The sequence below is a fragment of the Nakamurella antarctica genome, assembly GCF_003860405.1.
Classification (GTDB): Bacteria; Actinomycetota; Actinomycetes; order Mycobacteriales; family Nakamurellaceae; genus Nakamurella; species Nakamurella antarctica.
Window position 1 is genome coordinate 2,762,628 of the sequence record NZ_CP034170.1, and the last position, 56,932, is coordinate 2,819,559.

Sequence of the window (56,932 nt, forward strand, 5' to 3'; positions counted from 1 at the left end):
ACAACGTAGGTGGTATTCGGTTTAGGTGCGTTGAGTTCGGAATTCCATTGGCCAGGTTTGCCAGCCGCAGTACGGACAACCGGCAATTGGGTTTCCACAGCAAGAGGCTTCGGTCCCTGCGGAACACTTGGCTCACCATGCGGAGCCACGCCAGGTGTATCTGGCTGTGGTGTCGGACTGCTTCACCAAACAGGTGGTGGGTTACGCGATGGCCGATCACATACGCACCGAGCTGGTGATGCAAGCGATGATGATGGCGCACAAACGGAAGGCTTTCATTCCTGGAATAACCATATTTCACAGCGACCGCGGCTGCCAATACACCTCCACGGAACTGAAAGTAGCAGCGAAGGTATATGGACTGCGGCTTTCCCTTGGGCGTACCGGGACTTATTATGATAATGCGTGGGCGGAATCGTGGAATGGGACACTCAAAAACGAACGCGTTAACCGAACCGAATACCCCACACGTAAACACGCTCAAATTGACATTACCCAGTATATCGAACTAAGATGCAACCAGATTCGGCTTCACTCAGCACTCGGGTACCGAACCCCAAACGAAGCCGAAACCGAATGGCACCAACAGAACACGGCAGCATAAAACCCACCCAAAACACTGTCCGAAACAGCAAGGCTCCTCAGTGTTGCCTGCGTTATCCATTTAAAAATCGAACGGCTTCGTCTTACCACTTTTAAAGTCTTCCAGCGTGCCTTGATGAAGCATAACGATAAAGTTGAATGCGTAAATAAAGGACGGAAATGTCTCGACATCTCCGTCACCGAACCAATAAGCACGCGGGTCTGTAGGGTCAGCTGAAACTAGGAGACGGGCACCACTATCTGGGCTACTCCCTACAACGAACAGTAAATCAGGGTCAAAATCTGGCTCAAACTCTAACGCCACTTCTAAGCATACGTCGCTTTCCATCGCCTCGCTAGCGCGCTTAATTTCAGAAAGTGGCAGTAAGGAGAATGAGAAATAAACCTCATGCCAACCGTTAAATTGCCTGATCCATTCGTTAAATTCAAAGGGTGTATTCGCGTAAATCGCTGAATATTGCTCTAATTCTTCACTGGTCGCACCAAGCTCCGGCAGAGAGTCACCTATGAGCGAAGGGTTTTCGAACTCAAGAATTTGGCGTTTGAGAATGATGAGAAAGCCGACGAGATTTCGCCATCCCGCCTTAGTATTATCAAATTCCATAACCATTATCTGCAGCGCTCGCCTTCGCTTGATAATTCTCTTCACATGAATCAGAGTTAACCTATCATTATATTAGCACGTTGGGATCTTCAGGACCCTCTCTCGTACCGGAATTCGGTAGGCTTGAAGTGCTCGGGATATTTAGAACCCTGACTGCCCATTGTTAAATTTACCTTGGCGTCTTGACGGAGCCAAGGACCCACAGATTCGCCTTTACCTGTCCACATAGCATCCGGATTGTGCCCCACATGTTGGCCGGGCAAGTAAGGGTCGCCCTCACTGGCTTTCAATTTCTTCTCAGCAGCCACTGCGTGATCCTTTGCCCGCAAAAGCTCTTGGTCTTTGCTGGTTGCGACCCGCCCTTCAGACGCTACTTGCCCGTTTTTCAGCGCCTTATTGGCTCCATCTACTGCTTCTTGAGCCTGCACATGCTGCGCCTCGGTGTAGCCAGAGCGAGGCGGACGAAACACCACCGGCCCCGTCAACGCATCATCAATGGCAGAAGCACGCGCCGCCGAAGCCCCCGACCTGATTTCGCTCATCGTAGTACCCACCGAGGCGCTCCCTCCCCCAGGAAGAGCACCCGCCCGCGACGTCACCAAACCAGACGCTTCATCCAACACCGTCCTGCCATAAGCCCTCGCACCAGCAACCTGAGCGTTCGCCGAAATAGTGGTCCTCGAAGCCCAAGCCGACGCCGCATCACGCGCCGAACCGGCTCTCGCCTGCGTCAACCCAGCCGCAGCGTCCTCCGCCGCAGCACCAGCCTTCAAACCCCTCGCAGCATCACCAAAATACTTCAACCCCTTCAACGCCACCCCAGGACCCAACTGCCACAAAGCCTCCACACCCACATCCGCCCACGACGCCTCACCCCGCACCGCCTGCACCGAATGCACCCCCAACGCAGCAGCCCCCACCACCGTCATCGCAGTCCCCACACCAGCCATCGCCGCCCCCGCCGCCGCAGCCCCAGCCGCCGCAGAAGCAACAAAACCAGAAGCAGCCCCCGCCGCCGCCCACGCCGCAGGACCAGCCACCACAAACAACACCACCACAGCAACCACCAACAAAACAATCGTGATCACCGCCAAAACACTCGACAAATCCTCCCAAAAATGGGACCACGCCGACCTGTTCTGCATCCCCACCTGATGAGCAGCCTCCAACGACCCCTGCACCCGATCATCAGCAGACCTACGCTCACCCCCCAACTCATGAAGACTGTCCGTCGCCGCCTGCAACCTCGCCGCAGCCACCCGCACAGCCTCATCATGCGGATTCACCCCAGCAACAACAGGAACCGGCGCCACCAAAACACCCCCAGCCGCCGCATTCGCAACCACAGCAGCATTCACCGCAACCACAGGATCAACCCACGCCCCCTGCGCCGAAACAGCACGCGACTTGTCCCTGTCAGCCGACGCACCAGCCGCCCGAAACCCCTCCGCACGCACAGCAATATCGGCCACCACAGCGGCATAAGTTACAAACCCATCCCCCGCAACCTGATACGAAGACCCCAACTGATCCAAATGCACCGGCAACTCCAAAATCCGCGCACGAAAAGCATCCGCCGAATCCCCACGCCACACAGCGTCAGACGCACCATCAGACAACTACTAGTCGGCAAACAACCCGAATCCGACCGCAACCGGGCTACTTCTAGGCTAATTCTCGCAGAAGCCGTCGCCAACTGCATCTGGATTGGACCAGACCGCCCCAAATCCTCCCCCGCTTTGAAACACATCATCTAGCAGCCGCAATTGCACAAGAATACTTCAAGTTCCAGACTGAACTGGCTTTGCCCCTGCGGTTTTGAAGTCTTCTAAATCTACCTGATGGAGCATAGCAATCCAGTTAAAGGCGTAAATAAAGGACGGAAACTCGTTGATGTCACCATCACCAACCCAGTAAGCACGCGGGTCTCCTGGATTGGATGAAACTAAAAGGTACTCTCCATCCATCGGATCCCGTCCTACGACAAATAGTAAACTGGGATCCAACTCAGGTTCTTCATCAAGAAGAACTTCCAAAACCTCGTCGAATTTTATTGCTTCGCTGGCGCGTATTACCTCCGAAAGCGAAAATAGCGAAAAGTTGAAGCATATATTGTACCAACCATTTGACAGGGTTATCCATTCGTTGAATTCAGCCGGAGTATTATCACAGATGCTCGCGAACTGCTTTAGATCATCACTAGTCGCGCCTAACTCCGGTAGCGTGTCACCTATCAGCAAGGGGTTCTCAAATTTAAGAATCTCACGCTTGAGAATTATGAGGAAACCAATCAGATTCTTCCAACCGGCCTTCGTGTTGTCAAATATTTCGGTTGCCACCAGTTGCCTCCAGCTTCGCCCAGACAATACTTCCTAATAGTAACAGGAAATACCACTGCCAATGAAGGCAGCTTCGTCGATATTTATCGCGTGGGTTCGTACCGGAATTGAGTCGGCTTGTAATTTTTAGGATACTTCGAGCCTTGACTGCCAAGGGTTGAGTTCACCTTTCCATCCTGACGGAGCCATGGGCCAACTGACTCTGCCTTCCCGGTCCACATCGAATCTGGATTGTGACCTGCATGCTGACTCGGAAGATAGGGGTCACCCTCACTCGCAGCCCGCGTCCGCTCAACCTCTCTTGCTTTTTTGCTGGCTTTAGTCAGAACTGGGTCCTTCGACGTCTCGACGCGTCCGGTACGCGACAATTGACCGTTCTGCAAAGCCTTATTGGCTCCATCTACTGCCTCCTGCGCCTCCACATGCTGCACCTCGGTGTAGCCAGAGCGAGGCGGACGAAACACCACCGGCCCCGTCAACGCATCATCAATGGGGATTGCCCGCAGGATCCCCAGCCGCCCAGCGCTTGCCCCCGCAACCAAACAAACAGCAGCCTGATGAACCAACGAGCCGAAAAGGCTGGACAGCACCTTGACCTCCACGTGTTGACCCCACCCGGCCAGCTCCCGATGCCCGCATCTTTGCCGGTCAGTACAGCCACCCGCACCACCGCCGAATCCGCACATGCAGCAACAGACGACCTGGAGATCCGCGCCACTAGTCAATTCGCAGCCCAGACAAAACACCCTCAACGTCCCAGCGCAGTGGCACTCCACCACGATGACGGCTCAACGAACAAACTCTCTGACCAACGCAGCATCGCCTGAATGCTGAAGACCCAACACCACGCACCCCTAAGACCGGTACACGCACTCGAAGAAAAAGAACGACCGCACCATCTCGGCCGACAGGCCACCACCAAGGCCAGGTCGCCGCCGACCCAGTTACCTGGAACGTGGACTGTCCTGTCGGGCACGTCTCGTGGTGGGCTCCTGCCAGCCACCGCCGGCCAACGCACAAATATCCGCGCTCTTTACTGGGCAAACTGCGGGAACTTCGCCAACCACTGCTGCTCAGTGAATTGTTTACGCACCGCATGCCACTCCGGGATCTCCCCATAAGGCCGCGGGAACCTTTCCATATCAGCAATGTCCCCATCCGGCCCAGGCGAGATGTGCCAAACAGGCTCACGATCATAATTATACTTAATATCGAACGAATTCCGATCACGATCAACAATCGCCACCGCGCTAAGCCATGTCCCGTGCTCGGGGGTAACCATTAGCTTCCGCAACTTAATAAAAGCGTGCACAGCAGTCGACGGCACCTCGAGGCTCTGTTCAAGACCAGCCTCATCGAAACTCGTGCAGTATGGCTCGTACACCGCCTCGTTCGCATTGACAAGCATTTCAATCCGACTGCACTCCTGGGCAGCAGCGCCCAACATAGCCTGCGCAATCACGCTCTGCAGTTCCTGCATATCCGACATGGCAGTAGCTTTCTATTGATAGAACATTCGGGGCGGTCTTGGTGCTTCTCCGCTTATTGTGAAGTTTACCTCCTAACTGGAAGGCCTGAGACTAGCGCCATCATAATTAACTTTCACCGACACCTCAACAGACTTCCCTTGACGAATAGCATCGGCCCACTCTCGTTCCATATCCCCATATTGGCCCTTCCCGCCTCCGTTGAGACTGGCCTTCATCGCCCGGTCATCGCCGCCAGCTTTCGTCTGCTGGCCTGGGTGTCTTGCACCAGCCACCAGTTCATCGAGCTTTGCGCTGCTGTCCCTGACCCGGCCCAAATCGTCAGTGTGATAAACGAACTTGTTGTCAACAATGTAGGTGGTGTTGGGTTTCGGCGTGTACAGCTCTTTATTCCACCCACCCTTACCACCAGACTGGGTACGGACAACCGGCAATTGGAATTCCGAACTCAACGCACCTAAACCGAATACCACCTATGTGCCGGTGGGCGAAGGTTTCCCGTTCCGGGTACTCGGATTGGCGTGATCGTGCACCATCAGCGACTGCGCTGTGGCGGCGTGATCTGGCCAGTGTCATCCAGTTCCTGTTTGAGCAGTCCGATAGTACTTACGGTTATCGAAGGATCCACGCTGACCTGGCCAGGCGTTGTAACCACTGCCACCCTGAGACGGTGCGGGTGCTGATGCGGGAAATGAACTTGGTGACGTGCCAGCCAAAACCGTTCCGGCCGACCACCACCATCGCCGGTGACAGTTCCACGACCGCGGACTTGGTCAACCGTGATTTCACCGCCGAGGCGCCGGCGCAGAAGTTGGTCTCCGACATCACCTACATCCAGACGTGGGAGGGATGGATGTATCTGGCTGTGGTGTCGGACTGCTTCACCAAACAGGTGGTGGGTTACGCGATGGCCGATCACATGCGCACCGAACTGGTCCTGCAAGCAATAGATGATGGCGCACAAACAGAAGGCTTTCATTCCTGGAATAACCATATTTCACAGCGACCGCGGCTGCCAATACACCTCCACGGAACTGAAAGCAGCAGCGAAGCTATATGGGCTACGGCTTTCCCTTGGGCGTACCGGGACTTATTATGATAATGCGTGGGCGGAATCGTGGAATGGGGCTCTCAAAAACGAACGCGTTAACCGAACCGAATACCCCACACGTAAACACGCACAAATTGACATTACCCAATACATCGAACTAAGATACAACCAGATTCGGCTTCACTCAGCACTCGGATACCGAACCCCAAACGAAGCCGAAACCGAATGGCACCAACAGAACACGGCAGCATAAAACCCACCCAAAAACTGTCCGAGAACAGCAGGGCTGCTCACACGCCAACCCTGGTCCCTTTGGGCGAGCCATTGCTTAAACGCCTGCTTGGAGCGTCCTTCAACGATTTTCTTCAGCGCAGTCCCGAGGACACGTTTGGATAGGCAGCCATACAATTCGGAGCTCACCAAATCTAATTAACGCACTTTGACATAACGCGCTGCCCGGCTAACAATACGAACTCGCCAGTGCCGCGGACTGCTTAGAAGCACCAAACGTCGTCTACCGCCTCTGGATTGGGACAGGCTGACCTCAATCCTCCCCACATTTATTATTCACCCTCCACTAGTGCAATCGCATAGGAATGCGCATTTTCAAGAATGAGCGGGTTTACTTCTCCCCGATTTAAAGCCTTCTAGCGCGCTTTGATGGAGCATCACAATCCAGTTGAAGGCATAAATAAAGGATGGAAATTCGTTGGCGTCACCTTCGCCAACCCAGTAGGCACGCGGATCCGATGGATTAGCTGAAACCAGGAGATACTGCCCATCTAACGGATCCCGTCCTACGACAAATAGCAACTTCGGATCCAGTTGAGGCTCTTCGTCTAGAATCACCTCCAGAATTTCATCGAATGCCATTGCTTCGCTTGCGCGTATTACTTCAGGAAGTGAGAAAAGAGAAAAGTTGAAGTATATGTTGTGCCAACCGTTATACCGACCAATCCATTCGTTGAATTCAGCCGGAGCGGTCTCGCATATCCTCGCGAACTCTCGAAGTTCGTCACTAGTTGCACCCAGCTCCGGTAGCGTCTCCCCAATCAGTGAGGGGCTCTCGAATTCAGCTATTTCACGCTTGATAATAATCAAGAAGCCGACAAGGTTCTTCCAACCGGCCTTCGTGTTGTCAAAGATTTCGGTTGCCACCAGTTACCTCCAGCTTCGCCCAGACAATACTTGCCAATAGTAACAGGAAATACCACTGCCAATGAAGGCAGCTTCGTCGATATTTATCGCGTGGGTTCGTACCGGAATTGAGTCGGCTTGTAATTTTTAGGATACTTCGAGCCTTGACTGCCAAGGGTTGAGTTCACCTTTCCATCCTGACGGAGCCATGGGCCAACTGACTCTGCCTTCCCGGTCCACATCGCGTCTGGATTGTGTCCTGCATGCTGACCCGGAAGATACGGGTCACCCTCACTCGCAGCCCGGCTCCGCTCAACCTCTCTTGCTTTTGCGCTTTCCTGCATAAGTTGTGGATCCTTGGACGTCTCGACGCGTCCGGTACGCGACAATTGGCTGTTCTGCAAAGCCTTATTGGCTCCATCTACTGCCTCCTGCGCCTCCACATGCTGCACCTCGGTGTAGCCAGAGCGAGGCGGACGAAACACCACCGGCCCCGTCAACGCATCATCAATGGCAGAAGCACGCGCCGCCGAAGCCCCCGACCTGATTTCGCTCATCGTAGTACCCACCGAGGCGCTGCCTCCCCCAGGAAGAGCACCCGCCCGCGACGTCACCAAACCAGACGCTTCATCCAACACCGTCCTGCCATAAGCCCTCGCACCAGCAACCTGAGCGTTCGCCGAAATAGTGGTCCTCGAAGCCCAAGCCGACGCCGCATCACGCGCCGAACCGGCTCTCGCCTGCGTCAACCCAGCCGCAGCGTCCTCCGCCGCAGCACCAGCCTTCAAACCCCTCGCAGCATCACCAAAATACTTCAACCCCTTCAACGCCACCCCAGGACCCAACTGCCACAAAGCCTCCACACCCACATCCGCCCACGACGCCTCACCCCGCACCGCCTGCACCGAATGCACCCCCAACGCAGCAGCCCCCACCACCGTCATCGCAGTCCCCACACCAGCCATCGCCGCCCCCGCCGCCGCAGCCCCAGCCGCCGCAGAAGCAACAAAACCAGAAGCAGCCCCCGCCGCCGCCCACGCCGCAGGACCAGCCACCACAAACAACACCACCACAGCAACCACCAACAAAACAATCGTGATCACCGCCAAAACACTCGACAAATCCTCCCAAAAATGGGACCACGCCGACCTGTTCTGCATCCCCACCTGATGAGCAGCCTCCAACGACCCCTGCACCCGATCATCAGCAGACCTACGCTTACCCCCCAACTCATGAAGACTCTCCGTCGCCGCCTGCAACCTCGCCGCAGCCACCCGCACAGCCTCATCATGCGGATTCACCCCAGCAACAACAGGAGCCGGCGCCACCAAAACACCCCCAGCCGCCGCATTCGCAACCACAGCAGCATTCACCGCAACCACAGGATCAACCCACGCCCCCTGCGCCGAAACAGCACGCGACTTGTCTCTGTCAGCCGACGCACCAGCCGCCCGAAACCCCTCCGCACGCACAGCAATATCGGCCACCACAGAGGCATAAGTTACAAACCCATCCCCCGCAACCTGATACGAAGACCCCAACTGATCCAAATGCACCGGCAGGGACTTGTCACCAACAAGATCGTCGGACGCCACCCGAACGGTTCACCGGACAGACGTCGCAGCAACGTATCTCGCGGAACACCCCGCCCACCGCAGCTTGCGCATAGCCGGTCGACGGCCATTGACCGGCACAGAAGGATCGCCCGATCCGGTTCCAGGATCTGACCCGTCAACTCCAGGCCGAGCTTGTCGAGCCGGCAAAACGTGCTCAGATTAGGCACATCGAAAGTAGAGTCAGCCATGTCGGGGTCCTCTTGATGGAACGGTGTCAGAATCTCCATCTTGCGAGGACCTCGACCCTCACCCAGGCAGCGACGCGCCCCCGACTACACCTTCAACTGGGAAGAGCCAGATAACGGCGGCCTTCGGTATGAGATCTGGCGGCGCCTCGACGAGTTCTACACCTTCGCCGCCCGGTGCGCGACCCCCGAGATTCACCGCCTGGCAACCACCGTCGACTCCCGGCAGGAACCGATGATCACCGCGATCGAGACGACCCTGTCAAATGCTAAGAGCGAGGGCGAGAACCGAAAAGTGAACCTATCGGCCGCATCGCATTCGGCTTCCGAAACCAAGACAACTAACGACGCCGCGTACAGTGGGCCTGCACCCGCCAAAAGCGGCGGGCGTCATCCAGTTCCAACCAGCAGTTCCACTGCTAATCCCGAAGAGCCTGATAAGGCGACTTCCGCTGTCCGAAATGGACTGAGCAGATCAGCCTTAATAAGTTCGAGGAGCTTGAACTGTGGTGACTACTGATTGGCCAGGGTGGTGGCCCATTCCTGCTCGGTGAAATTCTCCCGCACCGGATGCCACCGCGGGATCTGGGAATAAGGCCGAGGGAAGCTCACCTCATCATCAATAAAGTTCACATCGTACGGACGGTCCACCCACACCGGATCGGCGTCATACTCAAAATCGATAGTGAACAAATCCTGCAACCTGTCCACCACCACCGTGGCAGTGAACCAAGCCCCGACCTCCGGCGTCGCCATCGCCGGCCGCATCAAAGCCAACGCCCGCACCACACCCCTAGACTCGGGCAACGTGTAGGCATCACCAGCGGCATCGAAACCCACCACCACCGACTCCTCCCACTGACCCAAAATGTTCGCCGTAATCTCCACCCGGCGCCACCCCAAGTCATAATCGGCCGCCACCGCCGCCGCCACCGCAGCACGCAACTCCTCCACCGACAACGGATCCTGCGTCGAACAGGCGCGCTCAATATCGGCCAGATCCGGGTTCTTCTTCTCCAGCACATCCATCAACGAATCAACGCTTTCGCTGTTAGCCAAAGCAACCTCGCCGCCCGTCACCGGCACCAACGTCAAAATCTCCACCGGCTGCCCACCTGGCTCCGCGGCAATCACATTGAAATGATCAGGCATGAAGGGATGAGCGCTCAACAAAACACCCTCAATAAGAGTCCCCGTCAGCAAAACCTGACCACCGTTAGCCACAAGGTCGCCGGCCACAAAACCCCGACTCCCATCAAGCACCATCTGCAAACTCAGCCGCAGCAAATAATCAGCGGCCCCCTCCTGCCCAGCCTTCACCGAACACACCAGCTCCTGCGGAAACACAGCCGTCACCGGCGAATCGCATAAACCTACCGTCGAGAACGACACGAACTCCGGCCGAACCCACTTCCATAGCTCCACACCACCCACCACATCAACTCGGCTACCCTCACCCAACAACCGAGAAAAATGCTCCACCACCGCACCCACACGCGTCATTTCAACAACTCCAGCAACTCCGGCGGAAACTCATACATATACCGGGCAATCTCAAACGGGGTATCACCGTGATTGTCTTTCAATTCTAAATTGGCACCCCGATCGATAAGCAGCTGAATCATCGCCCCATCCGGCCGCAGTCTCCATCTTGACACGGCCAAATGCAACAGCGGTTGCTCAATTTTATCCACCCGCGTATTCACATCAGCACCAGCATCCAGAAGAACAACAGCCGACTCAACAACACCATCTTGAACAGCAATAGCCAAAGGCGTATAACCGTGACGCATCCGCACCTCAACATCCTCCGGATGTTCCGCCACCAGCTTCTTCAACAACTCAATATTGCCCTTGCCCGCCGCATCATGAATGCCGTTCGAGCCAAACATATTCACTTCCAACATTAAAGAATCCTTACGTTAAACTATCTGCCGACATGACTAGGGCGTCTCGCCCGCGTGCGATCGATTCGACGACGGCGTCTCGAGCTGATATATTTCGGGGTTATTCTGGTCCTCAATCACTCTCGCTCTATCATAGCCGCCAGCAGCGGCTTCGTCCTGATATTTCCGCCATTCGTGATCTGGTCTATGTCCGAAGTCAAACTTCCCCTTCTGAGGAAAGGTTATCCCATTGGGGTCTGGCTTACCAGTCTTAGGATCGAACCGAATCCGCTCCCCTTTCGCATTGACTTGGGCCGGAATGATGTCGTTCGAACTCGCACAAATGAAGTCGCCGTCAGAATTTCTGCGAGCGTTCGCGTAGATGTCTCGTTCTGTTTGGACCCGCAGTGTCACGCGGTTCCTGACCGCTTCATATGTTTGCTTGATCCTAGGCGTTTTGGGATTCGGAGCGGCAGGAGAGTCCACATTCGGCTTCGGAGCCGCGGGAGGATTTGGGCTGCTCGGTGGATTCGGACCTGCGGGCGGCTTCGGGGCATTCGTCGGCTTCGGCCCAGACGTCGAGCTCGGTTTTGGAGCAGTAGGCGGCTTCATTGGCCCGGCCGGTGTCGGAACAGCGTTCTTCACATTCTTGATACCAGCCGCAGCGTCCTCCGCCGCAGCACCAGCCTTCAAACCCCTCGCAGCATCACCAAAATACTTCAACCCCTTCAACGCCACCCCAGGACCCAACTGCCACAAAGCCTCCACACCCACATCCGCCCACGACGCCTCACCCCGCACCGCCTGCACCGAATGCACCCCCAACGCAGCAGCCCCCACCACCGTCATCGCAGTCCCCACACCAGCCATCGCCGCCCCCGCCGCCGCAGCCCCAGCCGCCGCAGAAGCAACAAAACCAGAAGCAGCCCCCGCCGCCGCCCACGCCGCAGGACCAGCCACCACAAACAACACCACCACAGCAACTACCAACAAAACAATCGTGATCACCGCCAAAACACTCGACAAATCCTCCCAAAAATGGGACCACGCCGACCTGTTCTGCATCCCCACCTGATGAGCAGCCTCCAACGACCCCTGCACCCGATCATCAGCAGACCTACGCTCACCCCCCAACTCATGAAGACTGTCCGTCGCCGCCTGCAACCTCGCCGCAGCCACCCGCACAGCCTCATCATGCGGATTCACCCCAGCAACAACAGGAACCGGCGCCACCAAAACACCCCCAGCCGCCGCATTCGCAACCACAGCAGCATTCACCGCAACCACAGGATCAACCCACGCCCCCTGCGCCGAAACAGCACGCGACTTGTCTCTGTCAGCCGACGCACCAGCCGCCCGAAACCCCTCCGCACGCACAGCAATATCGGCCACCACAGCGGCATAAGTTACAAACCCATCCCCCGCAACCTGATACGAAGACCCCAACTGATCCAAATGCACCGGCAACTCCAAAATCCGCGCACGAAAAGCATCCGCCGAATCCCCACGCCACACAGCGTCAGACGCACCATCGGACAACTTCTGCAAAAGAACAGCAGCAGCCGACGCATCAGCACCCAAATCCTGCAACTGCGTACCCAACCAATGCACGCTATTCATATCCCCAGCACCAGGATCATCAACAGACCAGCTCACCCCACACCCCCACCCGATCAGAACCTGCCACACCGAAACGAAACGACTCAACAATCGCATCGAACAACGACCCAAACTGCTCCCGCAACTCCAACACAGGCGAAGCCGCCGTCACTACCACCAGCCCTCCACGCTCTGGAACAGCAAAAAAGTACTGCCACACGGCAGACTTCGCCGCAGCCCCACCCAACGCCGGATCAGCAATCACATCGACAAACGACGAACGCACCACCGGCCCGACACGATGCTCCACTGTCTCCACCAACGCTCCCTTACGACGTTGTAGATGCTCAGCGAGCACCTCGCGCTCCGACCCACGGACCGACTGCACAGACGCGGTCAACGACGCAGCTAACGGCAGGACATCATCCACCCACGTCGAAAGAACCGCACAAAAAGAGAGATTCGCTGCTCTCGCGCGGCGCATGGCCGACCGAACCTGCGACTCCACCCGCCCACGATGCGCAGCGACCCCGGGGTCGCGAAGCACAGCTTCATCTACTAAACGCTGCACCTGAGCAGGCACCCGATCCGACTTCATATCAAGGACAAACCAATCCGGCGGCAGACGCAAACTAAACTCAACACCCTGCGCCACCACTAGACCTCTCCCCCAGGCCTATCCGCAGTTGTCACAGACCCCTGAGACCAAGCCGCCTCCAGCTGCGCCTCAGTGTTCGCATAGTCCTCCTTCACACCAACGATTGCCCCGTAGAGGGAGCCGATCTCCTCCACCATCGTCTTCCGGCCATCTTCCCAACCCGAGCAAAAACTCATCAGGGAGTCAGCTACCGCCGAAGAACCCAACGCCTCCGTGAAACTGGAAAACCCAGTCTCAGCATCGCCCAACTGCGCCTGAACCAAAGACAACTGGCCAGCAAGCACATCTAGCGCGCCCAAATCCGCAAAGAATTCAGCCATCGCCACCCCCTGTAATCACTTGTACTAATTGAGAAAGGCCGGCCTGTCGGCATGCTTTACCGACAGGCCGGACGCCATTCGAGTTAAGAGAAGATCCCAGCCTGCAAGGATCAACCGCGAAGCTGCGACGCCAACGAATCCTCAGTGTCCTGGTAGGCCTTGGCAGCCGCCTTCAGTTGAGCAGCAATACCGTCTAACGCAACCTTCAACTGGTCTGCCGACCTGTTCCACTCTTCGTAGAGCTCTTTGAAAGACAATGATGCGGCGCCCGCCCAACCCTCGTTCACCAAACCGTCGACGTGTCCCCTCGCGCTGGAAAGCTGCGTGGAGATATCCCCGGACGTGGCTGTGAGCTGCGTGGAAACCGCGTCAAGCTCGGTAGACGTCACCTTAATCATGCTCATACGAATGCCCTCCCAATATGTCTCGCCGGATAGCCCAGTCGAGTTAAACGAACAGTAGCACCATAAAATGTGTAGGCCAAAGGTGTCGAACAAACCTATTTCGATCAGCCGGTGGCGGGAGCAGGCTGCCCCTCAGTGACATTAAATGTGGAGTCTATTTTCGGCGGGACTACTTCTACGTTCCAATCCTTCATCGTGAAATCCACCGAGCCCGTCGAGTCTGCAATCCGAACACGGAGAGGCCAGGGAACACCCCGAGAAGCCACGACCGCTGTACCCACCAACAAGTTGTTCTCGGTAAGAAGCACCTGAACGCCAGTCCCTTCCGAAACCGTTGTTATCGAGCCGGTTGTGTAGGCCACTGACGGATCGGGGTTTTTCAGGACCAAGCCGATAAGTCCAACCGGACTGGTCAAAGTTATGAAGTCTTTCGCGCGTTGATCACTCACTTTGAGATGCAGCCAAGATGTGACCATCCGGGGTAAAAGTAATCGTTGAGCAAATTCGTCGTTCGCCTTGAGGTAGACGTCTTCACCCTTTCGCACCACCGACGCAGAAAGGTTGCCGATTATCAGTTCCGCAACGTAGGAATCGTCGGTCCCGCGGCTGTCGATGCTAATGGAATTGAGGGGGACCACCTGCGGCGGGTCTGTGACTGCTGAAACAAGGGCCGAGGGGGTCGTTACGGAACCGGAAACACTCGAAGCCACTGAATCTTCCGAACTGCCCAGCGTGCGGGCGAACGCCTCGATAGAAGCTGTATATGTGCCGCTCACATGGACTGACTTGGCTGCAGCTGCTGCGTCAAACGCCGCAGCCATCACGGCGGGGCCATCTTTGAGCTCGATGCCATTGCTGGGTTCATCGCTCGTCGAAGCGACTGTAGCGATGGGCAGCGCGCTCGCCGAAGGCACCTCAGCTCCCGAAGCGCTGTTAGTAGCCGCTGTTGATTCGGTCGCGGTGATGGTCACCGGCGCGACTTCAGCACCGGTGCACGCGCTGATCGAAGCCGCGATGACAAGTAGGCACACTGCGGTGCCTGTCTTCTTCAAAGTGATATTTTTGAACGACATTGTGTGATGGCTTTCTTTCATGACAGTCGGATGGCTTCGAATGTGGCCGCGCCTGAGCAAGCAACAGACCCGCCAGCCGCACTAATCTCCGCAGTGTTCTGAGGAATGGGAGCTGTGACAGGTGTTGTGGCTGGACGCACCAAGAAACAGGCGTCCGCGCTGGTAACGCTACTGGGAACAAATGCCAGTCGTCCCCGCACGTACAGCGTTGCATCCTTTGGCCCCGACTCCACGGACAGCAAGATCAGTGTGTAAGGGAGGTCTGGTCCATCCCAAGACAATTGCGTGTTCCCGTTGCCCGGAGTGATTCTCAAGGCGCTGAGCTGTTCGGCAACTTGAGCACTCGAACTCTGCGAGGGGCCGACGCTCGCAGAGTTAGCCGAAGGAGCAGCTTCGTCCACACCTGAGTCGCCAGAGCGGGCGAGCAACACGAATGCCAGAACTGCCATAGCAGCACCCGCAGCGACTGAAGAGATGAGTACCGGCGACCGCCACAGGGATCGATGCTTCGTGACCTGCTCCGGCTCAGGTGCCAGCGGAGGCAAAAGTGGAGGGCGGTCCAATGTAGGGGCATCCAGTGCTATCAAGCCCCAAGGGGAAATCGCGCTTAGGTCCGGTGTCGGCTCCGACCTCGTTGACGCCCCCGCGGCCATTTGCACGTGACTGCCGGGACGGGGTCGTTGAGCACTCGGCGCTCGTGCAGGCGCCTCAGGGGGTCCATCAATAACGACTAACGCGTCAGTACTGCCTGTTTCGGGCCGATCGAGGGGCACCGATGAGGGATGAGGTGGCAGCCGGGTCTCTGTATCTGGCTCTTGTTGTTCCCCAGCCGGGTTTGGGAATGCATCGAGGAGGTGGCGGGGCGAGATACGGCGACCCAACATTGGCGGGGACAGCGCCGCCAACAACTCGGTTTTCAACTGGGGATGAGCGGCTAGTAAGTCCTCGTCTAACGTGCTCGCCATCCATTCGGTATTACCTATCAAAGTCGTCACGATGGTTGCCGCGAGGCTATAGGTGTCTGTGGCAACGGTGATGAGGCCACCCTGATGGATCTCCGGAGCGGTAAAACCCGCCGTCGCCCGAGCCGAAACCTCACCAAGACGGCCCACGTCACCAAGATCAGCAACCTGCAGGCAGGCGTCGTTCACCACAAGATTCGCCGGCTTCAGGTCAACGAACGCCCACCCGACTCCATGCAACGTTTCCATCACTTCTACGATCGGAGCAAAGAGCGAAAAAAGCTCGTCAAGTCTGACCGGACGCTCATTCAGTCGGTCCAACAGAGTCTGCGGCTGATAGTCCCGAACCAAATACTTCACGTCTGAGTAACTGCCATGGCTGACCAACCTCACCACACCCGGAAGTCCCGTTAGTCGCTGATGGGCAGCGACTTCCTGGTCGATGAATTGAGCAAATCCACACTTGACTACCACAGACGTCTGATCGTCTCGGGTAACGGCGAAGACAGATCCGCGATTCGACTTGCCCAACAGCACAGCTCCTTGAGCGGTCGGCACTGCAGCCGCTATAAGCTTTTCAACCACCACATCCGGGTAACTGACGCTGAAGTCCGTCACGTCGCACTCCGCGGGAGAGCCATCTGCGCCAAAACCAACCCAGCCCCCTCTTGGAGGTACGCGCGGCCGGGGGCCTGCCTTCCGATCTGGTTTCGCGGAACAACACCACCAATCAAGTCCGCCACCAGCGTATTGGCTGGCGAGAGAATTACCCCACGCTTGTGCCGTTTGGCCTCTACAGCAATCCCGCGCAGCATGCTTCCCAGATCCTCTGCCACTGCCGCTACGACCAAGCCAAACGATCCCAGATGGCGCCCTTTGATGAGCTCTATCAGGGCCGCATCGACTTCAGTGCCGTGCACCATCTCAGCGTCGTCGACGAGCGCCACGAACCGATCGGCGTGCTCGCCAGCCATCGCGCCGATACTGCTGCCGGACACCGCGGACAAATCGGTGAGGACCGTAATGCCGGCTCCCTTCGCCCATCTTGTAAGCGGAGACTCCTTGACTGCGATAACCACCATCGGCCACCCAGCAGCACGTAGACAGGACCCGATCGAAGCTAAGCCCGTACTCCGGCCGGATTGCCGCATCCCCGCCACGAAAAAACTTGGGGTATCGGCGAAACTAGCCCGGTACTGCGAAAGTTCATCGCCTCCCACCCCGACAACAAACCCATCGGCAGGTCCATAAGCGATCGGTAAAGATTCCGCTTCTTCCACCGAAATTTCGTCCGGCAGCACGTCCAACCGGAAGGGCTTTCCCGCGACTTCGGCAAGATCTCCAGCTTGTGCGACCGCAGCCACGGCTGCTCGAACAGCGGCTGTCTGTCCAGGCCCTGTCAGGTCATCGCTCATAGAAGCGAATTGCACCTCGCTGACGGGGTCGCCGAAGTAGGCTCGGCCCACAGGGATAGTTTCCGGAAGAGCTGACGGCTTGATGTTGACCGCTCGGTAATCCTCTCGATCTGCGAGTCGCAGCACATATTTATTTTCGATCAACGCAGCCATCCGGTCATTCAGCAGACTCCGGTCGCCCGTCACAATTACGCGAACGCCGACGCTCGCCCCCTCACGCAACAGCTTGCTCACGAGGTCGCGCCTTTCCATCAGCATGTCGCTCGTACTACTGGAAACGAGCCCCTCCCACTTGTCAATCAGCAGCACGAGATACGGCAGAGCTTGGCCAACCGCTGCGACTGCGCGTTGTTCATTAATGTCGCTGAAACCGCCGCGGCGTAGGGTCTGCTGCCGCTGACCGACCTGAGCATGAAGCTTCTTGAGTAAACGATCGACTCGATCGATTTCAGTTCCAGCCACCACTGCGCCAGTGTGGGGAAACCCATCGAGTGGCATGAGTCCACCGCCAAAGTCGATGACGTACAGATGCAAATCCCGAGGAGAGTACGACTGCGCGAGTCCCACTGCAACTGTTCGCAGCACGACCGTGCGCCCAGATCGCGGTGAACCAGCGATCAGCAGGTGCGACCCGGCTTCAACGTCAAAACGCAAAGCTCTTTGCGCCTGCTCAGCGGGGACATCAAGCAGCCCCATAATTACGCCCGCAGGTAGCTCCCCTACCACGCCCAGAGCCTCGCTTGCTGCTATTTGCCGAACGGTTAATAACGTCGGTAGGGCCGGAAGCCATGGGCTTGGATTCCGCCTGATTTTCAGTTGTTCACATGCCAAGCCAATAAGGTCAACAACACCTTGCAGGTCGGTTTCCGCCTTCGAATCCGAAGCTGCCGAAGGGCGCTCGAAGGTCACGGGCATCCCGAGCTCGTGCCAGCCCACGCGTCTCACAACCGGAGGTTGAACGACTTCGACATGGGCTCCGCGACGACGACCAGCAACTCGGGCTGTTTGGAACGATGCCAAGGAAATGTTTCCCCCCTTTTTGGCGTAGCCGCGCCCTGGTGTCGAAGGAGAGATGAATGCAGCATCAGCAGCGCCCAATACTTCGGTGGAGTTTTCCTTGTCCGCCATCCGAAGCGCTACCCGCAAACTGACATTCGATTGCATTTCGGCGGTGATCACGCCAGCCGGGCGCTGTGTTGCCAAAATCAGATGGACGCCCAGTGAACGACCAACTCGCGCGATTCGGACCAGCCCTTTGACGAAGTTCGGCAGCTCATGGACGAGCTCAGCAAATTCGTCAATGACAATAACGAGTCTGGCCAAGCCTCGGCTAGCGGCTGCGGCTGAGTCCCGGTCCCAAGCACCATCGACGTCTGGGACGCCGATGTCCTTCAGTGCCTGTTCCCGCCGCTTCAGCTCGGCATCGAGTGAGATCAGAGCCCGTTCAGTCTCACGATTGTCTAAATTAGTGACCATCCCGACCGTGTGCGGCAGGCGTGCACAGTCCGCGAACGCTGACGCACCCTTGTAATCGACCAGCACAAAGTTCAAAGCGTCCGGCCGATTGGCCAGTGCTAAACCCGCCACCCATGTTTGTAAGAACTCCGATTTACCTGCCCCTGTCGTTCCCGAAACCAATGCGTGGGGTCCGTCAAGTTTTAGGTCCAGAGAGAGCGCCCCGTCAACGCCCACCCCGATAGTCGCCCTCGTCGTGCGACCAGAAAGGCTCCATTGGGCAGCGAGCCGACCAGGGTCATCGAAGTCGATGTCCAACAAATCAACGAAGCGGACTGAACTTGGCAGGGCCCCCACATCTCCGTCCCCGCCAACATGACGCAATGGGGTCATACAGCGGCTGGCGTTCTCGGCCGATGTCGGATCAACACCCTCAAGCAGGACCCCAGCGATCGGAAGCTCACCTGCAACTTCGAGCCGGGCGACTCCTACATCGGCCGGGTCAGCGGAGAGTTCGGCATTGGCTTCCTCTGGAAGCCGAGCCCGTTCTTCGTCCAATGCGATGACATACACGCCGACCGCTGGGCCTTCACTAAGAACCTGAACCATGCCCGGAAGGGTGCGATAGCGCCTGGCGCCATCAATAAGAACCACCACTTCGCGGCTAAAGAGGACGCTGGCTCCACCACGGCTGGACAGGCCGTTCTTGCGTGAGTCGATCTCGCTCAGCAGTTCAGCGAGTCGGTCGGACCTACTATCCGGGGTGTTGCCAATAAGTGCCACCGGGGCATTGGCGACCTCACCGGCCGCATGAGGCAACCACCGGACCCACTGCCAGTCGTCCGCCTGCGCTTCATCGCAGATCACTTTGATTTGCAGATCTCGTGGACTACGAAGGACCGCTAACTGCAACAGCGCCCAACGTCCGATCGATCGGGCTGTCGCTGCCGGGGCCGCGACACCAAACACGCCAGCACTCCGCAAGTTGATTCCAACGGGCAACGGCGAAGCCATGGGCTTGTACGAGCTGCCCCGTTCGAGGCCATCCAACGCCACGGGGAGCTCTACAGCAGCAACACCTACACGGATCAAAAGACCATCTGGGTCAGTGAGCCGGCGCTCCCACAGGCGAGCAGTAGGTCCGCTTGCAATCTGAATGACCAATGCGACGTCGGGCAAATCGCGCCAAGTGCGCTGACGCTCCGTCAAAGCGACCTCAGCCAGTTTTGTCGCAGCATTGTCTCGCGTTAGTTCCCAACGTTCGAGCGCCCTCTTACCCCTGCGAGTGGCAAGGCGCCGTTGAACGACCGAATTAAGAACGACCGCAACCGGTGACAAAAACCCAAACAGTAAAGCCATGGGATTGTGCAGGACAACAGCCGAGACTCCACCCATCACTAACGGCGCCGCCGCCATCGCCCACGGCATGGGGGCCTTTTCCTGTGGCTCGGGTGGGGCGCCAGCCATCAGAACGGAGTGCGCCGCCTGCTGTCCGCGGATTCGCGTCGTACGGTTGAATGCCAAACCGCCAGAATCATCTGGCTTAATGTCGGCGTCAGCCGTGGGCGGTCGGCCAACCTGAAACACAGAACGACCGATCTCCACCTTGTCGAATTCGGTCAGCTCACATTCTTCGGTGATGAGCTTGCCGTTTTGAAAAACGCCGATCCCAGGGTTGACCCGACCGCTGTTACCCTCGACTGAAAACGTCGTCAAAGTTCGACTCACGCCCGGGTCAGGCAACTGCAAGTCTGCCGAAATGTTGCGTCCCACGGAAACTGGCTCACACAGCTCCATAACTGTGCCAGCAAACGGACCGCCAACTACCTGCAGTTGCCACCCTGATTGCTTCGCTGAGAGTGCGCGTCGAGGCAATCGTAGGCCGCTCACTGGCCCCGCTACCCCGGCCTCATCATCAGCTTGAGACCCCGGGGCCACGTCTGCGAGCGCCATCCCCAACGCAGAAGCCAATTCACTCACGGCAAGCAGAGGGTCGGCTTCGACTACTACGTCGTTCCAGTCCGCACCGTCAAATAAGGTCAGCTGTAACCGCATTCGACTACCCTACTTCCGTCAAGACAGACGAAGTCACCTCGCAGTGGAGGGTCTCACCGACGGTCAATATAGTCGTCGTCACCGGTGCGCTCGGTGACTTCCCGATCGTCGCTGCCGAACTGCGATAAGGAACACGCACCCACTGACAAGCAGGCCGAGCGCCCACAGCACTGATGGTTGGATGGGCACGCCTGTGTATGCCAAGTCACCGGAGAGGCCCTCTGCTGCTTGGGCGCCGTCTGCTGTGTTGGACGAGCCTGACAGTGAACCGCTGGCATTTTCAACTGAACGAGACTCACGCGCTACAGCCGCGAGCGCGTCGTTCATTGCGTGAAACATTCCGTTGAGAGGCGGTGGGGCAAGAATCGGGCTTCCCAGTTTCGCGATACTTGGGACTGCCACCTGTTCGTTCTGAACCGTGATGGTGGTCGAAGTCGACACAGTTGACGTCACTGGTGCCCCTTGAACCGTGGTAGCCGGACCACTTACTGTCGTCGCTGGGCCGCTGACCGTTGTTGACAGACCACTCACCGTTGTTGCAGGTCCAGTTACTGTCGTTCCAGGGCCAACTACAGTCGTTGCAGGTCCACTAACCGTTGCTGTCGCGGTGCTAGTGACGACCGCTCCATCCTTTGCAATCGCGACCTGCACCACCCCGTTTGCTTGGTCGCCCTTGCTGTTCACGACGTGATAACCAAACTGGTCAGTACCGGAGAAGCCTGCGGCGGCTGTGTAGACCATAGTCCCGTCGCTCTTGCACTGCACGGTCCCATTTTTCGGAGCGTCACAACTCACTAATTCGAGCTTTAGCCCTTGGGGATCAGAATCGTTGGCCAGCAGGTTGCCTTTTACCGGTGCTGCGCCGGTCGTGATGAAAATATCAGGTTGCACAATAGGCGCCGACGATGCAGCGGCAACCACCTCCACACGGATGGTGGCTCGTTGAGAACTATTTCCGTACGGGTCCGAAACCGTGTAACTCAGGCTGACCGATCCCGTGTAATCCGGTGACGGACCAAATTGAAGCACTCCGTTGCCGAGATCGCTGGGCGCTCCCCACACCCCGGCGGCCGCCGGAGAGACCGCGCCTGCGGAAAATAGCGGTGTCGCCCCAGCGCAGCCAACGCACTGAATGTGGCTGGCAAACGTACTAGCAGGGAACAGTGTTACGGTGCCTTGGCTGACCGGGAACCCGAAGTCGAAGGAGTCTGCGGTCGGAGCGTCCGGAGGCGTCATCTGCACTGTGACCGTTAGCTGCATCGGGGTTACACCATCCGCCTGCAGAACAGTGATATCAAACGGCGCAGATTTCACATCCGGGTTGTAGCTGATGCTGCTCACGGCAACCGAGTCGCTACCTGCTTGGCACCCGATTGTGAAAAGGCCGGGCTGTGGGCTGCCTGCTGGACACGCTTGAATCACTGCGCCCGGGGCACCGATTGCTGAGAGTGATTTGGTGACCGTCTTACCGAACGGTAAGACTAGTGAGGCCGCATCGGCAGCGAGCGCTGTTCCCCCTCCCGCCATGCCTGATGCAACGAGAATGATGGCCGCTGCCACCCACATCCGATCAGCACGCATCGTTCAACACTCCCTCAGGTCCCGCCCCAGTAAATCTCCAAAAGCATAACTGCCGTCCGAAATCATTACAGCCAAATGGCCTAGTAACGCATGCCACTTTCTCCTACTCTTACACCCTCCCGGCCCTTTCGTCCCTGTCCAAAAGAAAGGTGTGGCAACCTGCAGGTGCCCTCCCGTGCGGCAACCGCACCACCGACCGAGTTAGCGAAAAGCCGACAGCCCCGTGATCGCCTGCCCAACAACCAGCGTGTGCATCTCCACCGTGCCCTCATACGTCAGCACCGACTCGAGGTTGTTCATATGCCGAATCACCGGGTACTCCAGGCTGATTCCGCTGGCGCCCAGGATTGTCCTTGCGGTGCGGCAGATTTCGAGGGACTCACGGACGTTATTGAGTTTGCCGAGACTCACTTGATCAGGCCGCAGGGTGCCGCCGTCTTTGCGCCGACCCAAGTGCAGGGCAAGAAGTTGACCCTTAATGAGCTCAAGCGTCATATCGGCCAACTTCTGCTGGGTGAGCTGGAACGCCGCGATCGGCTTACCGAACTGTTCCCGCGCCAGCGAATAACGACGAGCTGTCTCGAGCGACGACCGCGCCGCCCCCAACGAACCCCACACAATCCCGTACCGCGCCTCGTTCAGGCACGACAGCGGGCCGCGCAAACCCCGCACCTCGGGGAACATCGCACCCGCGGGGACCCGCACGCCGTCCAACACCAACTCGCTGGTGACCGAGGCGCGAAGGGACATCTTGTGCTTGATCAGCGGAGCACTGAACCCGAGGGTGTCCGTGGGCACCACGAAACCGCGAATGCCGTCGCCTGTGTGGGCCCAGACCACCGCCACGTCGGCGATGGAACCGTTGGTAATCCACATCTTTCGGCCATCGATTATCCAATCGCTGCCGTCGCGGCGTGCACGAGTTGTCATCGCTGCCGGGTCGGAGCCAGCATCGGGCTCCGTCAAACCGAAACACCCGATGGCATCTCCGCTGGCCATCCGCGGCAGCCACTGTTGTTTGTGTTCTTCAGTTCCGAAGCGCCAGATCGCGAACATCGCCAGCGAACCTTGAACAGAAACCAGCGAACGAATCCCGGAGTCGCTCGCCTCCAACTCCAGACACGCCAACCCGTAATCCACCGCAGACATCCCCGCACAGCCATAGCCGCTCAGATGCATACCGAATAAACCCAGCGCACCCAGATCCTTCGCCAAGGCGCGGATGTCTCGAATCTCACCCTTCTCGAACCAATCGGCCACATACGGGTCGATCTTCTTCTCACAGAGCGCGCGCACGCTGGCGCGGACTTCCCGCTCTTGGACGCTGAGAAGATCGTCGATACCCGCCAAGTCGGCGGGGTCTGGCGTTGCGTCGCGGGAGCCGCTCATGTCATCTCTTTTCTTGGTACCGGCACTGAAAGCGTCAATGGCGATCATCATGCCCGCAACTATGCTCCGATGGCCTTGGGTACCTTGTCCACAGCGAGGATGACGGGATCTTGATGGACCGGCCCAGCCTCAGGAAGCATCCATCCGTGTGGCAAGGTTCTGAGAACTGCGGTCGAACCCCGCGAGGTACTACGGTTCAGATTTGCTCAAGGGGGAGGGCCCGAAAATGAACGTCGTCGAAATCAGTGGCGCCAACAAGACCTATCGGCGCTGGCGCAAGCCCCGCAGCACGCCGTTCGGGGGCTGGACCTAGAGGTCCAAGCCGGCGGCGTATTCGGCTTCCTGGGGCCCAACGGATCCGGGAAGACCACGACCATCCGGCTGCTGCTGGGCTTGGCCCGAGCCGATAGCGGGTCGATGAGACTCCTCGGGCACAGCGTCCCGGACGACCTGCCCGCGGTGATCGGCCGGGTCGGTTCGTTGGTCGAAACACCGCTGTTCTTCCCGACATTCACTGGGCGACAGAATCTTTCGATGTTGGCCCAGGCCAGCGGGATCGGCAACACCAAGGTTGATGAAATGCTCGAACTGGTGGACCTGACCGGGCGCGCCGACGACAAAGTCAAGGGCTACTCCCTCGGGATGAAGCAACGGCTGGGTATCGCCGCGGCGTTGCTGAAGAGCCCCGAACTGCTGATTCTTGACGAGCCCGGCAATGGCCTGGACGCCGCCGGTATCCGCGAGGTGCGGGAACTCATCACCCGGCTGGGTTCCTCCGGGTGCACGGTATTGCTGTCCTCCCACCAACTTTCCGAAGTGCAGCAGGTGTGCGATCGGGTCGCGATCATGTCCCGCGGCCAGGTGATAGCCACCGGATCGGTAGCCGAACTCCTCGCCTCGGGCGTCCACGGCGAATACCGGGTGCGAGTCGCGGACCCCGATGACGTTGGCCGGGATGCGTTGCAGCGCAACGGCTTTACCGTCACCGGGGAAGCCGGGCAGTGGCAAGTGACTGGCGTGGACGACCCGGCACGCGTGACGAAAGTGCTCACCGATGTGGGGCTGTATTTGACGGAGCTGACACCGATCGGGACGGACCTGGAGAGCGTCTTCCTATCCATCACCGGCGACGTTGACTCGCCGCAGGCTGGCGCCCACAGCATCACAGGAGGGACAACGGTATGACGAGAATCGACGCACCGGGGCGGCACTCGCTAGAGCCTGCGGCGGAGCCCGTCCTGGCCCCCACCTTCCCCCGCCTCGTGCGGGTGGAGCTACGGCGGTTGCTAGCCAGGCGTTTCTTCCTGATCTTGGTCGGAGTGGGGGTCCTTGCCTACGTTGCCGGGACGCTGTTCGCCTTCACCAAGTACGAGGCAGTGACCCCCGAAGCGATGGCGCGGGCGACGGTAGTTCGGGACGCCAACATGGCGCAAAATCAGCAGTTTTACCAGCAGTGCCTCGCTGACACCACGATTCCGGACAACTCGACGCCAGAACAGTTTTGTGGATCAGACCCGGCCACCTACCCGATGGAAGCCGAATGGTTTCTCGATGTCACTCCCTTCACCGGGCGCGACTTTGAAAACTTGGCGGTCGGGGCTGGAGTAGGCGTCGCCATGCTGGGGCTGCTACTGGGCGCAACCTTTATCGGAGCCGAGTGGTCGAGCAAAAACCTCGTGGCGTGGTTGTTCTGGGAACCGCGCAGGCTCCGGCTGCTGGGCGCAAAGATTATTGCGCTGCTCGGGGTCCTGCTCGTGTTGGCCGTGCTGGCTCAGGTGATCTGCTTCTTTACCGGCAAGGTCCTGCTGGCCACCAAGGGGATGCCGATCGCGCAGATGGACCCACCCAGGCCCGAATTCTGGTCAGACCTTTTCGGTCTGCAGCTACGGGCGGCGCTGTTCGTCATTCCCGCCGGATTGCTCGGATTCGGGTTGGCCAACTTAATGCGGAACACCGCCGCCACCCTGGGCGTCGCCGTCGTATACATCATCGCGGAGCCAATACTTGCCTGGCTGAACCCTTCACTCATCCCCTACCAACTCACCAGCGCGGCGCTGGCATGGATTACCCCGGGCGGTTTCGAATATCCCGGAAAGCTGGTCTACAGCTCCCAATACGGCGGCATGGTGCGCGAAACGCTCACGTTCACCAACCAACAGGGAGGCTTCGTCCTCTTGGCCTACGCCGTGGTGGTCACCGCAGTGTCAGCCATTCTGTTCCGGCGCCGCGACATCACCTAGGCGGACATCACCTAGTCGCGGCATCGCCGCTGGGATGCGTCGCCGCATTCTGGTGATTGCCACCCCCACGAGACAGATGCTGCCGCCGACAAATGCCAGCGCAGCTGGAACTTCGCCGAGGAAGGCCCACGCGAGGAGGGTCGCGATGATGGGCGTGAGGTACGTGGTCGCGCCCAATCGGCCGGCCGGCATCCGGCTCAGCGCGTAGGCCCACGTGGTGAAGGCGATCGCAGTGGGAAACACGCCCAAGTACACCAGCCCTAGGACCGCTGACGTGGGCGCCTCCGACACTGCGGTCCACAGCGCGGGCGCGAACGGCAGCGTCACGATCGCGCCGACACTGCACCCCAAAAACGTTGCTTGCAACGCGTTAACCCGCTTCAACACCGGCTTTTGCACCGTGACGCCGGCGGCATAGAAGACAGCAGCCAAGACAGCCAGAAACGCTCCGTTGACGTCGGTGGTCCTATCCGCCGTCGACCCGAATGCGACCAGCGCGGCCCCCACCAACGCCACGGCCGACCCGATCAACAGTGGCCTCGGGAACCCCTCGTGCAAGAAAATGCCGGCCAAGATAGCGATCAAGATGGGGCCGATGTTGACCAGGAGCGCGGTGGTGCCGGCGTCCAGGTGTTGCTCGGCGGCGTTAAGCGCAAGGTTGTACCCGGCGAACCACAGCACGCCGTAGCCGATGATGAAAAGCAGGTCTCGGCGCGCTGGCCACGGCCCGCGTTTGACGGCAACCACCACCCCCAGCGCGGTACAGCCCACCAACAGCCGCCCCAGCGTGAGCGGCCCGGGGCCGAAACTTGTTGCCACCGCGCGGATACCAACAAAGGCCGACGCCCAGAGCACGACGGTTACCCCGACGGCGACGAAAGCCATCCGGGAGCTGCGCCGGTCGTCATCCGGACTCACTGAGCTGGTCATTGGGTTGACTTCGAGGCCATAGGCCCGTTTCGCGCGGGTACACGGCCCCATAACCAGCGGAAATCAGCGTTCAGGACTTGTCCGGCTACTGCACTGACGATCACCGAGACAGTCTAGGTCGACGCCTATCAGCTCCCCAGTAGAGCCTCGGGGACACAGTCCCGAACGGCTGGGTCGAGCAAAGACTCCTGAAGCCACCGCATGTGCTGGCGTCCCCCCACGACCCGACTCTCAAGCACGCCCACCTCGTCGATTTCGATGCGAACAAGGTCGTGAGGCTCCAGCGTAAATGGAAGCTCCGGGACAAGGCTGGTTCCGGTAGAAAGAATCACACCGTCCGGAAAATAGTCTTCCCGTCCCAAGTATTGGGCAAGATCGCCGAGCTTGCGGTGGAGTCCGCTTGTGTTGGCCCTATCCTCCCAGACCGTCTGCCCAGCGCGCTCAATGCGGATGTGGATACCCAGCCGATACGGGTCGTTGACTTCCCATGCGGGCCGAATTGCCGGGCCGACCGCGCAGGCACCCAGGTAGACCTTCGCCTGCGGCAGATAGAGCGGGTTCAGCCCCTCAATGGACCGTGAGCTGACGTCGTTACAGACGGTGTAGCCCACGATCTCGCCGCGACTATTGAGCACCAGGGCTAACTCTGGCTCCGGGACGTTTATTGCGGAGTCCTGTCGCACAGAAACGGTCTCTCCGTGCCCGGTCACCCGCCACGCGACCGATTTGAAGAACAACTCGGGGCGCTCTGCGTCATACACACGCTCGTAGACGTCCGCCGATTGATCGCTTTCCAGCACCCGCGCCTCGCGAGAGCGCCGGTAGGTGACTCCCGCTGCCCATACCTCCATCAGCGAGTCGATCGGGGGCAGGAGCGTGAAATCAGGCTCCAGCACCGGGCTGACGGCAGGCTGCGTGCACACCGAGCGGATGTCTGCTGCAGACATCCGGAGCAACTGGCCGATAGATGCGACGCCGACGAGGGGGCGCAGGCCCTCCTCACGGTGGAGGCCGACTGCGGGTTTGCCACCGCGGTCAAGATAGCGCGTGATCAGCATGTGTATTCACTTTCGGATCGGGTGAGGTGTGTGCGTTCGTGGGCTACTGCTCACAGTGTGTTGCTGGGGTCTGAATTCAGGGTGTGACGTGGTGATGCCGTTGACATCGGCGGGGCGCAGCGTCACCCACCAAATGTTGGCTCGGGGATCCCGCGCACCGAGGTCTGGAGAGAGAACAGCGACCCGGAGAGCGGAGCTTGCGTCAACTCCTGCGGTGTCAGCCCGTCGCGCGCGGACGTGATGTAGAGGGTGGTGAGATCCGGCCCGCCGAAAGCGCAACTCGTGGGTCGGGGCACGGGCACCGAGATCTCCTTGGCCAGCACACCGTTCGGCGAGTATTTGCGGATCGCCCAGCCATCCCACAGCGCAACCCACACGTTGCCTTCGGAGTCCACGGTCAGTCCATCGGGAAACCCGTCACGCTCGGCAATTTCGGCGAACACACGCTGCTCCCCCATCTCGCCACGTTCGAGGTCGTACTCGAAGGCGAAGACGCGGCGTTGCCCCGAGTCGATAAAATACATGGTCGAGTTATCGGGGCTCCAGCCGATGCCGTTCGCAAGGATCAGGCCCGAAAGCATTCGCGTGCAGTGCAAGTCGGTGCCGAGGCGATACAGCGAGCCGAGCGGGTCGGTTTCATCCTGGTGCACTGTGCCCGCCCAGAACCTCCCCGCTCGGTCGCATGCCCCGTCGTTGAACAAGTTCTCCGGCAGCTCCGCCTCGGGATCATGGATGGCAGCGAGGTCACCGGTCTCGAAGTCCAAGATGGTGAAACCGCTCCGCAGAGCGACAAGAGCCCCACCGGAGCGGCGCAGTGCCAGAGCGCCGATAGTGCTCGGCATGCTCCAGTCGCTGCGCCGTCCGGTGGAAGGGGACAACGAACGTGCCACTCGACCGACAATGTCGACCCAGTAAAGGGTCTGATCCGCTACCGACCACACCGGGCTCTCGCCCAGCAGGTCGATGCCGGCGATCACGCATCGCAGGTCGTTCGTCATGGAGCCCCTTGCTAGTGAAATGTCCTTAGGGTGAACGTGTTTTTAGGCGATCAGATCGCGACTACCCGTGTACTTCTCGAGAGCCTCCGGGTCCAGGGTGATGCCGAGCCCCGGGGTGGTCGGAATCTTGAGCATTCCGTTCTCGTCGAGCTTCCACGGGTCGGTCACCAGATCGTCGATGTAGGCGGAACCGGAGATGTACTCGACCAAGTCGGTGTTGGGCAGCGCCGCCGCCAGATGCAAGTCGGCAGCGAGCCCGACCGCGGTGTTCCACCCATGCGGGATCATCTGGATGCCGCGGTCCTCAGCTGCCCAGCCGATCCGCCGCTCTTCGCTCAGGCCGCCCACCTTGGTGACGTCGGGCTGGATGATGTCGAAGGCTCCGGCTTCGATCCAGGGGGCGAAACTCTGCCGGCGAGTGAGTACCTCACCGCCGGAGATCTTGATCGAGGAACGCGCTCGGAGCGCGACGAAGTCTTCAAGCGCATCCGGCTGCAGCGCTTCTTCGAACCACAACACGTCATGGTCGACCAGCATCTCCGCTGTGCGAAGCGCCCACTTGAGCCCCTGCCTCCATTTGCCGTCGCTACCGCCGGCGTCCACCATCAGAAGGCAGTAGGGACCGATGGCGCCACGCGCGTCCGCGACGATCTGCTCGTCGAGCGCATTGCTCTCGCGGCCAAACGGACCCCAGCCGATCTTGAACGCGGTGAACCCCCGAGCCTTGGCGGCTAGCAGGGTTTCGGCCATCGCGCCCGGTCGGTCCATCAGCAATGACGCGTAAGGGCGTACTTCCTCTCGCCAGCAGCCGCCCAAAAGTCGGCCCACTGGCTGCCCGGTCACCTGCCCGAGAATGTCCCACAGCGCGATGTCGATCCCGCTGATCGCGTGGGTAATGGCGCCGCCCCGGCCCATCCAGAACGTCCCGCGATGTAGCCTTTCGGACACCCGCTCGGGTTCGATCGCTGATTCGCCGATACACAGGGGACGAAGCACCTCAAGCGCGGCCAGAACGAGGTTTTCGCTCGTAAATACACTGCCCAGACCGATCACGCCCTCATCGGTGTGGACGGCGATGAGCGTGTGGACGACGTCGTCTGGCTGGATCTCATCGCTCCACCCGCCTTCCGGGGTCGAACCCCGGAGCCCAGCTGCGCGAATCTCTCTAATCTTCACTACGTCTCCTTGATTTTTGGGGTCGCTCGGCTGAGCTCCCTATTCCCGGCTGGCAGCTTTGCCCCAGCTCGGGGGTGTTAGGTGGATTAGCTATTCTCGATATCCGGGCCGCCCAGAATTATCGGTGGCCTCACATGCATCGCGGCTAACTACTGCCGCTCACCTCAGGCGGACTTTGTTCTGCTTGCGCGACAACGCGTCTGCGGTGGCAGCCATCAACAAAACCGAACCGGTGATGGCGAGGTTGAGGCCGGATGGCAGTCCGAGCAGTCCGAGTCCGTTATCGATGACGGCGATGACGAGACCGCCGATGATGGCGTCCTTGAGCTTGCCGCGCCCACCGAACAGACTGACACCACCGACCACCGCAGCTGCAATTCCGTTGAGCACAATGGTTCGTCCCGCGGACGCGTCGACCGTGCCGATCCTGCTGGCAGTCAGAATCCCTGAAACCGCAGCTAATCCGGCACCGATGATGAAAACTGTGACGCGCAAATTCGATACCGAGATACCGGCCCGACGCGACGCCTCGTCGTTGCCGCCCACCGCATATATATGGAGTCCGAACTTGGTCCGCTGCAAAAGTGTGACCCCCAGCAGGAAGACCACCGCGACGATGAGGACGACCACGGGCACTCCGCGCACGCTGAACAGCGGATTTCTGCTGCGCTCCTGGTTGAGGAGAAACACGCCCACGACGAGAGCCAGGGCAAGCACCCCGACCCGGAGTACCACTGCGGAGAAGGGCTGGTTCGCGTGCCCGAGGGCCACCCGCCGACGGCGCTTGTTCAGCTGCAGACCGAATGTGGCCGCCACTGCGACCGCAACGAGCACCCAGCCGATGGTCGGTGGCACATTGCCATTTTCGAAGCTGAGAATGACGGGCGACGTCACGCTGTAAAGCCCGCCCTGGCCGATCACCAAGAGCTGCAATCCCTGGAAGGCCAGGAATGCGGCCAGGGTGACGATGAACGACGGAATCCCCACTTTGGCAACAAGCACACCGATCCCCAGACCGATGAGGACGCCAGCAGCAATTGCTACCAGGCTCGCAAGCCACCAGCTAAATCCAGCTTTCGTCATCGCAATGACGAGGAGTGCGCTGGTGAGGCCAGAAGTGACGCCAGCGGACAGGTCAATCTCCCCGAGCAACAGGACGAAGACGAGACCCATTGCCAGCACAATCAAAGGGGCTGATTGCTGAAGGAGGTTCGCGAAATTGAGCGTGGTGAAGAAGATCGGCTCAATAATGCTGAACAAGACAACCAGCAACACAAGCCCCGCAACGGCTGGCATCGAGCCCATATTGCCGCCACGCAGACCGGCGATGTAGGCGCGCATTTCCTCAGCCACCGTCTGGCTGTGACCTCGGCGCACCCGGGCCTCAAGGCTGTTGCTCTCCAGGTCAGTTTTCATAGCTGTTGTGACTTTCTTCGTGTCCATTAGAGGCCTTCTCGCACTGCAGCTTTTGCGCCAATACCGGTGATGTGGCCGACGACCTCTTCGATGTCGGTCTTTTTGGCGTCCAGAACAGCGGACATCTCGCCGAGATACATCACGTGGACGACATCGGCCACGCTGAGAACTTCTTGCATGTTGTGGCTCACCAACACCACAGCGACGCCGGTGGCAGCGAGTTCGCGGACTAACGCCAACACCTGTCGGGTTTGGGCGACACCGAGAGCTGCTGTTGGCTCATCGAGAACCACCAACTTGTTCTTCCACAGCACCGACCGGGCGATAGCAACTGTCTGGCGCTGGCCGCCGGAGAGGCTGGCTACCAGCTGTTTGACCGACTTCACGGTGCTGACGCCAAGGGAATCCAGGGTGGCCGCCGCACGGCTTTGCATGGTCAGGTCGTCGAGGAAAGCCCCGTCCACCATTTCGCGACCCAGAAACATGTTTTGGGTGATGTCGAGGTTGTCGCACAGAGCCAAGTCTTGGTAGACAACCTCAATTCCCAGCTCACTGGCGTTCGCCGGCGAAAAGAGGTCTACTTTCCGTCCCTCAAATCGAGTCTCCCCACCGTCATATGGCTGGCTCCCCGCCATTCCCTTGATCAGCGTCGACTTACCCGCGCCGTTGTCCCCGACCAATGCGGTGACCTGCCCGGCGTAGGCGGTGAAGTTAATACCCTTGAGGACGTCCACCGCGCCGAATGACTTCGTCACTCGCATCAGTTCGATCGTGGGTGCTATTGGTTCCGAACTGTTCATGCTCTCTCCTTGTGGATCCTCAATATGCCTACCGAGAGCACCCGGTGCGCGTCGCGGCACGCGGGTGGCTACTGGGTCAGCTGACGCCGAACTTGGTGCACGCCGTCTTCAATTCCGCAGTGGTGCAAAGGCGATCCACGGTAATTTGGCCTGATGCCACAAGGTCTTTCACTGTTTCTGCGGTAATGACCTGAGGATCGACCTTGATGTAAGGGGTGCCGTCATCCAGCTTGTCGTTGGCCTCGGACTTCACGCCGGTCATCATTTCGATACCAGCTTTGACCGCAGCTTTCGGTTCGGCCTCGCCCGCGGTGTTGACGGTGACGATCTGCTTCCCGAGGAGAACGTTCTGCAGACCAGCGTCGGTGGCGTCCTGCCCCGATACCGGCAGAACCTTATTGTTCTTCGTCAAAATGGTGATGACGCCGGCTGCGTTGGTGTCGTTCGCCGCCCAGACTGCGTCGACGTTGCCGTTGAGGCTTGAGTAGGCCTGCTCGAATTCTGTTGTTGCTGTTGGCCCGTCCCACGTTCCGCGTGTTCGGCGGCAGGCTTGATCCCCACTTTCGCCATGATGTCGACTGCGCCGTCGTGGAATGTCTTGGCGTTGCCATCCGTGGGGTCGCCGCCGACGAAGATTACCTGGGCCGCAGCCGGATCTTTGCCCAGCGCCTTGAGCCCGTCGACAATTGCTTGGCCTTGGATTTGGCCAATCTTGAAGTTGTTGTAGGCAACATAAATGTCAGCGCCAGTGATGGGTCGGTCAAGCGCCATCACCGGAATTCCCTGTGCTTTGGCCTTGTTCATAACCCCTACACCAGCGCCTTCGAGGTCTACAAGGATCATCAACCCGCAGCCGCTCGCCAACTGCTGGTCGCCGATGGTGGCGAACTTGTTGGTGTCGCCGTTGGCATTTTGGATATCGACTTTGTAACCCGCAGCGGTGAAACCCTTGGTGAGCTCCGGGCGGAAGGTCATTTCCCACTGTGGGGTGGAAGAGCTGTCCGGGAGGATGACGCACGCGGTGCCCTTCGGTGCCTCGCCGCCGGAAGTGGCGGTGGTGCTGGTGCTGCTGCAGCCCGCCAGGAGTGCGGCTACGCCGCCAACGGCAGCCACCGTGGTGATCAAACGTGTGTGTGTCCTGATCTTCATTCGCGTTCTCCTCTTGATCGGTTCCAGGTCCGCGAGTGGATCTGGCTGAGCAGCAAACCGGAATTCGCTCGGCTGTCTTCGGGTAAGCACTCGACAACCGGCCTTGGGTTTCGATAGTGTTCCACAATCGGAACGGCGTTCGCAATGGCGAACACAAACTATTTTTGAAGCGTCCGTGTGCGTGTTGAAGTGGGGAGCTGACGGAAAGTCGGCGGGAGAGTTCATGCTGGCTAGGATCGACGCACGCGGACGAGGGGAACGTAATGCTGGAAGAAAATGAACCAGGCACCACAGAAACTCGAGTGCGGGCAGTGGACCGCGCGTTGAGCGTGGTCGAGGCTCTCACGGATGGCAGTACCCGAACTCTGAGCGATCTCGCGACAAAGCTCTCCGTCCCCAAAAGCACCTTGCACGCCATCTTGCGAACACTGGAATCGCGGGGGTGGCTCCAAGCCGACGGCGCTGCGTATCGCCTCGGAGTCAGATCGCTGCTCCCGGGGGCGGGATATCTGGAGGCCGACACGGTTGTGTCGATTTCGAACCCCATTCTGGACGACCTGGTCGCGGAGTGCGATGAAACCGTCCACCTGGGACGACTTGTGGATTCAGACATCGTCTACATCGCGAAAAGGGACTCGGTGCAGCCGCTACGCCTTTTCACTTCGGTGGGCAGGCGCCTCCCCGCCCACGCCACCGCGATGGGAAAGGTGCTCCTGGCCCAGCGGACGGACGCGGAAATCGATGCGATTTTCACCTACCCTCTGCGGGTCTTGACACCGGCAACCATCGTGGATCGCGAACATATGATGCGCGAGCTCAACGAGATCCGCACCAAGGGATACGCCAATGACGCTGGCGAAAGCACCCTCGGAGTAACCTGCACGGCGATTGTGATTGATTCGGGCCCGACGCCCCAATACGCGCTGAGCTGCTCCGCGCCCGATGTTCGCCTCACCGGTGCGCAGCAAGCCGTGATCCTGAACGGGCTCTACCGAGCGCGTCAACGAATCGAAGAACAGCTGGCAACCAGCCTTCCCTCTCTGGGGGCGAAGCCCGCAGCGTCATGATCCCCGCAGCTTGAGTGCCACCGCAGCTTGAGTGCCACCGCAGCTTGAGTGCCACCGCAGCTTGAGTGCCACCGCAGCTTGAGTGCCAGCTAACTCCTTTCACTTTCCCCTACGAACCGACGGGCGCACTCATGCAGGATCGAATCATCGCCATTACCGGTGCGGCATCAGGCATTGGCCGGGCTACCGCGCTGCTGTGCGCCGAACGAGGGGCCCATGTGGCTCTGATGGATGTTGATGAAGCCGGGTTGAAACTTGTTGCGCAGGAAGCGGAACGCAGCGGCGTGAGCGCCGCCACCTACGTTTGCGACGTTCGCGACGAAGACGTTGTGGCAGAAGCCTTCTCGAGTGCACGGCGCGATCTAGGAACCCCTCGGGGACTCTTCGCCTGCGCCGGTATTGACCTACCCGGTTTTGCCCACGAGTTGCCTGCGGAGCGCTGGCAGAAGGTGATTGACATCAACCTCAATGGGTCATTCTTCGCTAGCAAACACATGCTGCAGGGGCTGCTGGACTCCGGCCTAGGAGGCTCGATCGTGCTGTGCTCCTCGCCCGCGTCATTCGTGTCCTTCGCTGCGGGCGCGAACACCGCCTACGCGGCATCGAAGGGCGCGGTGTCTGCCCTGACGAGGACCCTCGCCTTGGACTACGCGCGCTACGGGGTGCGAGTCAACGCAGTGGTGCCCGGGCCAACTGAAACGCCGCTGATGTGGATGGCTGTTCCGGCAGAAGACCGAGCGCGGCTCACCACCACAATTGAGTCCGAGGTACCGCTCGGCCGGCTGGCCACACCGCGAGAGCAAGCCCATGCGGTGCTCTGGCTTCTTAGCGACGACTCGTCATTCGTGACCGGCTCGCATCTTGTGTGTGATGGAGGAGTGCTGGCAAAGGCCTCCATCAGCGTCTAGGTCGTCGGCGTTTTTTCAGCGGAGGCCGGCCGGTTGAGAGTAATGGCCCTGCGCAGCGCGCCGGCGATATCCACCCCCAGTTGATAGGCGCCCTGGCTAGTTCCATCCATCGACCACGATCCGTGGATCAGCTCGTTGTACCGCAGGTAGGTGATGGGGACGCCGGCCTCGTACAAAGCCCGCGCGTACCCCTCTCCGTCATCGAGCAGGGGATCGAGCCCGCAGGTAATGACGGTTGCCGCCGGCAGCCCGTCCAACGGTCCGGCCGCGTACAGGTCGACGTATTCCGGGGACTCGGTGGGTCCGGCATAGATCTCCCAAAAGTGCTGCATCGCCTTTCGGGTCAAGAAATACCCCTCGCCAAACCGCAGGTAGGAGTCGGTGTCGAAATCACGCGCCACCACCGGGTACACCAGCAGCTGGTGGGAGAGCGTCGGTCCGCCCTCATCGCGCAACATCTGGGCCACCCCCGCGGCCAGGTTGGCGCCAGCAGAATCCCCTCCGACTGCAAGGAAATCACCGTCCCCGCCAAGCTCGGCGACGTTCTCCGCAGCCCACCGAGTAGCGGCCACGCAATCCTGGAGCGCGGCCGGGTGCGGATCCTCCGGCGCGAGGCGGTAGTCGATACTTATTACCGCGCAACCAGTGTCGGCAACAAGCCGGCGGATGGGACGGTCGGAGAGATTCACCGATCCGACCTTCCAGCCGCCGCCGTGGAAGAACACCACAAGCGGCGCCGGGTCAGGGCCCGGCCGATACAACCTGGCAGGAATGTCCCGGTGCTCGGCTGGAATCACCAGATCGCGCACCGAGCCGACTTCCACGGGTGGGCGCTGGCCCTCGATCATCGCATCGGAGGAGAGCCTGGCATCTGAGACAGACATTTCCCACGTCTGGGGAGCAGCCGGGTCAACCGCCTGCAGAATCAGATATTGCTCGGGGTCCACGAACGGGGTTGCATCCATCAACATTGCCTTCCTCGGGGTACGGACGTCGGCCTCACCGCCACAGTCTAGAACGTGCCGAATCTGGGACCATTAGCCCGATTCTGGCGGGCTAATGATCCCAGATTCGCACTTCTCGGCCCAGACCCCGAACAAGTAGGCCCAGATCCGCGCTCCTAGGCCCAGTCGGCCTTAGGTAAGTTGCCCGCGCCTGCCGCCGCGTTGGGCCGCTGCTCCGGCGGCCACCACGAGCACGATGCCGAGCAGCTGAATCAGTGACGGGCGTTGGTGGAGAACGATCAGGCCCAGGAGTAAGCCAATCGCTGGCTCGACTGCCATCAGCGTGCCGAAGGCAGCAGTGGTCAGCCTGCGCAGCGCGAGCAGCTCGAACGCGTAGGGCAGCACCGGCAGCAACAGAGCCAAGCCCGCACCTACCGCAAGCACGTTCACAGTGAGGTGCCCCGCGGCCTGCGGAATGCCGATGATCCCAGCGGTGGCCGCGGCGATCGGGACGGTCAACGATAGACCGGTCAGCCCTTCGAAGCGGTCGCCAACGTGCTGGGTCAACACGATGTAGACGCCCCAGCCAACCGCAGATATGAGTGCCAACCCGATGCCGACGGCGTCCACGCTGCCCTGCCACGGCTCGGTGAGTCCGATGACGCCGACCAAAGCCACGGCTGGCCAGATAAACCCCCGCACATGACGGCTCCGCGCCGCCGCAACGGTCAGTGGGCCGAGAAACTCGATGGCCACACAGGTTCCGAGCGGTATCCGCTCGATCGCGGCCAAAAAGGTCACCGTTTGCAGTCCGGTGGTGATTCCGAGTCCGAGCAGACCCGGGAGGTCTCGGCGACGGAGTGAACGCACCGGCGGCCGAACGATCGCGACGAAGATGAGGGCGCCGAACGTCAGGCGGAGCCACGCCGTCCCGGCAGCGCCGATGGTGGAGATCAGGTCCACCGACAGCGCCGCCCCCAGCTGTACCGAGAGCATCGACGCGACCGCGAGAGTCCACGCGGGGACGGCGTCGGTGCGCGATGGGTGCGCGATCACTGTGGTTGACGAACGGACTGGCGGGTTAGAACTGCTCCCCCGTACGCCAGGGCATCTCTTGAAGCGACATCGTGTTGCCGTCCGGATCGCTAAAACCGGCGTACTTCACTCCCCCGCCGACGTCCTCGACCGCGCCGACGAGGACGCCGCGGCTGATCAGCTCCGCCCGCGCTTGCTCAATGTTGTTGACCACCAGGTGAAGTGCTTTGACGGAGCCGGGTACGGCGACGTCATACGCGGCGAGCCCGGTGCCGAATCCGATGGAGCAGCTCGACCCGGGCGGAGTGAGTTGGACGACGCGGACTCCCTCCGCAGGCCGCACATCGACATCCTCGACGAAACCTAACTTGTCGATGTAGAACGCCTTGGCGCGGTCCACATCCGCTACCGGAATCGGCACCAACTCGAGTTTCATCTCCACGTACTTCTCCCACATTGCTTGCCCGACGGTTAGAAATGTATTCCTACCCCGCTTCGGGTCCGCGGGGCTACAGTTCGGACACTGACATCCATCGAATTCGCGGAAGAGGAACACCCCATGCCCACTCGCGACACTCCATTTAAGGCCGGGACACCCTGCTGGGCAGATCTTTTCACCAGCGACGCCGACAAATCCCGGTCCTTCTACCACGACGTCATGGGGTGGACAGCAGACGAACCCAATCCCGCATACGGCGGCTATGTGAACTTCAGAGCCGGCGGCAGTGGTAGCGGGAAATCAAGTGCGGCGGGCCATCGCGCCGCTGGGATGATGGGCGGCAACACCACCGAGTCCCCCGTTCCGGACATGTGGACGCTCTACTTCAGCGTTGACGATATCGATGCCGTGGTCGCGAAAGCTGTGGGCCTGGGCGCGAGGGTGCGCAGCGGCCCGCATCCCGTCGGCGACCTCGGGTCGATGGCGGTCCTGACCGACCCGTCCGGTGGCGCCTTCGGGCTGTGGCAGGGCGGAATTCACCCTGGCTTCAGCCACCATTTGGAGCCCGGTAGCGCCGCGTGGTTCGAATACCACGCCACGGACTTCGCGAGTGGAACCGCCTTCTACGCCGCGCTCTTCGAGTGGGAGCTTTCGGTGCTCGCCGATTCGGACGAATTCCGTTACACCAACGCGCAAGTGGCGGGCGAGGACGTGGTCGGCCTGATGGATTCGCGCGCAATGCTGCCCGCCGGGCACCCGCCGTTCTGGACCATCTATTTCAGCGTGGCCGACATGGACTCGGCGCTGGGCACCGTCGTTGAACTCGGTGGCAGCATCGAACACCGAGATGACGACTCCCCCTACGGCCGGACCGCCGCGGTGGTGGACAGCACTGGCGCGCGGGTCAAGCTGCACTGCGAGGCCGCGGACCACTGAACCCGCGTGCAGCCCGAGCCGATGACCACCACGCTCAATGAAGCTTTACGGGTGCGGTCCAAGGGTGAGGATCGTCAGGGTGTCGGCATTTGGTCCGTAGAGCCACCAGATGCGCCAGGCCCCCGGCGTCCTGTTCTCAATATATGACTCCCACACGTCCTCGCCATTGGGGCCGGAAAGTGATTGGTATTTGTGAGAGTTGAGTCCTGGGTGGCCCGGGCCAATATCTCGGAGAAGCCGGAGCGTTTTCTTGGCTTTCTTCAGCTTGGCCGCATAGACGCGCTTGCCGAGATCTTCGAAAACACCCAGTGCTTCGGAGGTGAAAAGCAATGTGAACGGTGGTGCGCTCACAATTACACTTGGTCCTCGAGCAGATCATCTCGCCTGCTGACCCGGCCCTCAGCCGCATCAGCAAGGCCACGAAGCAGCGACTGACGCAGTGCGTCGTCCTCCCACACCAACAGTTCTCGCTTCGGAATACTCGCCAGCGGGGTCAAAAGAATCTCACCCGTCGAACGTGTAGAGACGAGGAACCGGTCGTTGCGCCGCACTCCGGCACGTCCGAACGCAATCCGAGCCCGGTCGTCTGCTGCAACTTCGGCGATGGGCTCGAACCCAGAAAGTGCGCTCATAGCAACTCCTCGTACATGGGGTGAGTTCTCTCAGACTACTCCAGCGGGGGCATGTGGGTATTGCCCATGTAACCCGGATTCCACTTCGAGACGCCCACCGTGACGGCACGCCGCTGGCGGAACATACTCACTCCGAGATCACGTGATTGTGCTTGCCGCTCGAATGCCCGCTAACGGCGCAACGCGTGACGCCGGTACGGTCGGCGTGAGGCCCGCGCCCCGAAGCGCGGACGTTTTCGAATGGGAGCAAATGTAGTGGTGAACAGCGGCGCCAAGCCTGCAGGAGGCGACCTGGATCCCACACAGGCATCGCCGGACGAACAGTGGCGCGAGCGGCCCGACATCGTCGCGATCCAGCGACGCACGGTCCGGATCCTCATCGCCGCCCAAATCGTTGGCGGTATCGGCATCGGAGCCGGCGCATCGTTGGGGGCCCTGCTTGCCGAACAAGTGACGTCATCGGAGTCGTGGGCTGGTCTGGCCCGAACGTGTTCAACACTCGGCGCGGCCGCGATCGCGCTGCCACTTGCCTCCATGGCCAGCCGGCGCGGCCGCAATAAGGCCCTCGGTCTGGGTTGGGCGCTGGCAGCGATCGGCGGCGTCGTCCTCGTCCTCTCGGCCGCGTTCAGCAACATCCCACTACTCATCATGGGCATGCTGATGTTTGGTTCCGGCACCGCAACAAACCTCCAATCACGGTATGCAGCAACCGATCTGGCTAAACCCGCGCACCGATCCCGCACGCTGTCCATCGTTGTGTGGTCCACCACCATCGGCGCGGTGCTGGGGCCCAACCTGTCCGGCCCCGGCGTCACGGTGGCGGAATGGTTCGGCCTCCCCGACCTCTCCGGAGGCTTTCTGATTTCGGCTGTCGTGCTCAGTCTCGGGGCGGCAGCGATGTGGATCTTTATGCGCCCCGACCCACTTGTCACCGCGCAGCACCATGCGCCGGACGTGCCGGTCAACACGCGCAAGCAGCGAAGCCTCTCGGTCACCATGAAGGCTATTTCGGAGTCCGCGGTGACTCGGCTTGCCTTCGTAGTGGTGGTTCTCGGCCACACCGTAATGGCGTCCGTGATGACGATGACCCCGGTGCACATGGCTGATCACGGCGCGAGCCTGAACATCATCGGGTTGACGATCAGCGTGCATGTGTTTGGAATGTATGGACTCTCCCCGGTGGTGGGCGTCATCTCGGACCGGCTCGGACGGATTCCCGCGATCATGATCGGCCAGGCGTGTTTCGTAGCGTCGGCCTTGATTGCCGGGATGTCTGGGACGTCAAACGGCATGGTGATGGCCGGGCTGTTCCTGCTGGGCTTGGGCTGGTCGTTCTCGTTAATCGCGGGCTCGACGCTGCTGGGCGAGTCGGTACCCAGCGCTATCCGGCCCTCCGTTCAGGGCACCGGCGATATGGCAATGAACGTGGTCGCCGCGGTTGCCTCCGGGATTTCCGGCGTTGTCATGGCGAAGTGGGGTTTCGGCGGATTGAACGTGATTGCCGGGGTACTGACCATTCCTGTTCTGCTGCTGGTGCTTTCGACCGTGGTGACCGGGCGCCGCAGCGAGAAGGTTTAGTCGCGCGGGCAGCAGGCACAGCCCGCCGCGTCACCACGAGGCCGCGAATCGGCCCCTGATTCCACCTTCAGGACTGCGGCGTTCGGCGCGCAGCAGGCATCGCCCTTCCACGCGTTCCGACCCTCTTTTGCGGCGATGACGGCGATCACCAAGGCTGCGATCGGGTCGGCCCAAGCCCAGCCGAACGCAGAGTTCAGTACGAGGCCGACCAGCAGCACCGCAGAGAGATAGGTGCACAACAGGGTCTGCTTGGAATCGGCGATGGCGGTGCGGGAACCCAGCGCCCGTCCGGCCCTGCGCTGGCCCCACGACAGCCACGGCATGATCAGCAGGCTGAGCGAAGCGATCACCAAACCCGGCGTGGAATGGCTGGCTTCGTTGCCGCTGATGAGGGAGGCTGCAGCATCGATTGAAACGTAGGCGGCGAGCGCAAAGAACGACATAGCGATGATGCGCAGCGCCTTCTTCTCCCGCGCCTTCGGGTCAACTCCCGCGAATTGCCACGCCACCGCAGCCGCTGAGGACACTTCGATGATGGAGTCGAGACCAAAGCCGACCAACGCCGATGACGATGCGACCGAACCAGCCCAGATAGCCACAACGGCTTCGATGACGTTATAGGTGATGGTGGCGGCGACAAAGAGCTGAATCCGGCGGATCAACAATTCCTCTCGTGCACTGTCGAGGGCAGGTTGGGCGGACATCAGCAGCACCCCGTTCCTGCAGCCGCAGCTTCACAATGTTCCGGGTCAACGGCCAACACCACGTCCAGCAAGCCGCTCAGGGCTTGTCCGAGTCCCGCGTCGGCGAGTTCGTAGCGAGCGCGTCGCCCCTCCGGAACTGCGACGACGAGTCCGCAGCCGCGCAGGCACTGCAGGTGGTTGGAGATACTTTGACGCGATACGTCCAGCTGTTCGGCAAGCTCCGCGGGGTAGCCGGGCGCCTGGCTCAGCGCCAACATGATCTGGGCGCGGGTCGGGTCGGACAGTGCGTGCCCCAACCGCGCGAGTACGGGGGCGTGCGTCAAGGTTTGCATCAAATAATAGTACATCAAGCAGTGGATTCAGCAAGTGATGAACTGTGGTGCGAGGCGATCAGGCACTCTTGCGTGCATACCCCCCGGGGTATACGATCGCAGAAGAGCAGCGCCCCACACCCGCTCCCCCGCAACGCACCGGAGGCTGACATGTTGTTTACCCAGTACTACGTCGAGTGCCTATCCCAGGCGTCGTACCTCATCGGCGACCGGGACAGCGGTCAAGCCGTAATCGTTGACCCCCGCCGTGATATCGGTGAATACCTTGCTGATGCAAAGGCCAACGGATTGACGATCGTCGGGATGATCAACACGCACTTCCACGCCGATTTCGTGTCCGGCCACCTCGAACTCGCCGACGCCACCGGTGCCTGGATCGGATACGGCGAAGCCGCCAGCACCGACTTCCCGGTGCGCCACCTCGCGGAGGGCGAACGGATCAGCCTCGGCCACGTCACCCTGAAGATCCTCGCGACCCCCGGCCACACCCCCGAGTCGATCAGTGTGCTGGTGTTCGAGCACCCCGATAACGAAATCGCGTATGGCGTCCTGACTGGCGACGCACTGTTTATCGGCGATGTAGGCAGGCCAGACCTGTTGGCCTCCATCGGGTTCACCGCCGATCAACTTGCCATCCAGCTGTTCCATTCGGTCCAGACGGTGCTGATGGGACTGCCCGACGCGGTCCGGGTGTTCCCGGCACACGGCGCGGGTTCGTCATGTGGCAAGAACCTGTCCACCGAACGACAGTCGACCATTGGCGAGCAGCGGCGCCTGAACTATGCCTGCCAACCGATGACGCAGGACCAATTCGTGCAGGTCGTCACCGCCGACCAGCCGTCCGCGCCGCCGTACTTCGTCTACAACGCCATCCTCAACAGGAGCGAACGCGAGCACCGTCCCCTCACAGCCTCACCCACGGCCCTCGAAGATAGCAGCGTTGACGACGCGCTCGCGGCCGGCGCTCTCGTCCTAGACACCCGTACCCCCACCGACTTCGCAGCGGGCCATGTAATCGGCTCGATCAACGTCGGCGCGGACGGCCGAATGGCCGAAACCGTTGGCATGGTCCTGGATCCGGAGCAACGGGTAGTGCTGCTCAGCCCCGACGGCCAGTCCGATGACGACGCTATGCGGATGGCACGAATCGGCTTCGATCACGTGGTCGGCTACATCCCCGACGCTGAGGCCTACCTGGAGCGCAACGCCTCGCGGGTGGAGCCAGCAAGCCGGCTCACCGCCAGGCAACTCGCTGACCTGATGGAGAGCGTCGAAGGACTTACCGTGGTGGACCTCCGAAACCCTGGCGAGCTTACGGACGGCGTCCTGCCCGGCGCGCTCAGAATTCCGCTGGCCGAACTGGTCCGCCGGATCGACGAGATCAACCTGGCTGCGCCGGTTGTCGTTTACTGCGCGGGTGGTTGGCGCTCGAGTGTCGCAGCGAGTGTGCTGCGGAGCCGGGGGGCGAAAGACGTCTCCGACCTGATCGGCGGCTACAGCGCATGGACCTTATTGCACGCCAACGCTTCTGGCTAAGCCGCGCCGATGTCCGATGTCGATTGTCAGATACCCTCGAGGGTATCGGACCCCGTACTCCAGGAGGAATCACATGGTCGCGCTCCCGCCCGAGGGCATGGACGTCATCGTCAAACGGCTGCGCCGCGCGCAAGGCCAGATCGGCGGCATCCTCAAGATGTTGGAGGAAGGCCGCGACTGTGAGGACGTGATTACCCAGGTCGCCGCTGTGAGTAAGGCAATCGACCGGGCGGGCATCGCGATCATCTCCAGTGGATTCAAACAGTGCGTGATCGACAGCAACGGCGCAGAAAGCTTGGATATCGAGAAAATGGAGAAGCTGTTTTTGTCGCTGGCGTAACGGGTCCGGTGCCTCACCCGGGATGTTTGCCCTGGACATAGGGCCGAAAGCCCCTGACCCCCGGTCCTTGAGGGCGTGAGACTGAAGGTCCTACGTTGAAAGGAAGCCGCTATGGCCGACGTTGTCATCTTGGGTGCAGGGATCTCCGGACACACTGCCGCGCTTCATCTTTCACGGCTGCTCGGTAAGAAGGATCTGGGCAGGAAGCACACCGTCACGGTGGTCTCGCCGAACTCACTCTGGAACTGGATCCCCTCCAACATCTGGGTCGGGGTCGGCAAGCTCGACAAAAAGCACGTCGTCTTTCCACTGCAACCCGTCTACCGCCGCAAGGGGATCGACTTTCGGCAGGCCAAGGCCGTCGCGATCCGGCCGGAAGGCGACGCGGCCGACCCCCGCGGCGCCGTCGACATCGAATACACCGGCCAGGGCAAAGTTGGCGCGCCCGAGCGGCTGCGATACGACTACCTGATCAACGCCACCGGACCACAATTGCGCTTCGAGGCCACGCCTGGCTTGGGACCGAACGGCCACACCGTCTCGGTATGCACCGCCGATCACGCGCTGGAGGCCGCCGCCAGCCTTCGCCGTTGCATCACCCGGCTGCAGGCCGGCGAGGAGCAGACCCTGGTGGTCGGGATGGGCCACGGCACATGCACCTGCGAGGGAGCGGCGTTCGAGTACGTGTTCAATGTTGACCACGAGCTACGGGAGGCCGGTGTCCGCGATAAGGCTCGGTTGGTCTACCTGACGAACGAGGCGCACCTCGGCGACTTCGGGGTCGATGGAATGACTTTCGAGGATCAAGGCTTCCAAAACTCGAGCGAACTGTGGACGGCGTCGCTCTTCCGCGAGCGCGGCGTCGTGGCAATTCTCGGCGCACACGTCGAGGAAGTCGACGAAGGCTTGATCCGCTACGAGACGCTCGACGGCGAGAAGCATTCGCTGGCATTCGATTTCGCCATGCTGCTGCCCCCCTTCGGCGGAGTCCCGCTCCGCGCCTTCGGCCGCGACGGCGACGATATGACGGCCCAGATTTTCGCGCCCAGCGGGTTTATGAAGGTCGACGCCGACTACACCGTCAAGCCGTACGAACAGTGGCGGGCCGAGGATTGGCCGCGAACTTATCTCGCGCCCGGGTACGACAACGTGTTCGCTGTCGGGATCGCTTTCGCGCCACCACACCAGATCTCGCGGCCGCACAAGAGCGCGAACGGTACCGTGATCACTCCGTCGCCGCCCCGCACCGGGATGCCATCAGGGGTGATGGGTAAGACCGCAGCTATGACGATTGTCGACCGCATCAACAACGGGATGAGTGCTCCGGCGCACGAGGCTTCCATGGCCGCAATGGGAGCAGCCTGCGTGGCATCGTCCGGACACGGTCTGCGCCGCGGATCGGCCGCGTCCATGACGATGATGCCGGTGGTGCCCGACTATGTGCGCTACCCGACGGGGCGGGACCTGAAAAACACCCGCGGCGAGATCGGCCTCAGCGGCCACTGGGTCAAGCTGATGCTCCATTATCTCTTCATCTACAAAGCCAAGGGCCGCCTCGGGTGGCAACTAATTCCGGAGTGAACTGACATGAAAACACCAGAATCCACCTTGGGCTCGGCCGTCTCCGACCAGCCCAGGGCCGACCTCGCACTCGCACCACTTCCCACTCGGGCCACGCTGCGGCGCCGACGCAACCTGCCCTACCAGCTCATCCGCTTCGCCGTGTTCAACGCTCGCATCATGCGAATGGTGACCAAAGGGCCGCACTAAGCCTGCCGGTGGCCGGTGCAAAGCATGGCCGGTCTCAAGCGCGGCCGACGCAAAGCATGGCCGCTATCCTCCTGCTTTGCCGTCAGTCACTGGCCGGCGGCGGCCTGGAATGCCTCTAGAGCTTGGCCGGGAGTGTCGTAGAAGGCGTCCGGGTCAAGAGTGGCGCTGATGCCGTAGCGGTCGAGTTGCGCGCGCACCGGAGAAAGAACGGTGCTCAGACCGAAACGGATATTGCGGTGTTGCAGGTAGGTGACCACACGGGTCAGGACCGCCGCTGCGGTGTAGTCAATATCGCCGATGGCCGCGCCATCCAGAATTATCCACCGCAGCGGGTCGCCCTGGCCCGACAAGGCGGTGATGTCGTCCATCAGGCGGGAAGCATTGGCGTAGTACAGGCTGGTGCCGAACCGGTAGACCACGATTCCGGCCTCGGTTCGCGCGCCGGGCATGACCGGGTTCTGCTGCCAGTGCCCGGCCTCCGACTTCACCAGCACACTGTTGAGCGGCCGGTAGCCGTGCCGCAGGTTCTCGATGATCGACGCCAGGACGGCGAGGGCGATACCCTGCTCGACACCCAGGAAGACCACCGCCGTCGTCGTGAGCAGCGCGACGGCGAATTCGAGGCGCCGGCAGATGAGGATGCTTCGCATGCCCTTGATGTCGATCAGTTCGATCACGATGAGGAACACCACCGTTGCCAGGGCCGCGCTCGGCAGGTAGGCCAGTGGCCCGGTGAACAGCAGGAGCACGAGCAGGACCACCGCAGCGGTAGTGAGGTGCGCCAGTTGGCTTCGCCCCCCACCGCTGTCGACCATTTGGGTCTTGGTCGGGCTGCCGTTGACGACGAATGTGCCGGTAAATGCGGCGACCACGTTGGCAGCGCCCAGGCCGACCAGGTCGGTGTCCTCGTTCAAATGCTCTTCGTACTTGACGGCGTAGGCGCGGGAGGTCGCAGCGCTTTGCGCGAGGATGACGACAAACATCGACAGCGCTGCGCCGAACAACACGCTGGCGTCGTGCCAGCCCAGCGCTGGGAGCGCAAAGTGCGGCAGCCCACCAGGGACGTGCCCCGTTACAGCGACACCGTGGTCGGCCAAGTCCGCTGCCCAACTCACGATGATGGCAAGGACCACGGCGATCAATGGCCCGGGCAGCCTCCGATTAACCCGCCGCAGGCCCAGCACGATCACGATGACGCCACCTGACACCAGCAGATCAGCGCGGTGCAGTTGCGAGAACTCGCGCGCGATGGTGGCGAGCTGGGTCAGCGCGTCATGGCCCGCGGCCTCGACACCGAGCATGCCGGGGAGTTGGCCGATTGCCACCTGAATACCAATGCCGGTGAGGAATCCGACCAGTACCGTCCGGGATAAGAAATTCGCCAGGAAACCCAGCCTGGCCAGCCGGGCCAGCAGTAGCATGCCGCCGGCGAGCAGGGCGGCGAGCCCGGCCAACCTCACGTATTGCTCCGACCCGATCACCGCGAGCCCGGCCAGCGCGGCGGCGAGGATAGCTGCGGTGGCCGAGTCCGCTGCGACCACGAGATGGCGCGAGGAGCCGAGAACGGCGAACACGATAACCGGGAGCAGCATCGTGTAAAGACCGGTCACCACGGGCATCCCGGCGATCTTCGCGTATCCCAGAACCTCGGGGATGCCCAGCGCTGCCAGCGTCAGGCCAGCCAGGATCTCCATCGGAATCTGAGACCGACGGATCGGCAGCAACCCCTGCATCACGTGGGGCGCCCGAAGCCATCGGCGCCCGTCGCGCTCACTTGAGGTAGACACCGTCTTCGCTGCCCTTCTCCACGCTGGTTCGGGTTCGATCACCCTCTCATCGGTGTTGACCTTGATCTTTCGCATCGATCCCCAGCCAGTCCGTGACCTTACTGCTTCAGGGTCGCCGCGTGGTCCGGTACGGCATGGAAGAGTTCGCGGGGTGGCCTCACGTACCCGTTGGACGCAGGTCGGGCGGGAAACGTCGTGGCGGCCCTTTCGGTGTTCGTGTAGGGCACCGTCGACAGGACATGGGCGATCATGTTCAACCTGGCCCGGCGTTTGTCCTCCGCCTCGATGACGTACCAGGGCGCCTCGGCGGTGTCGGTGTGGACAAACATCTCATCCTTCGCCCTCGAATAGTCCTCCCACCTGCTGACCGACTCCAAGTCCATCGGCGAGAGCTTCCAATTGCGCATTCGGTCCTCGCTGCGCGCTCGAAAGCGCCGTTCCTGCTCTTCGTCGCTGACCGAGAACCAGTACTTTCGCAGCAGGATGCCGTCCTCAACGAGGAGGCGTTCGAAGATGGGCGCTTGGGCCAAGAAGCGGTGGTACTCCTCCGGCGTGCAAAAATCCATCACCTTTTCCACCCCCGCCCGGTTGTACCAGGATCGATCGAACAACAGCAGCTCGCCTGTTGTCGGCAGGTGGTCGATGTACCGCTGGAAATACCACTGCCCGCGCTCCCTGGTGGTCGGCGCAGGCAGGGCCACGACCCGGGCAACACGGGGATTGAGATATTCGGTGAGCCGCTTGATGGCGCCCCCTTTGCCGGCCGCGTCTCGGCCTTCAAAGAGCAGCACCACCCGAGATCCGGTATCGCGGACCCACTCCTGCATTACCACCAGTTCTGTTTGCAGTCGGAGCAGTTCAGCTTCGTAGATCTTCTTCGGTACCCGGCCGGAGCCGACCACAGTCGTTTCCTTCGAATTGCTGGACACGAGCAACACCTCCGATAGCACCGGCAGCTAGATCAGTGATCAACGTACGCGCTGGGTCGACCTACTGCTCCAGCGAGCACGCCAGCGCGGATGCGCCGGCGTGCTTAGCCCGCTCTGAGTTGCTCTGCTCCAACGCGTCTTAGACCCCGGAGATCCTGTCGTCACGTTCGACGACGGCTTGCCGCCCCTGCGAGTCGGTCGTCACCGCGGTACTGCGGGCGCGCCGCGTCCTTGGCATCAGCACCAGCAGCGTCAGCAAGATGACGAGAAGTCCGCCACCCATCAGGATGTAGCCGATCGTGGTCAGATCGAAATCGGCCAGAGTGGCCTTGACGCCGAAGGACATAATTGCGCCGATGACGATGAGAAAAACACCTAATCCGATACCCATTGCATTCTCCTTACAGAGGTAACGCGTCAAGGCCACCTCGTGGCGGCCCAGGGACTTTTAGGAGCGCGACTTGTTGCCGAACTTGATCCACAGGAGCAGCACGATGACGGCGCCGATGATGGAACCGACAATCCCGGCAGGCTGGAGGAAGCCGTCCTGGCCGTCCTTGTGGAAGATGAGGTAGCCCAAGAAGCCGCCGACGAACGAGCCCACGATGCCGAGCACAATCGTCATAGGGATCGAGATGTTTTGCTTGCCGGGGACTAACAACCGGGCGATTGCGCCCGCGATGAGACCAACAATGAGCAAGCTGATGATCAAGCCAAACATGTATTTTCACTCCTTCTGAGAAGCCGCTGAGCCTGTGCCAGCGACGGTTCTACTCCGAACCGAAGTCAGTGTTACCCAGATCAGCGCTTGGGTAACCGTACACATCGCACAAATTTTTACCGCAGCCTTACACCGGTGCTGCGCGGGAGGACTCCTGCCTCCCGCGCAGCGGCCGTCAGTGCCTGATCTGTGGACCTATTTCACCAAGGCTGTCATCGTCGCGATCTCGACTTGCTGGCCAGCGATGATGGCATCGGCCAACTGCTTGGCCTGCGGGTTCGATCCCTGTTTAAGCTCGAGGTTGGACATTTCGATGGCGCCCTCATGGTGCGCGATCATCATCGTCAACCACTTCTGATCAAAATCGGTGCCCGAGAGCCCCGTGAGCGTGGTCATGTCTGCCGCGCTCATCATGCCCATCCCCATTTCCATCCCGGGTGCCATGTCGTGGTCCATTCCTTGCATAGGGGGCTGCTGGCCCCATGCCTTAAGGAAGGCCGTCATCAGGTCAATTTCTGGCTGTTGTGCAGCTTTGATCTCGCCGGCCAAGGCTACGACCGCTGGCGTAGTGGTGCGCCCCGCGACCATGTCAGCCATTTCCACAGCTTGCTGGTGGTGGGGAATCATGTCGGTGCTGAAAGCAACATCGGCGTCGTTGAACACCTCCGAAACGCTGGCCGTTGCCGACCCGGCCGCAGGAGATGCGGCGGTTGCAGGGGACGCGGTGGTTGCGGTGGACGTGGTTCCGGACATGCCCGACATCTCGGTCATGTCTGAGCCGCACGAGGCGAGCAGCAGCGTGGTGGCTGCGGCTACACAGGTAAACAAATTCTGAGTACGCATGATGAGAAAACCTTTCGAAATAACGAATGTGGACGCGCAAAACCCGAGAGCACTCGGGCATGCGCGTAAAACCGTGGGCGCAAGAACGCGCGCAGGTTCACAAACGCAGAATCGAAAGTTTCCGTAAAGGGGGTAGCGCCCACGGTGGGTCGCGACCCTGAACGCCTCCGGCCATTGCCGCGCGCACTCGGCCGACGACGTCGCGGCCACCAGATCGGGCCAACTTCATCAGGACCAGCGCAGTACCCACCGCCGCGATGACTGCCATACAGAGGTGCAGCGCCGCGTGGGATGAACAACCATCCGAAGCACAGTGCTCGGTGTGTCCCGAAGACTCCGCATCGGGGGATGCACCAAGCCCAGCGGCCGGCATCACCATCGCGCTGTGCGTGCCACTCGGGCCCGGGGCGCCGCTGGCGGTCGGCTGCACGGAAAGCGAGTGCATCAAGAGCACTCCCGCCAGCACTGCGACCACCGTCAGCGCGCGCGTCAGCCACGTCGCAGCGGAAATGCGCGTGGTGATCACAGGTCCCAGGCTACCGATCCCGCAGCGGCTCCCCGAGCGGGTACGGCTACTGCGCCCCCACTTCCGCGCCTCGAGAGCCAGCCTGTGGTCAGCTTTCCGCGCTCTCGCGCCGGCCACGAGCCGGCATAGCTGCGCCGAGATCCACCAAATACCAGGGCATTTCGCCTGTTCGGCCTTGTTCTGTCCGCGCGCCCGTGGTGGGTAGGCGATGATCGAGCGCCTCCGCGGGCAGCCGGTCGGCGGGCAGCCAGTGTGGCGAGTTCGACACGATGATGCGACCGCCCGCGCTGGCCAGTGCCGTCGGTTGCGGGATCAGCAAAAGTGCGGGTAGGACGAGGCGTTCCAGGCTGGAGATGAGCACATCGGCGGCGGCAACCCCCACCGGCGCGCCGTCGACAAAGACCGGAACCGACAGCGTTAGCGCGTATTCGTTGGTGCAGATGTAATCGACGTAGGGCCCGGACGTCCGCCGGTTCCCTGTCTGGATCGGTGTCGCGTACCAATCGGTGGTCGCGTAGTCGTAAAAGTCGGGCGAATCCGGGTTCGAGTCCACGCGTAGCGCCTCGGGTTTCCCGCGGGCACCGGTCCACCACCATTCAAGCCAATGCGAGTGGTCGCGGAGCACATGGGGGGCGACCACCACCCCGGCGCCGCCGATCACCCCGTCATGCCGCTGCAGCAACTCAAAGATGGCTGGACGCAGGGCTGCCAGATCGCTGCTGGCCGGCGGTTCGGAACACCCGGCAACCAACGCGCGAAACTGATTCGCGAGTGGGATAACGGAATCGAAGACGTCGCCCAGTGCTCGCTCCGCAGCCATCAGCACTTTGGCTCCGAAACAGGGATCTGCGGCCGAAGCACGGGTGCCTCGCCCTGCGGGCTCGGTGAAACCAACCATCAGCACTCCCCCAAAGGCGCACTGTAGGTATCCATTCGCAGCCGAACCAGCCTCGCCGTTTCTGCCGAAATGCTCTGCTCCACCACTGTTCTCGCCGTTGATTCCTCCCCTGCCCCGATAGCCTGAACCAGGGCAGCGCGAGAGGCCACGGTCAGCCGGTGCTCCGCTTCAGACACCCCCAGCCACAGCAGGTCGCCGATTTCGGCCTGCAACCGCGACTCCTCTCTCGTCAACCGGGATGATTGCGCCGCAGCAGCGATCTGGATAGTGATCTGGGTATCGGTCCGTCGACGTTCACTCGCGCCCTGCGCCGCAGCGAGCCGATCCACCCGCAACCGCAGATCTGCCACCTCGTCCGCCACCGCCCGCCGGGTCGCCAGCACCGCCGCCGTTGCGGAGATGGCCAGGCGGTGATCGCCCAACTCCCGCAGTTCTTGCACGCTGGTTTGTCGCAACCGGTTGAGCAAGCTTCGCGCCAGGTTGGCCTCTGGGGCACGCACAAAAGTTCCGCCGTCCCGGCCGCGGCGGGTGCTAACGAGGCCCTGATATCGCAGCACTGCCAACGCTTCTCGCAGCGTCACCGTGGCAACTCCCAGCTGCTCGGCCAACACGGTCTCGGTCGGCAACCGGGTCCCGTCGGGGATCAGACCCAGCTCGATCGCCCGGCTCAGCTGTAGCGCGATCTGGTCGGCTCTACTCAGCTGCAGCGCGATTTGGTCAGCCCTGCCACCGTCGCCGTGCGGGGATCCGAGGATCGTCCTCGCCGTCATGGTGGTGAGGCTGCTCAGCGATCGAGCCCCGCCATCTGATGCCATCGGACCCCCCATTGCTCTACCGCCATCTTTGAGTGCGATTCGTTATCTAACCACCCTTGACTACAAAACATCTGGGTCTATAGGTTTACACGGCCGCAGATTACGTGCACACCGCTGCGCCAGCACTTTTTTTCACACTTCACTCGCGCGCCAACGAAGGGGTACCCGTGACGTCACCGGCTTGGCAGAAATCCTCTGCCGCCGAGGTGAGCGAGCCAGGCCGGCCCGCGTCAACCGACGAAGTCTCCTCCGTCCGGCTGGTCGGTCTGACCAAAAAGTTTGGCGCTGTCACCGCAGTTGACGGGCTCGATCTGGATATCGCGGACGGCGAATTCTTCGCCATGCTGGGCCCGTCGGGTTCGGGCAAGACCACCGTCTTGCGGATGATCGCGGGTTTCGAGGCCCCCACTGCAGGCGCCGTTTTGCTCGATGGCACCGACGTCACGAAGACGCCGCCGTTTCGCCGTGATGTCAACACCGTGTTCCAGGACTACGCGCTGTTCCCGCACATGAACCTGTTGCAGAACGTTGCGTACGGCCTCCGCGTCAAAGGGGTCAAACCTGGAGACCGCGACCGGCAAGCCGCCCAGGCGTTGGACCAGGTCCAGCTCGGCGGGATGGCCACCCGGCGCCCCCACGAACTTTCCGGTGGCCAGCGGCAGCGGGTTGCATTGGCCAGGGCCCTCATCAACCGCCCTCGCGTGTTGCTCCTCGACGAGCCGCTGGGCGCACTGGATCTGCAACTGCGCCAGCAGATGCAGGTAGAGCTCAAGAGCATCCAGCGCGAAGCCGGCATCACCTTCATCTTCGTCACGCACGACCAGGAGGAGGCGCTGACCCTGTGCGATCGGGTCGCCGTGTTCTCCCAAGGCAAGATCGAGCAGGTCGGCACCGGCATCGAGGTGTACGAGCGACCGGTCTCCCGCTTCGTGGCCAATTTCGTCGGAACCGCCACGGTGATCGACGGCGATCGCGCCCGAGAACTGTTTGGCACCAAGGAAAGCCGGGCGATCCGCGCAGAGAAGATCACCCTGGAGCCCGGAAACTCCGACCTACCGGAACTTCCAGCAGGCCAGATTGGCGTCTTCGGAACGGTTGCCGAGACGGTCTTCGCCGGCATCCACACGCGGTATCTCGTCGACGTCGCGGGCCTGATGTTCACCGTCCTTCTCGCCAACGACTCGCGCCGGCACGGCGGCGAGATCCACCGCGGCGAGACCGTCCGGCTCAGTTGGCATCTCGATCAGGCTGTTCCCCTGCGCGACTGAACCAGCTCACCCCACAACTCAGCCCCTCCTACCCCACCCCCTTACACAGAAAGGCATGTCGATGATCCCGACGAGCCGCAAAATCCTCATAGCCCTCGGATCGGTAGGCGCCCTTCTGGTCGTTGCCGGTTGCGGCGGTTCCTCCGACGCCGCATCCACCGCTGGCAGCAGTGCGGCGGGCGGCAGCGCAGCCGCTCCGGCTGGCGACCTCCCCAACGTCCCGATGGCCTCCGCCGTCGGCGCGGGCGAAGGCCAGCTCAACATCATCGCGTGGGCCGGATACGCCGAAAACGGATCGAACGACAAGACCGTCGACTGGGTGAACCCCTTCACGACCGAAACCGGCTGCAAGGTGTCCGTCAAGATCGGCAACACGTCCGACGAGATGGTCGCGTTGATGAAAACCGGCGAGTATGACGGTGTCTCGGCCTCCGGCGATGCGTCCTTGCGGTTGATTTACGGCGGCGACGTCGCTCCCGTCAACACGGCGCTGGTCCCGAACTACGCCACCATCGCGCCCTTCCTCAAAGACCAGTCGTTCAACTCGGTCAACAAGCAGATGTACGGTATCCCCCACGGCTGGGGCGCCAACGTTCTGATGTGGAACCCGGACAAGGTGACCACGCCGCCGACGTCATGGGGCGCAGTGTTCGACAAGTCTTCCGAATACGCGGGCAAGGTGACTGCGTACGACTCGCCGATCTACATTGCCGACGCAGCCCTGTACCTGAAGGCCACCAAGCCCGAACTGGGCATCAAGGATCCGTACTCCCTCACAGAGGAGCAGCTGACCGCATCAGTGGACCTGCTGAAGAACCAGAACAAGAACGTCGGCGAGTACTGGGCCGATTACACCAAAGCTGTCCAGTCGTTCGACTCCGGCACCTCGGTCATCGGAGCGGGCTGGCAGGTTATCGCCAACACCATCAACGCCGACGGCAAGGTTAAGGTCTCGTCCACCGTTCCGGTCGAAGGCGCTACCGGATGGTCGGATACCTGGATGATTTCCGCCAAGGCCGCCCACCCGAACTGCATGTACAAGTGGATGGACTACATCACTTCGGCGAAGGTGAACGCGCAGGTCGCGGAGTACTTCGGTGAGGCGCCGGCCCAGACCGAGGCCTGCAAGGTCACCGCCGACAAGGACCACTGCACTACCTACCACGCGCTTGACGAGGACTACGCCAAGAAGATTTCCTACTGGGCCACCCCGCGCACCCAGTGCGTGGACGGCTCCGGATCGAACTGCACGTCCTACTCCGAATGGCTGACAAAGTGGCAGGAAATCAAGGGATGAGTTCGTCGCTGCGGAGTCCGGCTCCGGTCCGGGGTCGGATCTCCGCGGCGCTGGCAGTTCGGCCGAAGACGCGGTTAGCGCTGCTGCTTACCGCGCCGATGCTCTGGCTGGTGGTCGCCTACCTGGGATCCCTGATCACCATGTTGGTCTCGGCCTTCTGGTCGGTCGACGAGTTCACCGGCAATATCGTCCAAGAGTTCACGACGAAGAACATCGAGACGGTGTTTACGCCGGGCCTCACCCTCCAGATCGCCGCCCGCACCATCGGTGTCGCGATCGTGGTCACCGTGCTGTGTGCGTTGATCGCGGTGCCGCTAGGGTTCTACATGTCCAAGGTGGCGACGCCGCGGGTGCGGACGTTGCTGATCGTGGCGGTGCTAACACCGCTGTGGGCAAGCTATCTCGTCAAGGCCTACGCCTGGCGGACCATTCTCGCGCCAGACGGACCGTTGAGTTTCCTGACCGGCGGCCACACTCCCGGTTACGGGCTAACCGCCACCGCGATCACCCTGACTTACCTGTGGCTGCCGTACATGGTGCTCCCGGTGTACGCGGGATTCGAGAAGGTACCGTCGGCCCTCTTCGAGGCCAGTTCGGATCTGGGCGCAACGCCGGGCCGGACCATCCGATCTGTACTGCTGCCACTGGTTTTTCCGGCGATCACCGCTGGCTCGATCTTCACCTTCTCACTGACCCTGGGCGACTACATCGCTGTCTCGATCGTCGGCGGAAAGACCCAGCTGCTCGCCAACGTCATTTATGGCGATCTGATCACGGCCAATAACCAGCCCCTCGCCGCAGCGACGGCCCTCCTGCCGCTGCTCGCGATCATCATCTACCTTGTCGCGCTGCGACGTACCGGCGCGACGGAGAACGTGTAGCCATGGCCACCAACACTTTGGGACTGAGTCGCCGCTTCACGCTGGGCCTGCGCATCTTCGTCATCGCCGTCGTGCTGTACCTGTACCTACCGCTCCTTTTGGTGATGGTGAACTCGCTCAACCCGTCGAAGACGTTCGCCTTCCCGCCCACGGGGGTCACCTTCAAATGGTGGTCGGCGGCGTGGAACAGCGACGGCCTGCTGGAAGCGATCTGGACCAGCGTGAAAGCAGGCATCGGCGCGACGGTGATCGCGCTGCTGCTGGGGACCGCCACGGCGTTCGCGGTGCAGCGCTACAAGTTCTTCGGGCGCAGCACGATCAGTTTCCTAGTGGTGCTGCCCATCGCCCTGCCCGGAATCGTCACGGGTATCGCGCTCAACGCTGCGTTCCGAAATGTGCTGGGGCCCTTTGGGATTGGCCTGGGCCTCACCACCGTGATTATCGGGCATGCGACCTTCTGCGTGGTCGTGGTGTTCAACAACGTGCAGGCGCGGCTGCGAAGGATGAACGCATCCCTCACCGAAGCGTCCGGCGATCTGGGCGCCACCGGCTGGCAAACCTTCCGCCTCGTGACGTTCCCCGGCGTGCGCTCCGCGCTGCTGGCGGGCGGCCTGCTGGCCTTCGGTTTGTCGTTCGACGAAATCGTGGTCACGACCTTTACCTCCAGCCCCGACGTGCAGACCTTGCCGCTGTGGATTTTTGCCAACCTCTTCCGGCCGAACCAGGCGCCCGTGATCAACGTGGTGGCGGTCGTCCTGATCGTCGTGGCCGTACTTCCGGTGTGGCTGTCGCAGAAGGTCGGCGACGGGGCGGCGTCGGGGCGGTTCTGACGTTTTTGTTGTGGGAGTCTCGTTCTCCGGGGGCCGAAAGTCACCTACGGCGGTGATCAATGGCTGACGATGCGAGCCATTGGACAGCAGCGCTTTCGTGCCGCTGGTGTTCTGCTTGATCCATGACGCGGCCGTCGATGACTCCCACTTCTTTGTTGCTTGCGCTGGGCCTCGTGTTGGCCGGGTGCGGTGGCGGCCTTCATGGGCCCGGGATGATGGGTGCGGGCGGGGGCTCAGGTGCGAACATGATGGGTTCGAGTTCGGGCTATTCGCAGCTGTCCTGTTCGGCGCCGACTTTCCCTGCCGAACAACGGGTAGACGTGACCGTGG

60 protein-coding genes and 2 pseudogenes (2 of these 62 only partly in view) are annotated in these 56,932 nt (G+C 60.9%); 21 read left to right on the forward strand and 41 right to left on the reverse strand.

Annotated features, from left to right (window positions below):
• Positions 1-98, reverse strand: partial view of a DNA/RNA non-specific endonuclease gene (locus tag EH165_RS12390; protein ID WP_164479213.1) — the start only. Its footprint begins 412 nt before the window's first position; 98 of the gene's 510 nt are visible here — the first part of the coding sequence; the start codon lies at positions 96-98; its stop codon lies off the left edge, out of view.
• 56 nt (positions 99-154) lie between these two features.
• Here EH165_RS12390 and EH165_RS16890 point away from each other — a divergent pair, with 56 nt between their 5' ends.
• Positions 155-604, forward strand: coding sequence for a DDE-type integrase/transposase/recombinase (locus tag EH165_RS16890; protein ID WP_164479214.1), 450 nt, complete (start codon positions 155-157; stop codon positions 602-604).
• Between the two features lie 60 nt (positions 605-664).
• Here the strand turns inward: EH165_RS16890 and EH165_RS12400 are convergent, their stop codons facing one another.
• The 3 genes from EH165_RS12400 to EH165_RS12410 all read right to left on the reverse strand — a co-directional run bounded on the left by EH165_RS12400 (position 665) and on the right by EH165_RS12410 (position 3,546).
• Positions 665-1,252, reverse strand: coding sequence for a hypothetical protein (locus tag EH165_RS12400; protein ID WP_124799721.1), 588 nt, complete (start codon positions 1,250-1,252; stop codon positions 665-667).
• Positions 1,253-1,296: 44 nt separating this feature from the next.
• Positions 1,297-2,748 (reverse strand): hypothetical protein, encoded by a 1,452-nt coding sequence (locus EH165_RS12405; protein ID WP_124799722.1) that lies wholly within the window; start codon positions 2,746-2,748, stop codon positions 1,297-1,299.
• Positions 2,749-2,988: 240 nt separating this feature from the next.
• Positions 2,989-3,546, reverse strand: a complete 558-nt coding sequence (locus EH165_RS12410) for a hypothetical protein (protein ID WP_124799723.1) — start codon at positions 3,544-3,546, stop codon at positions 2,989-2,991.
• Between the two features lie 557 nt (positions 3,547-4,103).
• Here EH165_RS12410 and EH165_RS12420 point away from each other — a divergent pair.
• Positions 4,104-4,373 carry a hypothetical protein gene (locus EH165_RS12420; protein WP_164479215.1) on the forward strand — a complete coding sequence of 90 codons (270 nt, stop codon included), beginning with the start codon at positions 4,104-4,106 and terminating at the stop codon, positions 4,371-4,373.
• A gap of 206 nt (positions 4,374-4,579) precedes the next feature.
• Here the strand turns inward: EH165_RS12420 and EH165_RS12425 are convergent, their stop codons facing one another.
• Both EH165_RS12425 and EH165_RS12430 read right to left on the reverse strand, forming a co-directional pair.
• Complete coding sequence (locus tag EH165_RS12425) at positions 4,580-5,035, reverse strand: hypothetical protein (RefSeq protein ID WP_124799726.1); 456 nt, start codon at positions 5,033-5,035, stop codon at positions 4,580-4,582.
• 72 nt (positions 5,036-5,107) lie between these two features.
• The gene (locus EH165_RS12430; RefSeq protein WP_124799727.1) at positions 5,108-5,485 is read right to left on the reverse strand and encodes a DNA/RNA non-specific endonuclease; all 378 of its coding nucleotides are present in this window, start codon (positions 5,483-5,485) and stop codon (positions 5,108-5,110) included.
• Positions 5,486-5,508: 23 nt separating this feature from the next.
• On the opposite strand from EH165_RS12430, the gene EH165_RS12435 reads away from it, so the two are divergent.
• Together EH165_RS12435 and EH165_RS16895 are read left to right on the forward strand one after the other, a co-directional pair.
• Positions 5,509-6,132 (forward strand): IS3 family transposase, encoded by a 624-nt coding sequence (locus tag EH165_RS12435; RefSeq protein ID WP_124799728.1) that lies wholly within the window; start codon positions 5,509-5,511, stop codon positions 6,130-6,132.
• On the forward strand, positions 6,068-6,337 hold the full coding sequence (locus tag EH165_RS16895; protein WP_422392155.1) for an integrase core domain-containing protein: 270 nt from the start codon (positions 6,068-6,070) through the stop codon (positions 6,335-6,337). Before EH165_RS12435 ends, EH165_RS16895 begins: the two co-directional genes overlap by 65 nt.
• Before the next feature lie 353 nt (positions 6,338-6,690).
• Here EH165_RS16895 and EH165_RS12445 read toward each other — a convergent pair whose 3' ends face one another.
• Both EH165_RS12445 and EH165_RS12450 read right to left on the reverse strand, forming a co-directional pair.
• Positions 6,691-7,242 (reverse strand): SMI1/KNR4 family protein, encoded by a 552-nt coding sequence (locus EH165_RS12445; protein WP_124799730.1) that lies wholly within the window; start codon positions 7,240-7,242, stop codon positions 6,691-6,693.
• A gap of 83 nt (positions 7,243-7,325) precedes the next feature.
• Positions 7,326-8,816 carry a hypothetical protein gene (locus EH165_RS12450; protein ID WP_124799731.1) on the reverse strand — a complete coding sequence of 497 codons (1,491 nt, stop codon included), beginning with the start codon at positions 8,814-8,816 and terminating at the stop codon, positions 7,326-7,328.
• 318 nt (positions 8,817-9,134) lie between these two features.
• Between EH165_RS12450 and EH165_RS12455 the strand changes: the two are divergent.
• Positions 9,135-9,445 (forward strand): annotated as a pseudogene (locus tag EH165_RS12455) (transposase); the annotation flags it as partial.
• Positions 9,446-9,535: 90 nt separating this feature from the next.
• Here the strand turns inward: EH165_RS12455 and EH165_RS12460 are convergent.
• The 7 genes from EH165_RS12460 to EH165_RS12490 all read right to left on the reverse strand — a co-directional run bounded on the left by EH165_RS12460 (position 9,536) and on the right by EH165_RS12490 (position 14,665).
• Complete coding sequence (locus EH165_RS12460; protein WP_124799732.1) at positions 9,536-10,525, reverse strand: suppressor of fused domain protein; 990 nt, start codon at positions 10,523-10,525, stop codon at positions 9,536-9,538.
• The gene (locus EH165_RS12465) at positions 10,522-10,929 is read right to left on the reverse strand and encodes an ankyrin repeat domain-containing protein (RefSeq protein WP_124799733.1); all 408 of its coding nucleotides are present in this window, start codon (positions 10,927-10,929) and stop codon (positions 10,522-10,524) included. The genes EH165_RS12460 and EH165_RS12465 overlap by 4 nt, the downstream gene beginning before the upstream one ends.
• Before the next feature lie 36 nt (positions 10,930-10,965).
• Complete coding sequence (locus EH165_RS12470) at positions 10,966-12,528, reverse strand: GH-E family nuclease (protein WP_124799734.1); 1,563 nt, start codon at positions 12,526-12,528, stop codon at positions 10,966-10,968.
• A gap of 19 nt (positions 12,529-12,547) precedes the next feature.
• Positions 12,548-13,162: a hypothetical protein gene (locus EH165_RS12475; protein WP_124799735.1), complete on the reverse strand. Its 615-nt coding sequence runs from the start codon at positions 13,160-13,162 to the stop codon at positions 12,548-12,550.
• 2 nt (positions 13,163-13,164) lie between these two features.
• On the reverse strand, positions 13,165-13,485 hold the full coding sequence (locus tag EH165_RS12480) for a hypothetical protein (protein ID WP_124799736.1): 321 nt from the start codon (positions 13,483-13,485) through the stop codon (positions 13,165-13,167).
• A 110-nt stretch (positions 13,486-13,595) separates the two neighbouring features.
• Positions 13,596-13,889 (reverse strand): WXG100 family type VII secretion target, encoded by a 294-nt coding sequence (locus EH165_RS12485; RefSeq protein ID WP_124799737.1) that lies wholly within the window; start codon positions 13,887-13,889, stop codon positions 13,596-13,598.
• 104 nt (positions 13,890-13,993) lie between these two features.
• Positions 13,994-14,665, reverse strand: a complete 672-nt coding sequence (locus tag EH165_RS12490) for a hypothetical protein (RefSeq protein WP_124799738.1) — start codon at positions 14,663-14,665, stop codon at positions 13,994-13,996.
• On the opposite strand from EH165_RS12490, the gene EH165_RS12495 reads away from it, so the two are divergent.
• Complete coding sequence (locus tag EH165_RS12495; RefSeq protein ID WP_124799739.1) at positions 14,655-14,969, forward strand: hypothetical protein; 315 nt, start codon at positions 14,655-14,657, stop codon at positions 14,967-14,969. The two genes, EH165_RS12490 and EH165_RS12495, sit on opposite strands and share 11 nt — an antisense overlap.
• A 10-nt stretch (positions 14,970-14,979) precedes the next feature.
• Here the strand turns inward: EH165_RS12495 and EH165_RS12500 are convergent, their stop codons facing one another.
• The 4 genes from EH165_RS12500 to EH165_RS12515 all read right to left on the reverse strand — a co-directional run bounded on the left by EH165_RS12500 (position 14,980) and on the right by EH165_RS12515 (position 23,819).
• Positions 14,980-16,542, reverse strand: coding sequence for a protein kinase domain-containing protein (locus EH165_RS12500; protein WP_164479218.1), 1,563 nt, complete (start codon positions 16,540-16,542; stop codon positions 14,980-14,982).
• Positions 16,539-20,849 (reverse strand): FtsK/SpoIIIE domain-containing protein, encoded by a 4,311-nt coding sequence (locus tag EH165_RS12505; RefSeq protein WP_124799741.1) that lies wholly within the window; start codon positions 20,847-20,849, stop codon positions 16,539-16,541. Before EH165_RS12505 ends, EH165_RS12500 begins: the two co-directional genes overlap by 4 nt.
• Before the next feature lie 78 nt (positions 20,850-20,927).
• A complete protein-coding gene (locus EH165_RS12510; RefSeq protein ID WP_124799742.1) occupies positions 20,928-22,430 on the reverse strand; it encodes an Ig-like domain-containing protein in 1,503 nt (500 codons plus the stop codon).
• A 201-nt stretch (positions 22,431-22,631) separates the two neighbouring features.
• Entirely contained in the window at positions 22,632-23,819 is a 1,188-nt protein-coding gene (locus tag EH165_RS12515) for an acyl-CoA dehydrogenase family protein (protein ID WP_124799743.1), read from the reverse strand.
• A gap of 342 nt (positions 23,820-24,161) precedes the next feature.
• Between EH165_RS12515 and EH165_RS12520 the strand changes: the two genes are divergently transcribed.
• Together EH165_RS12520 and EH165_RS12525 are read left to right on the forward strand one after the other, a co-directional pair.
• Positions 24,162-25,004: an ABC transporter ATP-binding protein gene (locus EH165_RS12520; protein WP_239020791.1), complete on the forward strand. Its 843-nt coding sequence runs from the start codon at positions 24,162-24,164 to the stop codon at positions 25,002-25,004.
• Positions 25,001-26,059: an ABC transporter permease subunit gene (locus EH165_RS12525; RefSeq protein ID WP_124799744.1), complete on the forward strand. Its 1,059-nt coding sequence runs from the start codon at positions 25,001-25,003 to the stop codon at positions 26,057-26,059. The genes EH165_RS12520 and EH165_RS12525 overlap by 4 nt, the downstream gene beginning before the upstream one ends.
• Here the strand turns inward: EH165_RS12525 and EH165_RS12530 are convergent.
• The 7 genes and pseudogenes from EH165_RS12530 to EH165_RS16565 all read right to left on the reverse strand — a co-directional run bounded on the left by EH165_RS12530 (position 26,024) and on the right by EH165_RS16565 (position 33,811).
• Positions 26,024-26,989: a DMT family transporter gene (locus EH165_RS12530; RefSeq protein WP_206425947.1), complete on the reverse strand. Its 966-nt coding sequence runs from the start codon at positions 26,987-26,989 to the stop codon at positions 26,024-26,026. The genes EH165_RS12525 and EH165_RS12530 overlap by 36 nt on opposite strands.
• A gap of 128 nt (positions 26,990-27,117) precedes the next feature.
• Positions 27,118-28,047: a fumarylacetoacetate hydrolase family protein gene (locus EH165_RS12535; protein ID WP_124799745.1), complete on the reverse strand. Its 930-nt coding sequence runs from the start codon at positions 28,045-28,047 to the stop codon at positions 27,118-27,120.
• A gap of 122 nt (positions 28,048-28,169) precedes the next feature.
• Entirely contained in the window at positions 28,170-29,045 is an 876-nt protein-coding gene (locus EH165_RS12540) for an SMP-30/gluconolactonase/LRE family protein (protein ID WP_124799746.1), read from the reverse strand.
• A 42-nt stretch (positions 29,046-29,087) separates the two neighbouring features.
• The gene (locus EH165_RS12545) at positions 29,088-30,221 is read right to left on the reverse strand and encodes a mandelate racemase/muconate lactonizing enzyme family protein (RefSeq protein ID WP_124799747.1); all 1,134 of its coding nucleotides are present in this window, start codon (positions 30,219-30,221) and stop codon (positions 29,088-29,090) included.
• A 159-nt stretch (positions 30,222-30,380) separates the two neighbouring features.
• The gene (locus tag EH165_RS12550) at positions 30,381-31,664 is read right to left on the reverse strand and encodes a sugar ABC transporter permease (protein WP_206425948.1); all 1,284 of its coding nucleotides are present in this window, start codon (positions 31,662-31,664) and stop codon (positions 30,381-30,383) included.
• On the reverse strand, positions 31,664-32,437 hold the full coding sequence (locus EH165_RS12555; protein ID WP_124799749.1) for an ATP-binding cassette domain-containing protein: 774 nt from the start codon (positions 32,435-32,437) through the stop codon (positions 31,664-31,666). Before EH165_RS12555 ends, EH165_RS12550 begins: the two co-directional genes overlap by 1 nt.
• Positions 32,438-32,513: 76 nt before the next feature.
• Positions 32,514-33,811, reverse strand: a pseudogene (locus EH165_RS16565) (substrate-binding domain-containing protein).
• A 38-nt stretch (positions 33,812-33,849) separates the two neighbouring features.
• On the opposite strand from EH165_RS16565, the gene EH165_RS12565 reads away from it, so the two are divergent.
• Positions 33,850-34,653 carry an IclR family transcriptional regulator gene (locus tag EH165_RS12565; RefSeq protein ID WP_124799750.1) on the forward strand — a complete coding sequence of 268 codons (804 nt, stop codon included), beginning with the start codon at positions 33,850-33,852 and terminating at the stop codon, positions 34,651-34,653.
• 131 nt (positions 34,654-34,784) lie between these two features.
• Entirely contained in the window at positions 34,785-35,561 is a 777-nt protein-coding gene (locus EH165_RS12570; protein WP_124799751.1) for an SDR family NAD(P)-dependent oxidoreductase, read from the forward strand.
• Here the strand turns inward: EH165_RS12570 and EH165_RS12575 are convergent.
• The 3 genes from EH165_RS12575 to EH165_RS12585 form a co-directional block, all read right to left on the reverse strand.
• Positions 35,558-36,526, reverse strand: coding sequence for an alpha/beta hydrolase (locus EH165_RS12575; protein WP_164479219.1), 969 nt, complete (start codon positions 36,524-36,526; stop codon positions 35,558-35,560). The genes EH165_RS12570 and EH165_RS12575 overlap by 4 nt on opposite strands.
• 171 nt (positions 36,527-36,697) lie before the next feature.
• Positions 36,698-37,501: an EamA family transporter gene (locus EH165_RS12580; protein WP_124800508.1), complete on the reverse strand. Its 804-nt coding sequence runs from the start codon at positions 37,499-37,501 to the stop codon at positions 36,698-36,700.
• 85 nt (positions 37,502-37,586) lie between these two features.
• Complete coding sequence (locus tag EH165_RS12585; protein WP_124799753.1) at positions 37,587-37,982, reverse strand: VOC family protein; 396 nt, start codon at positions 37,980-37,982, stop codon at positions 37,587-37,589.
• Between the two features lie 117 nt (positions 37,983-38,099).
• Here EH165_RS12585 and EH165_RS12590 point away from each other — a divergent pair, with 117 nt between their 5' ends.
• Positions 38,100-38,915 carry a VOC family protein gene (locus EH165_RS12590; protein WP_124799754.1) on the forward strand — a complete coding sequence of 272 codons (816 nt, stop codon included), beginning with the start codon at positions 38,100-38,102 and terminating at the stop codon, positions 38,913-38,915.
• Positions 38,916-38,960: 45 nt separating this feature from the next.
• Here the strand turns inward: EH165_RS12590 and EH165_RS12595 are convergent, their stop codons facing one another.
• Complete coding sequence (locus EH165_RS12595) at positions 38,961-39,266, reverse strand: hypothetical protein (RefSeq protein WP_124799755.1); 306 nt, start codon at positions 39,264-39,266, stop codon at positions 38,961-38,963.
• 2 nt (positions 39,267-39,268) lie between these two features.
• Positions 39,269-39,547: a hypothetical protein gene (locus EH165_RS12600; protein ID WP_124799756.1), complete on the reverse strand. Its 279-nt coding sequence runs from the start codon at positions 39,545-39,547 to the stop codon at positions 39,269-39,271.
• Between the two features lie 240 nt (positions 39,548-39,787).
• Here EH165_RS12600 and EH165_RS12605 point away from each other — a divergent pair, with 240 nt between their 5' ends.
• On the forward strand, positions 39,788-41,125 hold the full coding sequence (locus EH165_RS12605; protein ID WP_124799757.1) for an MFS transporter: 1,338 nt from the start codon (positions 39,788-39,790) through the stop codon (positions 41,123-41,125).
• Here EH165_RS12605 and EH165_RS12610 read toward each other — a convergent pair.
• Together EH165_RS12610 and EH165_RS12615 are read right to left on the reverse strand one after the other, a co-directional pair.
• On the reverse strand, positions 41,122-41,829 hold the full coding sequence (locus tag EH165_RS12610) for a cation efflux transmembrane domain-containing protein (protein WP_124799758.1): 708 nt from the start codon (positions 41,827-41,829) through the stop codon (positions 41,122-41,124). The genes EH165_RS12605 and EH165_RS12610 overlap by 4 nt on opposite strands.
• Positions 41,829-42,161 (reverse strand): ArsR/SmtB family transcription factor, encoded by a 333-nt coding sequence (locus EH165_RS12615; protein WP_124799759.1) that lies wholly within the window; start codon positions 42,159-42,161, stop codon positions 41,829-41,831. The genes EH165_RS12610 and EH165_RS12615 overlap by 1 nt, the downstream gene beginning before the upstream one ends.
• 150 nt (positions 42,162-42,311) lie before the next feature.
• Between EH165_RS12615 and EH165_RS12620 the strand changes: the two genes are divergently transcribed.
• The 4 genes from EH165_RS12620 to EH165_RS12635 all read left to right on the forward strand — a co-directional run bounded on the left by EH165_RS12620 (position 42,312) and on the right by EH165_RS12635 (position 45,807).
• Positions 42,312-43,697 (forward strand): MBL fold metallo-hydrolase, encoded by a 1,386-nt coding sequence (locus EH165_RS12620; RefSeq protein WP_124799760.1) that lies wholly within the window; start codon positions 42,312-42,314, stop codon positions 43,695-43,697.
• 73 nt (positions 43,698-43,770) lie between these two features.
• The gene (locus tag EH165_RS12625; RefSeq protein WP_124799761.1) at positions 43,771-44,037 is read left to right on the forward strand and encodes a metal-sensitive transcriptional regulator; all 267 of its coding nucleotides are present in this window, start codon (positions 43,771-43,773) and stop codon (positions 44,035-44,037) included.
• Positions 44,038-44,148: 111 nt separating this feature from the next.
• Positions 44,149-45,618: an NAD(P)/FAD-dependent oxidoreductase gene (locus EH165_RS12630; protein WP_124799762.1), complete on the forward strand. Its 1,470-nt coding sequence runs from the start codon at positions 44,149-44,151 to the stop codon at positions 45,616-45,618.
• A 6-nt stretch (positions 45,619-45,624) separates the two neighbouring features.
• Complete coding sequence (locus EH165_RS12635) at positions 45,625-45,807, forward strand: hypothetical protein (protein ID WP_124799763.1); 183 nt, start codon at positions 45,625-45,627, stop codon at positions 45,805-45,807.
• Between the two features lie 86 nt (positions 45,808-45,893).
• On the opposite strand, the gene EH165_RS12640 is transcribed toward EH165_RS12635, so the two are convergent.
• The 8 genes from EH165_RS12640 to EH165_RS12675 form a co-directional block, all read right to left on the reverse strand.
• Positions 45,894-47,669, reverse strand: a complete 1,776-nt coding sequence (locus tag EH165_RS12640; RefSeq protein ID WP_124799764.1) for a SulP family inorganic anion transporter — start codon at positions 47,667-47,669, stop codon at positions 45,894-45,896.
• A 23-nt stretch (positions 47,670-47,692) separates the two neighbouring features.
• Entirely contained in the window at positions 47,693-48,523 is an 831-nt protein-coding gene (ppk2, locus tag EH165_RS12645) for a polyphosphate kinase 2 (RefSeq protein WP_239020570.1), read from the reverse strand.
• A 139-nt stretch (positions 48,524-48,662) separates the two neighbouring features.
• Positions 48,663-48,914 (reverse strand): DUF6458 family protein, encoded by a 252-nt coding sequence (locus EH165_RS12650; RefSeq protein ID WP_124799765.1) that lies wholly within the window; start codon positions 48,912-48,914, stop codon positions 48,663-48,665.
• A 57-nt stretch (positions 48,915-48,971) separates the two neighbouring features.
• A complete protein-coding gene (locus EH165_RS12655) occupies positions 48,972-49,244 on the reverse strand; it encodes a GlsB/YeaQ/YmgE family stress response membrane protein (RefSeq protein ID WP_124799766.1) in 273 nt (90 codons plus the stop codon).
• A 195-nt stretch (positions 49,245-49,439) separates the two neighbouring features.
• Positions 49,440-50,087, reverse strand: a complete 648-nt coding sequence (locus EH165_RS12660) for a DUF305 domain-containing protein (protein WP_124799767.1) — start codon at positions 50,085-50,087, stop codon at positions 49,440-49,442.
• Between the two features lie 97 nt (positions 50,088-50,184).
• Positions 50,185-50,613, reverse strand: coding sequence for a DUF6153 family protein (locus EH165_RS12665; protein ID WP_124799768.1), 429 nt, complete (start codon positions 50,611-50,613; stop codon positions 50,185-50,187).
• Between the two features lie 88 nt (positions 50,614-50,701).
• Positions 50,702-51,511: a PDC sensor domain-containing protein gene (locus EH165_RS12670; RefSeq protein ID WP_124799769.1), complete on the reverse strand. Its 810-nt coding sequence runs from the start codon at positions 51,509-51,511 to the stop codon at positions 50,702-50,704.
• Complete coding sequence (locus tag EH165_RS12675) at positions 51,511-52,281, reverse strand: FadR/GntR family transcriptional regulator (RefSeq protein WP_164479220.1); 771 nt, start codon at positions 52,279-52,281, stop codon at positions 51,511-51,513. Before EH165_RS12675 ends, EH165_RS12670 begins: the two co-directional genes overlap by 1 nt.
• 251 nt (positions 52,282-52,532) lie before the next feature.
• Between EH165_RS12675 and EH165_RS12680 the strand changes: the two genes are divergently transcribed.
• The 5 genes from EH165_RS12680 to EH165_RS12700 all read left to right on the forward strand — a co-directional run.
• A complete protein-coding gene (locus EH165_RS12680; protein ID WP_124800510.1) occupies positions 52,533-53,594 on the forward strand; it encodes an ABC transporter ATP-binding protein in 1,062 nt (353 codons plus the stop codon).
• Positions 53,595-53,649: 55 nt separating this feature from the next.
• A complete protein-coding gene (locus EH165_RS12685) occupies positions 53,650-54,891 on the forward strand; it encodes an ABC transporter substrate-binding protein (RefSeq protein WP_239020572.1) in 1,242 nt (413 codons plus the stop codon).
• Complete coding sequence (locus EH165_RS12690) at positions 54,888-55,772, forward strand: ABC transporter permease (RefSeq protein WP_124799771.1); 885 nt, start codon at positions 54,888-54,890, stop codon at positions 55,770-55,772. Before EH165_RS12685 ends, EH165_RS12690 begins: the two co-directional genes overlap by 4 nt.
• Positions 55,773-55,774: 2 nt before the next feature.
• Positions 55,775-56,602 (forward strand): ABC transporter permease, encoded by an 828-nt coding sequence (locus EH165_RS12695; protein WP_124799772.1) that lies wholly within the window; start codon positions 55,775-55,777, stop codon positions 56,600-56,602.
• 122 nt (positions 56,603-56,724) lie between these two features.
• Positions 56,725-56,932: the 5' end (the start) of a sulfocyanin-like copper-binding protein gene (locus EH165_RS12700; protein WP_124799773.1), read on the forward strand. It continues 386 nt past the right edge of the window; 208 of the gene's 594 nt are visible here — the first part of the coding sequence; its start codon is at positions 56,725-56,727; its stop codon lies off the right edge, out of view.

Bases quoted from the DNA above. Each gene is read 5' to 3' on its own strand.
- EH165_RS12650 (WP_124799765.1), bottom strand. From the start codon at position 48,914: ATGGGTATCGGATTAGGTGTTTTTCTCATCGTCATCGGCGCAATTATG.
- EH165_RS12505 (WP_124799741.1), bottom strand. From the start codon at position 20,849: ATGCGGTTACAGCTGACCTTATTTGACGGTGCGGACTGGAACGACGTA.
- EH165_RS12460 (WP_124799732.1), bottom strand. From the start codon at position 10,525: ATGACGCGTGTGGGTGCGGTGGTGGAGCATTTTTCTCGGTTGTTGGGT.
- EH165_RS12600 (WP_124799756.1), bottom strand. From the start codon at position 39,547: ATGAGCGCACTTTCTGGGTTCGAGCCCATCGCCGAAGTTGCAGCAGAC.
- EH165_RS12510 (WP_124799742.1), bottom strand. From the start codon at position 22,430: ATGCGTGCTGATCGGATGTGGGTGGCAGCGGCCATCATTCTCGTTGCA.
- EH165_RS12540 (WP_124799746.1), bottom strand. From the start codon at position 29,045: ATGACGAACGACCTGCGATGCGTGATCGCCGGCATCGACCTGCTGGGC.
- EH165_RS12660 (WP_124799767.1), bottom strand. From the start codon at position 50,087: ATGCGTACTCAGAATTTGTTTACCTGTGTAGCCGCAGCCACCACGCTG.
- EH165_RS12550 (WP_206425948.1), bottom strand. From the start codon at position 31,664: ATGGACACGAAGAAAGTCACAACAGCTATGAAAACTGACCTGGAGAGC.
- EH165_RS12435 (WP_124799728.1), top strand. From the start codon at position 5,509: ATGTGCCGGTGGGCGAAGGTTTCCCGTTCCGGGTACTCGGATTGGCGT.
- EH165_RS12685 (WP_239020572.1), top strand. From the start codon at position 53,650: ATGTCGATGATCCCGACGAGCCGCAAAATCCTCATAGCCCTCGGATCG.
- EH165_RS12555 (WP_124799749.1), bottom strand. From the start codon at position 32,437: ATGAACAGTTCGGAACCAATAGCACCCACGATCGAACTGATGCGAGTG.
- EH165_RS12565 (WP_124799750.1), top strand. From the start codon at position 33,850: ATGCTGGAAGAAAATGAACCAGGCACCACAGAAACTCGAGTGCGGGCA.
- EH165_RS12530 (WP_206425947.1), bottom strand. From the start codon at position 26,989: ATGACCAGCTCAGTGAGTCCGGATGACGACCGGCGCAGCTCCCGGATG.
- EH165_RS12695 (WP_124799772.1), top strand. From the start codon at position 55,775: ATGGCCACCAACACTTTGGGACTGAGTCGCCGCTTCACGCTGGGCCTG.
- EH165_RS12630 (WP_124799762.1), top strand. From the start codon at position 44,149: ATGGCCGACGTTGTCATCTTGGGTGCAGGGATCTCCGGACACACTGCC.
- EH165_RS12420 (WP_164479215.1), top strand. From the start codon at position 4,104: ATGAACCAACGAGCCGAAAAGGCTGGACAGCACCTTGACCTCCACGTG.
- EH165_RS12675 (WP_164479220.1), bottom strand. From the start codon at position 52,281: ATGACGGCGAGGACGATCCTCGGATCCCCGCACGGCGACGGTGGCAGG.
- EH165_RS12515 (WP_124799743.1), bottom strand. From the start codon at position 23,819: ATGAGCGGCTCCCGCGACGCAACGCCAGACCCCGCCGACTTGGCGGGT.
- EH165_RS12535 (WP_124799745.1), bottom strand. From the start codon at position 28,047: ATGCTGATCACGCGCTATCTTGACCGCGGTGGCAAACCCGCAGTCGGC.
- EH165_RS12670 (WP_124799769.1), bottom strand. From the start codon at position 51,511: ATGGTTGGTTTCACCGAGCCCGCAGGGCGAGGCACCCGTGCTTCGGCC.
- EH165_RS12615 (WP_124799759.1), bottom strand. From the start codon at position 42,161: ATGCAAACCTTGACGCACGCCCCCGTACTCGCGCGGTTGGGGCACGCA.
- EH165_RS12485 (WP_124799737.1), bottom strand. From the start codon at position 13,889: ATGAGCATGATTAAGGTGACGTCTACCGAGCTTGACGCGGTTTCCACG.
- EH165_RS12640 (WP_124799764.1), bottom strand. From the start codon at position 47,669: ATGCGAAAGATCAAGGTCAACACCGATGAGAGGGTGATCGAACCCGAA.
- EH165_RS12590 (WP_124799754.1), top strand. From the start codon at position 38,100: ATGCCCACTCGCGACACTCCATTTAAGGCCGGGACACCCTGCTGGGCA.
- EH165_RS12575 (WP_164479219.1), bottom strand. From the start codon at position 36,526: ATGGATGCAACCCCGTTCGTGGACCCCGAGCAATATCTGATTCTGCAG.
- EH165_RS12465 (WP_124799733.1), bottom strand. From the start codon at position 10,929: ATGTTGGAAGTGAATATGTTTGGCTCGAACGGCATTCATGATGCGGCG.
- EH165_RS12655 (WP_124799766.1), bottom strand. From the start codon at position 49,244: ATGTTTGGCTTGATCATCAGCTTGCTCATTGTTGGTCTCATCGCGGGC.
- EH165_RS12620 (WP_124799760.1), top strand. From the start codon at position 42,312: ATGTTGTTTACCCAGTACTACGTCGAGTGCCTATCCCAGGCGTCGTAC.
- EH165_RS12470 (WP_124799734.1), bottom strand. From the start codon at position 12,528: ATGAATAGCGTGCATTGGTTGGGTACGCAGTTGCAGGATTTGGGTGCT.
- EH165_RS12605 (WP_124799757.1), top strand. From the start codon at position 39,788: ATGGGAGCAAATGTAGTGGTGAACAGCGGCGCCAAGCCTGCAGGAGGC.
- EH165_RS12635 (WP_124799763.1), top strand. From the start codon at position 45,625: ATGAAAACACCAGAATCCACCTTGGGCTCGGCCGTCTCCGACCAGCCC.
- EH165_RS12570 (WP_124799751.1), top strand. From the start codon at position 34,785: ATGCAGGATCGAATCATCGCCATTACCGGTGCGGCATCAGGCATTGGC.
- EH165_RS12425 (WP_124799726.1), bottom strand. From the start codon at position 5,035: ATGTCGGATATGCAGGAACTGCAGAGCGTGATTGCGCAGGCTATGTTG.
- EH165_RS12610 (WP_124799758.1), bottom strand. From the start codon at position 41,829: ATGTCCGCCCAACCTGCCCTCGACAGTGCACGAGAGGAATTGTTGATC.
- EH165_RS12625 (WP_124799761.1), top strand. From the start codon at position 43,771: ATGGTCGCGCTCCCGCCCGAGGGCATGGACGTCATCGTCAAACGGCTG.
- EH165_RS12690 (WP_124799771.1), top strand. From the start codon at position 54,888: ATGAGTTCGTCGCTGCGGAGTCCGGCTCCGGTCCGGGGTCGGATCTCC.
- EH165_RS12580 (WP_124800508.1), bottom strand. From the start codon at position 37,501: ATGCTCTCGGTACAGCTGGGGGCGGCGCTGTCGGTGGACCTGATCTCC.
- EH165_RS12480 (WP_124799736.1), bottom strand. From the start codon at position 13,485: ATGGCTGAATTCTTTGCGGATTTGGGCGCGCTAGATGTGCTTGCTGGC.
- EH165_RS12525 (WP_124799744.1), top strand. From the start codon at position 25,001: ATGACGAGAATCGACGCACCGGGGCGGCACTCGCTAGAGCCTGCGGCG.